The 55,883-nt window shown below is 61.1% G+C and carries 58 protein-coding genes, 1 tRNA gene and 2 pseudogenes; 7 read left to right on the forward strand and 54 right to left on the reverse strand.

Annotated features, from left to right (window positions below; all coding sequences use genetic code 11):
- The 3 genes and pseudogenes from QN413_RS00005 to QN413_RS00015 all read left to right on the forward strand — a co-directional run.
- Nucleotides 1-225 (forward strand): annotated as a pseudogene (locus QN413_RS00005) (hypothetical protein); the annotation flags it as partial.
- Between the two features lie 459 nt (nt 226-684).
- A pseudogene (locus tag QN413_RS00010) lies at nt 685-834 on the forward strand (IS5/IS1182 family transposase); the annotation flags it as partial.
- A 219-nt stretch (nt 835-1,053) separates the two neighbouring features.
- A complete protein-coding gene (locus tag QN413_RS00015) occupies nt 1,054-1,656 on the forward strand; it encodes a recombinase family protein (RefSeq protein ID WP_323494647.1) in 603 nt (200 codons plus the stop codon).
- A 302-nt stretch (nt 1,657-1,958) separates the two neighbouring features.
- Here QN413_RS00015 and QN413_RS00020 read toward each other — a convergent pair whose 3' ends face one another.
- The 5 genes from QN413_RS00020 to QN413_RS00040 all read right to left on the reverse strand — a co-directional run bounded on the left by QN413_RS00020 (nt 1,959) and on the right by QN413_RS00040 (nt 7,636).
- The gene (locus tag QN413_RS00020) at nt 1,959-4,634 is read right to left on the reverse strand and encodes an HWE histidine kinase domain-containing protein (RefSeq protein WP_323494648.1); all 2,676 of its coding nucleotides are present in this window, start codon (nt 4,632-4,634) and stop codon (nt 1,959-1,961) included.
- Nucleotides 4,606-5,358: a Crp/Fnr family transcriptional regulator gene (locus QN413_RS00025; RefSeq protein ID WP_323494649.1), complete on the reverse strand. Its 753-nt coding sequence runs from the start codon at nt 5,356-5,358 to the stop codon at nt 4,606-4,608. The genes QN413_RS00020 and QN413_RS00025 overlap by 29 nt, the downstream gene beginning before the upstream one ends.
- A gap of 33 nt (nt 5,359-5,391) precedes the next feature.
- A complete protein-coding gene (locus tag QN413_RS00030) occupies nt 5,392-6,213 on the reverse strand; it encodes a response regulator (RefSeq protein WP_323494650.1) in 822 nt (273 codons plus the stop codon).
- Nucleotides 6,214-6,215: 2 nt separating this feature from the next.
- On the reverse strand, nt 6,216-7,067 hold the full coding sequence (locus tag QN413_RS00035; protein ID WP_323494651.1) for a HAMP domain-containing sensor histidine kinase: 852 nt from the start codon (nt 7,065-7,067) through the stop codon (nt 6,216-6,218).
- Nucleotides 7,068-7,159: 92 nt separating this feature from the next.
- Complete coding sequence (locus tag QN413_RS00040; protein ID WP_323494652.1) at nt 7,160-7,636, reverse strand: hypothetical protein; 477 nt, start codon at nt 7,634-7,636, stop codon at nt 7,160-7,162.
- Nucleotides 7,637-8,354: 718 nt separating this feature from the next.
- On the opposite strand from QN413_RS00040, the gene QN413_RS00045 reads away from it, so the two are divergent.
- Nucleotides 8,355-9,368, forward strand: a complete 1,014-nt coding sequence (locus QN413_RS00045) for a CBASS cGAMP-activated phospholipase (RefSeq protein ID WP_323494653.1) — start codon at nt 8,355-8,357, stop codon at nt 9,366-9,368.
- Entirely contained in the window at nt 9,369-10,772 is a 1,404-nt protein-coding gene (locus QN413_RS00050) for a CBASS cGAMP synthase (RefSeq protein WP_323494654.1), read from the forward strand.
- A 384-nt stretch (nt 10,773-11,156) separates the two neighbouring features.
- On the opposite strand, the gene QN413_RS00055 is transcribed toward QN413_RS00050, so the two are convergent.
- The 13 genes from QN413_RS00055 to petA all read right to left on the reverse strand — a co-directional run bounded on the left by QN413_RS00055 (nt 11,157) and on the right by petA (nt 21,793).
- Nucleotides 11,157-11,636 carry a 3'-5' exonuclease gene (locus tag QN413_RS00055; protein WP_323494655.1) on the reverse strand — a complete coding sequence of 160 codons (480 nt, stop codon included), beginning with the start codon at nt 11,634-11,636 and terminating at the stop codon, nt 11,157-11,159.
- Nucleotides 11,637-11,809: 173 nt separating this feature from the next.
- A complete protein-coding gene (locus QN413_RS00060) occupies nt 11,810-12,841 on the reverse strand; it encodes a hypothetical protein (protein WP_323494656.1) in 1,032 nt (343 codons plus the stop codon).
- Between the two features lie 455 nt (nt 12,842-13,296).
- Nucleotides 13,297-13,632, reverse strand: coding sequence for a hypothetical protein (locus QN413_RS00065; RefSeq protein WP_323494657.1), 336 nt, complete (start codon nt 13,630-13,632; stop codon nt 13,297-13,299).
- A gap of 211 nt (nt 13,633-13,843) precedes the next feature.
- Nucleotides 13,844-14,872 carry a hypothetical protein gene (locus QN413_RS00070; protein WP_323494658.1) on the reverse strand — a complete coding sequence of 343 codons (1,029 nt, stop codon included), beginning with the start codon at nt 14,870-14,872 and terminating at the stop codon, nt 13,844-13,846.
- Nucleotides 14,869-15,072 carry a helix-turn-helix transcriptional regulator gene (locus QN413_RS00075; RefSeq protein WP_323494659.1) on the reverse strand — a complete coding sequence of 68 codons (204 nt, stop codon included), beginning with the start codon at nt 15,070-15,072 and terminating at the stop codon, nt 14,869-14,871. Before QN413_RS00075 ends, QN413_RS00070 begins: the two co-directional genes overlap by 4 nt.
- A gap of 184 nt (nt 15,073-15,256) precedes the next feature.
- Complete coding sequence (locus QN413_RS00080) at nt 15,257-16,054, reverse strand: hypothetical protein (protein WP_323494660.1); 798 nt, start codon at nt 16,052-16,054, stop codon at nt 15,257-15,259.
- A 5-nt stretch (nt 16,055-16,059) separates the two neighbouring features.
- On the reverse strand, nt 16,060-17,268 hold the full coding sequence (locus tag QN413_RS00085) for a tyrosine-type recombinase/integrase (RefSeq protein WP_323494661.1): 1,209 nt from the start codon (nt 17,266-17,268) through the stop codon (nt 16,060-16,062).
- Between the two features lie 164 nt (nt 17,269-17,432).
- Nucleotides 17,433-17,508: transfer RNA gene (locus QN413_RS00090), tRNA-Thr, on the reverse strand.
- A 68-nt stretch (nt 17,509-17,576) separates the two neighbouring features.
- Complete coding sequence (locus QN413_RS00095; RefSeq protein ID WP_323494662.1) at nt 17,577-18,146, reverse strand: ClpXP protease specificity-enhancing factor; 570 nt, start codon at nt 18,144-18,146, stop codon at nt 17,577-17,579.
- Nucleotides 18,147-18,173: 27 nt separating this feature from the next.
- Nucleotides 18,174-18,785: a glutathione S-transferase N-terminal domain-containing protein gene (locus QN413_RS00100; RefSeq protein ID WP_187054559.1), complete on the reverse strand. Its 612-nt coding sequence runs from the start codon at nt 18,783-18,785 to the stop codon at nt 18,174-18,176.
- Nucleotides 18,786-18,881: 96 nt separating this feature from the next.
- A complete protein-coding gene (locus QN413_RS00105; protein WP_187054898.1) occupies nt 18,882-19,670 on the reverse strand; it encodes a cytochrome c1 in 789 nt (262 codons plus the stop codon).
- Between the two features lie 54 nt (nt 19,671-19,724).
- Nucleotides 19,725-21,161, reverse strand: a complete 1,437-nt coding sequence (locus QN413_RS00110; RefSeq protein WP_187054558.1) for a cytochrome b — start codon at nt 21,159-21,161, stop codon at nt 19,725-19,727.
- An 11-nt stretch (nt 21,162-21,172) separates the two neighbouring features.
- Nucleotides 21,173-21,793: a ubiquinol-cytochrome c reductase iron-sulfur subunit gene (gene petA, locus QN413_RS00115; protein ID WP_323494663.1), complete on the reverse strand. Its 621-nt coding sequence runs from the start codon at nt 21,791-21,793 to the stop codon at nt 21,173-21,175.
- Between the two features lie 162 nt (nt 21,794-21,955).
- On the opposite strand from petA, the gene mscL reads away from it, so the two are divergent.
- On the forward strand, nt 21,956-22,384 hold the full coding sequence (gene mscL, locus QN413_RS00120) for a large conductance mechanosensitive channel protein MscL (RefSeq protein ID WP_323494664.1): 429 nt from the start codon (nt 21,956-21,958) through the stop codon (nt 22,382-22,384).
- On the opposite strand, the gene pdxA is transcribed toward mscL, so the two are convergent.
- Together pdxA and QN413_RS00130 are read right to left on the reverse strand one after the other, a co-directional pair.
- Nucleotides 22,371-23,441: a 4-hydroxythreonine-4-phosphate dehydrogenase PdxA gene (pdxA, locus tag QN413_RS00125; RefSeq protein WP_323494665.1), complete on the reverse strand. Its 1,071-nt coding sequence runs from the start codon at nt 23,439-23,441 to the stop codon at nt 22,371-22,373. The two genes, mscL and pdxA, sit on opposite strands and share 14 nt — an antisense overlap.
- Nucleotides 23,438-24,211: a Nif3-like dinuclear metal center hexameric protein gene (locus tag QN413_RS00130; RefSeq protein WP_187054554.1), complete on the reverse strand. Its 774-nt coding sequence runs from the start codon at nt 24,209-24,211 to the stop codon at nt 23,438-23,440. The genes pdxA and QN413_RS00130 overlap by 4 nt, the downstream gene beginning before the upstream one ends.
- Before the next feature lie 77 nt (nt 24,212-24,288).
- Between QN413_RS00130 and QN413_RS00135 the strand changes: the two genes are divergently transcribed.
- The gene (locus tag QN413_RS00135; protein WP_187054553.1) at nt 24,289-25,455 is read left to right on the forward strand and encodes a Do family serine endopeptidase; all 1,167 of its coding nucleotides are present in this window, start codon (nt 24,289-24,291) and stop codon (nt 25,453-25,455) included.
- A gap of 61 nt (nt 25,456-25,516) precedes the next feature.
- Here QN413_RS00135 and tatC read toward each other — a convergent pair whose 3' ends face one another.
- The 34 genes from tatC to aroB form a co-directional block, all read right to left on the reverse strand.
- On the reverse strand, nt 25,517-26,326 hold the full coding sequence (tatC, locus tag QN413_RS00140; protein ID WP_323494666.1) for a twin-arginine translocase subunit TatC: 810 nt from the start codon (nt 26,324-26,326) through the stop codon (nt 25,517-25,519).
- Nucleotides 26,327-26,395: 69 nt separating this feature from the next.
- The gene (gene tatB, locus QN413_RS00145; RefSeq protein WP_187054551.1) at nt 26,396-26,857 is read right to left on the reverse strand and encodes a Sec-independent protein translocase protein TatB; all 462 of its coding nucleotides are present in this window, start codon (nt 26,855-26,857) and stop codon (nt 26,396-26,398) included.
- Nucleotides 26,858-26,870: 13 nt separating this feature from the next.
- Nucleotides 26,871-27,107 carry a Sec-independent protein translocase subunit TatA gene (tatA, locus tag QN413_RS00150; RefSeq protein WP_323494667.1) on the reverse strand — a complete coding sequence of 79 codons (237 nt, stop codon included), beginning with the start codon at nt 27,105-27,107 and terminating at the stop codon, nt 26,871-26,873.
- 44 nt (nt 27,108-27,151) lie between these two features.
- Nucleotides 27,152-27,511 (reverse strand): histidine triad nucleotide-binding protein, encoded by a 360-nt coding sequence (locus QN413_RS00155; protein WP_323494668.1) that lies wholly within the window; start codon nt 27,509-27,511, stop codon nt 27,152-27,154.
- Entirely contained in the window at nt 27,501-27,890 is a 390-nt protein-coding gene (locus tag QN413_RS00160; protein WP_187054548.1) for a DUF4870 family protein, read from the reverse strand. The genes QN413_RS00155 and QN413_RS00160 overlap by 11 nt, the downstream gene beginning before the upstream one ends.
- Before the next feature lie 9 nt (nt 27,891-27,899).
- A complete protein-coding gene (locus tag QN413_RS00165) occupies nt 27,900-28,277 on the reverse strand; it encodes a phosphoribosyl-ATP diphosphatase (RefSeq protein WP_323494669.1) in 378 nt (125 codons plus the stop codon).
- Nucleotides 28,274-28,666, reverse strand: coding sequence for a phosphoribosyl-AMP cyclohydrolase (gene hisI / locus QN413_RS00170; protein ID WP_187054546.1), 393 nt, complete (start codon nt 28,664-28,666; stop codon nt 28,274-28,276). The genes QN413_RS00165 and hisI overlap by 4 nt, the downstream gene beginning before the upstream one ends.
- Nucleotides 28,667-28,686: 20 nt before the next feature.
- A complete protein-coding gene (gene hisF, locus QN413_RS00175; RefSeq protein ID WP_323494670.1) occupies nt 28,687-29,487 on the reverse strand; it encodes an imidazole glycerol phosphate synthase subunit HisF in 801 nt (266 codons plus the stop codon).
- 44 nt (nt 29,488-29,531) lie between these two features.
- Complete coding sequence (locus tag QN413_RS00180) at nt 29,532-30,374, reverse strand: D-hexose-6-phosphate mutarotase (protein WP_323494671.1); 843 nt, start codon at nt 30,372-30,374, stop codon at nt 29,532-29,534.
- A gap of 143 nt (nt 30,375-30,517) precedes the next feature.
- Nucleotides 30,518-31,261 (reverse strand): 1-(5-phosphoribosyl)-5-[(5-phosphoribosylamino)methylideneamino]imidazole-4-carboxamide isomerase, encoded by a 744-nt coding sequence (gene hisA, locus QN413_RS00185; RefSeq protein ID WP_187054543.1) that lies wholly within the window; start codon nt 31,259-31,261, stop codon nt 30,518-30,520.
- Nucleotides 31,262-31,285: 24 nt separating this feature from the next.
- Complete coding sequence (gene hisH, locus QN413_RS00190; protein WP_323494672.1) at nt 31,286-31,933, reverse strand: imidazole glycerol phosphate synthase subunit HisH; 648 nt, start codon at nt 31,931-31,933, stop codon at nt 31,286-31,288.
- Between the two features lie 14 nt (nt 31,934-31,947).
- Nucleotides 31,948-32,604 (reverse strand): imidazoleglycerol-phosphate dehydratase HisB, encoded by a 657-nt coding sequence (gene hisB, locus QN413_RS00195; protein WP_323494673.1) that lies wholly within the window; start codon nt 32,602-32,604, stop codon nt 31,948-31,950.
- Entirely contained in the window at nt 32,601-33,725 is a 1,125-nt protein-coding gene (gene hisC / locus QN413_RS00200) for a histidinol-phosphate transaminase (protein WP_323494674.1), read from the reverse strand. The genes hisB and hisC overlap by 4 nt, the downstream gene beginning before the upstream one ends.
- Nucleotides 33,726-33,783: 58 nt before the next feature.
- Entirely contained in the window at nt 33,784-34,191 is a 408-nt protein-coding gene (locus tag QN413_RS00205; RefSeq protein ID WP_323494675.1) for a hypothetical protein, read from the reverse strand.
- A gap of 58 nt (nt 34,192-34,249) precedes the next feature.
- Nucleotides 34,250-35,581, reverse strand: a complete 1,332-nt coding sequence (gene hisD, locus QN413_RS00210; protein WP_323494676.1) for a histidinol dehydrogenase — start codon at nt 35,579-35,581, stop codon at nt 34,250-34,252.
- A gap of 50 nt (nt 35,582-35,631) precedes the next feature.
- A complete protein-coding gene (hisG, locus tag QN413_RS00215; protein WP_323494677.1) occupies nt 35,632-36,276 on the reverse strand; it encodes an ATP phosphoribosyltransferase in 645 nt (214 codons plus the stop codon).
- Complete coding sequence (murA, locus tag QN413_RS00220; RefSeq protein WP_323494678.1) at nt 36,273-37,562, reverse strand: UDP-N-acetylglucosamine 1-carboxyvinyltransferase; 1,290 nt, start codon at nt 37,560-37,562, stop codon at nt 36,273-36,275. The genes hisG and murA overlap by 4 nt, the downstream gene beginning before the upstream one ends.
- Before the next feature lie 53 nt (nt 37,563-37,615).
- Nucleotides 37,616-37,858 (reverse strand): BolA family protein, encoded by a 243-nt coding sequence (locus QN413_RS00225; RefSeq protein ID WP_323494679.1) that lies wholly within the window; start codon nt 37,856-37,858, stop codon nt 37,616-37,618.
- A gap of 5 nt (nt 37,859-37,863) precedes the next feature.
- The gene (locus QN413_RS00230) at nt 37,864-38,628 is read right to left on the reverse strand and encodes an ABC transporter permease (protein ID WP_323494680.1); all 765 of its coding nucleotides are present in this window, start codon (nt 38,626-38,628) and stop codon (nt 37,864-37,866) included.
- On the reverse strand, nt 38,625-39,572 hold the full coding sequence (locus tag QN413_RS00235) for an ABC transporter ATP-binding protein (RefSeq protein WP_323494681.1): 948 nt from the start codon (nt 39,570-39,572) through the stop codon (nt 38,625-38,627). The genes QN413_RS00230 and QN413_RS00235 overlap by 4 nt, the downstream gene beginning before the upstream one ends.
- 83 nt (nt 39,573-39,655) lie before the next feature.
- Nucleotides 39,656-39,934 (reverse strand): STAS domain-containing protein, encoded by a 279-nt coding sequence (locus QN413_RS00240; RefSeq protein WP_323495005.1) that lies wholly within the window; start codon nt 39,932-39,934, stop codon nt 39,656-39,658.
- Between the two features lie 24 nt (nt 39,935-39,958).
- Nucleotides 39,959-40,618 carry an ABC transporter substrate-binding protein gene (locus QN413_RS00245; RefSeq protein WP_323494682.1) on the reverse strand — a complete coding sequence of 220 codons (660 nt, stop codon included), beginning with the start codon at nt 40,616-40,618 and terminating at the stop codon, nt 39,959-39,961.
- Nucleotides 40,619-40,760: 142 nt separating this feature from the next.
- Entirely contained in the window at nt 40,761-41,510 is a 750-nt protein-coding gene (locus QN413_RS00250; RefSeq protein ID WP_323494683.1) for a VacJ family lipoprotein, read from the reverse strand.
- Nucleotides 41,507-42,013, reverse strand: a complete 507-nt coding sequence (mlaD, locus tag QN413_RS00255; RefSeq protein ID WP_323494684.1) for an outer membrane lipid asymmetry maintenance protein MlaD — start codon at nt 42,011-42,013, stop codon at nt 41,507-41,509. The genes QN413_RS00250 and mlaD overlap by 4 nt, the downstream gene beginning before the upstream one ends.
- 13 nt (nt 42,014-42,026) lie before the next feature.
- On the reverse strand, nt 42,027-42,809 hold the full coding sequence (gene mlaE / locus QN413_RS00260; protein ID WP_323494685.1) for a lipid asymmetry maintenance ABC transporter permease subunit MlaE: 783 nt from the start codon (nt 42,807-42,809) through the stop codon (nt 42,027-42,029).
- Nucleotides 42,806-43,627 (reverse strand): ABC transporter ATP-binding protein, encoded by an 822-nt coding sequence (locus QN413_RS00265; RefSeq protein ID WP_323494686.1) that lies wholly within the window; start codon nt 43,625-43,627, stop codon nt 42,806-42,808. The genes mlaE and QN413_RS00265 overlap by 4 nt, the downstream gene beginning before the upstream one ends.
- Before the next feature lie 102 nt (nt 43,628-43,729).
- A complete protein-coding gene (locus tag QN413_RS00270) occupies nt 43,730-45,208 on the reverse strand; it encodes a glutamate synthase subunit beta (protein WP_323494687.1) in 1,479 nt (492 codons plus the stop codon).
- Nucleotides 45,209-45,260: 52 nt separating this feature from the next.
- Nucleotides 45,261-50,006 (reverse strand): glutamate synthase-related protein, encoded by a 4,746-nt coding sequence (locus QN413_RS00275; protein ID WP_323494688.1) that lies wholly within the window; start codon nt 50,004-50,006, stop codon nt 45,261-45,263.
- Between the two features lie 180 nt (nt 50,007-50,186).
- Nucleotides 50,187-50,882: a transposase gene (locus QN413_RS00280; protein ID WP_323494689.1), complete on the reverse strand. Its 696-nt coding sequence runs from the start codon at nt 50,880-50,882 to the stop codon at nt 50,187-50,189.
- A gap of 9 nt (nt 50,883-50,891) precedes the next feature.
- Complete coding sequence (locus QN413_RS00285; protein ID WP_416352110.1) at nt 50,892-51,788, reverse strand: class I SAM-dependent methyltransferase; 897 nt, start codon at nt 51,786-51,788, stop codon at nt 50,892-50,894.
- Entirely contained in the window at nt 51,785-52,363 is a 579-nt protein-coding gene (locus QN413_RS00290; RefSeq protein ID WP_323494690.1) for a DUF1415 domain-containing protein, read from the reverse strand. Before QN413_RS00290 ends, QN413_RS00285 begins: the two co-directional genes overlap by 4 nt.
- Before the next feature lie 28 nt (nt 52,364-52,391).
- Nucleotides 52,392-53,651: an MFS transporter gene (locus QN413_RS00295; RefSeq protein WP_323494691.1), complete on the reverse strand. Its 1,260-nt coding sequence runs from the start codon at nt 53,649-53,651 to the stop codon at nt 52,392-52,394.
- The gene (locus QN413_RS00300; protein ID WP_323494692.1) at nt 53,639-54,778 is read right to left on the reverse strand and encodes a deoxyguanosinetriphosphate triphosphohydrolase; all 1,140 of its coding nucleotides are present in this window, start codon (nt 54,776-54,778) and stop codon (nt 53,639-53,641) included. The genes QN413_RS00295 and QN413_RS00300 overlap by 13 nt, the downstream gene beginning before the upstream one ends.
- The gene (gene aroB / locus QN413_RS00305) at nt 54,763-55,863 is read right to left on the reverse strand and encodes a 3-dehydroquinate synthase (RefSeq protein WP_323494693.1); all 1,101 of its coding nucleotides are present in this window, start codon (nt 55,861-55,863) and stop codon (nt 54,763-54,765) included. The genes QN413_RS00300 and aroB overlap by 16 nt, the downstream gene beginning before the upstream one ends.
- Nucleotides 55,864-55,883: the final 20 nt, after the last annotated feature.

Consider the following 55,883-nt stretch of genomic DNA (forward strand, 5'->3'; position numbering starts at 1 on the left):
AATCGAGAAGATCTCCCGCGCGTGCTCTGCATGCCGAAGCGCACCTGGATCGTCGGCTCGTCGGCTTCGTTTCTCACGTCGCCCTGGCTGCTCGAGCCGCGCTTCGTTCTGGCGGCGCACAACCAGGAGGCGGCCGTGTGGCGGTTCGATGGAACGCAGGCCGCGGATGCGCGTTGCTTTACTACGGGCAAGCCGGCACCGTCGTGGACCGGAGAAACTCCATGAACGTCGAGCGCTTCCTTTGCATCTGTGTCGACGACTTCGGGCTGAGCCTGTACTGATTGCCCAAGGCTCGGCCGATCTCATCGTGTCGCCAGCGGTGACTCGTTCGTTCGTGACAGCGCTTTGCGGTGCAGGTCAACCCGTTCGCTTCCTGCAAGTCGCCGGAGGCGACCACGTCCCGATTGCCAAGCGCACCGCCGAGACGACGATCGACTGGTTCGGCGACCGGTTTGAGGGACGTGTAGCGCCAGACGGCTGCAGCCGGCTTTGAATCTGAGTGGTGCGTTGTCGCAGAAGAGTCTGCCCGCGGCCGCGTTTACGGTAACGCAGCCCCGAGTTTGCTGCTGACAGCGTCGAAGAATGGGGTGGCAGCTCAGCTACTCAACACGCCGGCTAGCAGGCTGTAGAAGAACCCCGAAATCGCCCCAACAATTGCGACATTGAGCAGATTGGGAAGTGACGATGCGAGGCAGTGACAGCTGCAACGAGAGTCTGTTCTCGACGGTGAGACTGGAAGACTTCGTGCCCGCTAGTCACCCGCTACGGCCTATTCGCACATGGATGAACGCGGCGCTTGCCAGGATGAACGAGCGGTTCTCGGCCATGTACGAACCGGTTTGGACGGTTCGGCGCATCGGTGGCAGTGCGATTTTCCACCGGACGGCGGTCAAGCAGCACCGGTCGGCGATCTCATCCAGATTGGCTACACGCTAGTCAGACACTTTCAGATGCGCCGGATTACGTCTGACTAGGGTGGTTTTCGGAATTTATCGACAAACTCAAAATTACCTCTTAGAGTTAATCCAGACACTTAACTCTTGGAGCATTCCGGTGACTGCGAAGAAAAAACTCCCTGTTAGCAGCGGGCAAAAGATCGGCTACGTCCGTGTGTCAAGCGTGGATCAAAACGACGCGCGTCAACTTGACGGGCTCGATATGGATAAAACTTTTTCAGACAAGGCAAGTGGCAAAGACGTGAAGCGGCCGCAAATTCAAGCCATGCTCGCGCACGTGCGTGATGGAGACCATCTATACGTGCATAGCTTTGACCGGCTGTCTCGGTCGTTGAAAGATTTGCAGGAAGTGGTGGAGTCGCTGACCGCCAAAGGGGTGCGCGTGACGTTCGTGAAGGAAAACCTCACGTTCCAGCGGCCAGGCGTCGGCGATGACGCGCATAAGGCGGCGTACTCGATGCTGATGCTGCAGATGCTTGGCGCCGTCGGCCAGTTCGAGCGCGCGCTGATTCGCGAGCGGCAGCGCGAGGGTATCGCCATCGCCAAAGCTAAGGGCGTCTACAAAGGCCGCAAGCCATCGCTGGATGCAAGTGCCACTGCCACGCTGCGCGAGATGGCCGAGCGTGGAATGCCGAAAACCGATATCGCACAAGCCATGAACATCTCGAGGGCCAGCGTCTACGAATACCTCAAAGCCTAATCAAATTTCGCTGCGCTAGATCTTCGACCGTCGTTTAGAGCATTCAGCCGCCGCCCACACCATCATTCGAAATGCCCGCTTCGCAGCGGTTGCGGTCGGTCATGCGGCACTAGCGACGGGCTACTATCGACCCTGAGGAGCCCTTCCCGAACGACCGGTTTTGTGACTCTAGTCCAGATGGATCGCCACACTCCGCGTGGGTCGCTTCCAGCAGGTGGTGATGTTCTAGGCGTATGGGGGACTGGTCGTGCATCGCATCGACCGCGCGCAGCGTATTCAGCTGATTTCGGCGTACGGCAGCATCATTTCCCGGCGCGGCGTATGGCGATCGTCTCCCTGATCTTGTCTTCAACGTCACTGATTCGGAATGGCTTGTTGATGACGGCCGTACCCGAGAGATCCGCCGGCAGCACGGTCTTCATGTTGTAGCCCGTGCTGAAGACGAACGGCACACCGCGCTCGGCCAGCACACGCGCCACTTCCCACGACATTTCACCGTTGAGGTTCACGTCCAGCAGAGCGGCATCGAAGTCGCCCGTCCTGGCCAGATCCAGCGCATCGACGACGCGCGTGGCAGGGCCCACAAACAGCCACCCAAGGCCTTCAAAAATCTCTTCAAGCAACGTGACGACGAGAAACGAGTCTTCCACCACCAGGATTCGATAGGCACGCTCGCCGCTGCCAGCGTGAGGCGCTGGCCGGACCGCGGGCGTTGATGCGGACGTGATGATGTCGCGACTGAGCACCGACGAACGCGGCAGGAACACGTCGCAGACGATGCCGGCGGGCTCGTATCGCAGCGTGGCGCTGCCGCCTGTTTCCATGGCCAGGGCACGCTCGATGAGGGTCGAGCCAAAACCGCGCCGCGACGGCGGTCGCACCCGCGGGCCACCGGCTTCGGTCCACGACAGGCTGATGCCGTTGTCATCGGCTAGTGTCCAACGCACGACCACGGTGCCTCCAGGTGTGGAGAAGGCGCCGAATTTGGCGGCGTTCGTCACCAGCTCGTGGATTGCGAGCGACAGCGACAGCGCCGACTTGGGCGTCAACATCAGGTCCTTGCCTTCAATCGTGACGACGTTTTGGCGTTGACCGAAAGGCTCGAGTTCTTCGCGCAAAAGGCGGGTGATCGACACACCCTCCCAGCGGGCTTCCGACAGCAGGCTATGCGCCTTGGCCATGGATTGGATGCGTCCGTCCAGGCCTTGAACAAAACCAGTAAGCGTTTCGGCGCTGCGGCTGGTCTGCACCACCAGTGCCTGGATGTTGGCGAGCGTGTTCTTGACGCGGTGGTCCAGTTCGGCCATCAGCAGGCGGTCACGATCCGCCGCTTTCTTGCGCTCCAGCGCGGCGGCGTTGATGCGGCGCAACACCACGTGCAGCAATGACAGTCGCAGATCAAAGGCCGCTTGGTTGTCGGCCGATGTCCAGGGCATGCTGCGGCCAACGATGGTTTCGCGCCAGACCTCGAAGGACTTGCGCGGAGTCAGCCGGTCGCCATGCGGGCCTGGCACTAGCTCCTTGCCTGGGGGACCCGCCCATTTGAAGCGTGCCACGATCTCGGGGCGGAACCAGATGATGTAGTCCGAGAGGTTGTCGGACACCGATATGACGAGCAGGCCGGAGGCCAAGGCGGCGAATTCCTTTGCCGGCGCCCAGACGTCACCCAGCCTGTCGGTGGCGTAGATCCCGGTGGTCTGCGGCATGTACCCGTCCAGCCAGCTCACCAGCTGCCTTATCTGCGCCTCGCCGGGCGTACTGCCCAAATAGGTAAGCTGACCTTTCACACAGACGGCGACCCCGCCCTTCTTTCCGGAGTCCATGCCACTGCCGCTGTAAATGTAGTCCAGCAGGTTGGGAGACTGCTGCGTCAGGCCGTCGGCGTAGTCGTCAGCGCCAGCCAGGTTGAGCATCAGGCTTTGCAGTACCGTGCGGCTGGCCAGCCGCAGCTCGAATTGATGCGCCTTTTCACGGACTTCCAGTTGCAAGGAAAACATCGAGCCGAACAGTTCGCACACCGCTCGCAGGTGTCGCGGAAGCCGCCGCGGGCTGTAATGGTGGCAGGCGATCAGGCCCCACAACTTGTCACCGTGAATGATGGAGATGGACATCGACGCGTCGATGCCCATGTTGCGGAGGTACTCGCGGTGAATGGGTGACACATCGCGCAGGATGGCTTGACTCATGTCGAGCGGCAGGCCGGTGCGAGGATTGAGCGACGGCGTCAGCGGCGCAGGGTCGTAGTTGACCTGGGTGATGAGCCGCAGCCAGTTCTTCAGGTACAACGCGCGCGCTTGCTGCGGGATGTCGGCCGCCGGGTAGTGCAAATCGAGAAAAGGCTCCAAATGCGGCTCGCGGCTTTCAGCAATCACCCAGCCCGAGCCGTCTTGCATGAATTGATAAACCAAAACGCGGTCATAGACGGCCACCTCACGCACGCGCTCGGCAGCCAGTTGGCACAGTGCCCGCAAAGAAGGCGTGGCGTCGAAGCCCTGGACCATGTCCTGCACGGCGGCCAGCGGGTCAGAGGCGAAGGGGTCGCCGATGTCGGCGGCCTCGAACTCCAGCACCAATGTGTCGCCGCAGCGATGCAGGCTCGCGTCCAGCGGCATGTCGGCGTGCACACGCATCGCGGGGTCCAGCAGGTGACGCGGTGTGGTCAGCGCCTGCTCCGCGCTAAGGCGACGCAAGCGAGCGGTCTGCGCTGGGTTCAACACAGTGTCGGCACTTTTGCCCAGAAGATCGTGCAGCGATTTGCCCAGCAGGCCGGGCAGGTCGCCGGCGGCTTGAAGCACTTCCAGCGTGTCCCTGTCCAGCACCAGCAGCACGCCGTGCGGCAGGATCGCGCCGGGAATGTGAATGGGCTCGCGGTCGCAGTTGTTGATGTCGGAGGCTGTGATGGTGGTGGCGTCGGTGTTGGCGCTCGTGGCGATTGACATGGCGTTGCTTTCAGACATGGTGGCCTTGCAAGTGTGCATTGCCAGCGACCGCCGGTGCGCGCTGTAGTAGACGCTGGATTTCCGCCCTCACCACGGCGTAGCACTCGCAGGCCCGTGCTTCCAGCCCCGCCGGGTCAAGAATGGAGATGTTTCCACGGCGGTAGCGGATGTAGCCGCCGTCCTGCAACTTGCTGGCAGCTTCGCTGATGCTTTCGCGGCGCACGCCGAGCAGGCCCGCCACCAGTTCCTGCGTCATCATCATCTCTCCTGGCGGCACACGGTCGGCGGTCGACAGCAGCCAACGGCTTAGCTGCTGCTCCACGGTATGGAAGCGGTAGCAAAACGCTGTCTGGCCGATTTGCGCGATCAACACCTGCGTGTAGCGCAGCAGTACGGGGCGCAGCGCCCCAGCGCTTGCAAAAGCTTGCGCCAGCGGCTCGCGAGCCATCCGGTAGCAGTAGCCGCCGTTTTGCACTACGGCCGAGTTCGGCATGAATTTGCCACCCAGGAACAGTGCAATACCGACTATCCCCTCGCGCCCCACGCCAGCACTTTCGGCCGTCTCCCCGCTTCTGCCCACGTAATGCAGCGAGACCACCGCCGTAGTGGGAAAGTACGCATGGCGCAAGACTTTGCCAGGCTCGAAAACCATTTCACCGGGCGACATTGGTACGAGCTCGAGATTGGCTTCAATGGCGCGAAACTCCTCGGCGGGCAGGGCCGCCAGCAGAAGATTCTGGCGGGGGGTGTGGTCAAGTGACATGCATTGGATAAACGAGGCGCGGTGGAGCGCTTACTAGCTGCTCGGCATGAATTCAACGCCAGTGCCGCGGTAACCGACGAAGCGGCACCTGGAGTCGAACATCGGCCGGCCGCTCACGCGGAACTGCTGGCGCTGGCCACTGACCTGGGTACGGTGGACGACAAGGTCTACAAAGGGCAGGCGGGCGGTGACGCAGGTTTGCACCGCCGTGCGCTCGTTTTCGTCCCAACCGCCGGACCATCGCGCAGCATCGCCCCTGGCATCAGCCTGTGATTCAGCGCGCAGGCCCAGAATCTCCATCACCGGCCCCGAGACGCTCCTGAAGTTCCCGCGTTCGTCCTGCTCCCAATACCAGTCCGAAGCCATCTCGGTGAGGCTGCGATAGCGCGCTTCGCTCTCGCGCAGCTCTGTTGTCCGCTCCTGCACAGCCAGCTCCAGCTCAGCGTTGTAGCCTTCCAGCTTACGGTACAGAAGTCGCACTTCGAGCATGTTGTGAATGCGCGTCTTGACCTCCAAAAAGTCGAACGGCTTGCTGATGAAGTCTTTGGCTCCGGCCTGCAAAGCGCGGAGCTTGTGGCCAGGCTGGGCGGTAAGCACAATGACCGGCAGGTAGCTGTCCGGCACGTTGCGCTTCAGCTCCTGCATCACGCCAAAGCCGTCGAGACCGGGCATTTCGAGGTCCAACAGGATCAGGTCGTAGGAATGTCGGTGGTGCAGGGAGCAGACCTTCACCGGATCAAGCGTGGTGCTGACCTTTGTGTAGCCCGCGTCGCCCAATAAGAGGCGCAACACCTCCACATTGGCTGCCTGGTCGTCCACGATGAGAATGCTGGCGGCGAGGATGTTTTGGTCCATTGTCATGGGGTGAGCCCTCCTGCGTTCAATTCGAGCCAGTAGGCGTTGACATTGCCGGTCGGGCTGGCAATGGTTTCAGTCACGATCGCGCCGCCCATATACCCAGCCAGTTGCTGGCTGACGATCAGTTTGATGTGGTTGGCTGGGTCAGCGTGGGTCAACCACGCGACCGACCGGCCGCAGCTTGTATCCCGAAAATTCACACGAAGACAGCCATCTGCGCATTGGTGACAGCTCACATGCACGGTGCCAGCGGCGCCGCTGTGCGACAGCGCATGGCCAACGAGAGTCATGAGAATCTGCCGCAGCCGTGCGCGATCAGCCATGACGAAGAGGGTCGGCGCTGGCCATGCGAACACCATGTCGACATCGTTTTGGCGTGCCAAAGGTCTAGCCAGCGCTTCGCATTCGCGCAGCACCTCTTCAAGCGAGAGACGTTCCATCTGCAACTGCAGTTTGCCGGACTCGAGCAGCGATGCATCAAGAATCTCGTCGATCAAAGCCAGCAGAACCCAGCCTGCTTTGAGGATCTGTTCCAAGCCGTTCTTCTGGCGCGAAGTCGGCGCTGGCATCCCGGCGTCCATGAGTTCGGCGAAGCCGAGAATGGCAGTCAGAGGCGACCGCAGAGCATGGCCCATGGCCCACAAAAACTCTGAATGAGTGCGCAGGGCCTGTGCAAGCGCGTCTTCGGCGGTCCTGAGCTTCAGCGCCATTTCGCGCAAGGGATCATCAACATGCGCCGGAGCCAACTCTTCGGATTCCATCAGCGCGGAGTCCAGAGTCGGCAGGTCTGCGTCGCGCTGTATCGGCCTTGCTGCGGCATGGCGGCCTTCTTTGGGTGAATCAAGCTTCATCGTACCGTTGACGCCGCGACGCGGATCGTCAGAGCTGTGTGTACGTAGATCACTGATGGGCAAAAGTGATGCTGACGCCGTCCAAGATGTCTTTACCTGCTCGGTGACCACGGCGTGCTGGTGCGGAGAGATCCACCCTGGAGTGAGTATCGATCCTTCGATTCGAGCTGACTGAGTACACGCTGCGCCGACAAGACGCGTTCGACTGCCGCTTGGTTGGTGACTTTGATGGTCAATTCCCAGCGTGATGGTGATATCTGGTGCAGTGCCAATCCATCTTTTCCCTCCACGTGCTCGACTCGTGAACACTGCTCGAGGAAGGCAGACCGGCAGGCAGCCATCATCGAGAGGCGAATCCCGCACTCCGCCAAGACCTGCTTCAAGGATCGACCGACCAAATCTTTGGCCGAGCACCCGAGTGCCTGCGTCGATGTGGGCGAAGCCTCCAACCACCTGAAGTCGAGCACGTCTCTGCTCTCATCGAGCACTGGCGCAAGGTACATGAAACCGGTCTGGGCGAGTTCGCTGAGTACGGCGAGTTGCCACCTGGCGCGCTGCAACGGATTCATGGATCAGGTCGTACGCTTCAATCGCCGTGCTACTCGTCGAACATTACGATTCGTTCAAGGGCCGCCATGGGTGTGATGAGGTTTGTGTACATGGCAAAGGCGGATGGGCTGTTAGGGTCGGTGAATGTAAGCACCGGGGAGTCAGCCGTCTGTGCGCCGGTTAACTTATGACGGCATGTTTTCCTACACCGTATCCGCCAGTTGTCCGAGGCAAGCAGTGCGCTCGCGCTTCGCCCGGAGCACATCGCGGTGTTGCGCATGCTGCCTATCAGAGGGGAACGCGGGTGCACGAGCGGATGACGGGTGAGTGCATCGATTGAGAACCGCGCTGGTATCGGAATGGGCGTCTCGTAATACGCAGCATCAGAGTGACGGGCTCACGCCGCGGTCGACCGCTATTTGCCGTCTGAATCAACGACATGAATGGCAGCAAAGGGCGGCGGATGCTGCCACAGGATTGACGGCCGGTCAGGGCCCTTTGTGTCATCTGCAACTTTCAATCGAACATCGGCACCCAGTCTGATGCGGTTCATAACACCTGCCGACCACTCCATTGAAACAGGGATCGAGATGATCGGAATTTGCAGCAACGGTGAGCGCTGTTAGATCCAGTGCCCCCATGACGCTGACTACAGATCGAGCCAGGCGCTGTCGTTCATCCCGTCCACCCATGGCTTGCCCCAGCTTCATTGCCTGCTCCACCCAAACCGGAATAATCATGCCCGAACCCCTCGCGAATTGGTCAGCAGCACGTCCGTTTCAATCGCTGGCGCTCACGGGCGGCGGTTTTCGTGGATTGTTCACCGCGAGCGTTCTCCAAGCGATTGAAGAGCATGTCGGAGAGCCGATCGGTCGTCGCTTCGACCTGACGTCGGGAACGTCTATCGGCGGAATCGTGGCGCTCGCAGTGGCGTTTGAGGTCCCTATGAAGGATGTCGTTGACGTGTTTGTGAAGTACGGCTCTGAAATCTTCCCGTTGCATGATGCGCCGGCGACCGTGTGGGGTAAAGGCGTTGATCTCTTCAAATACAAGTCCCGTCCTCGCTACTCGACCGTTCCGCTGCGAGAAGCTATCAACCGGCTCATCGACAAGGACGCGATCCTTGGCGATGCGCTGCACCCGGTCGCGATCCCTGCTGTCAACCTGACGCAGGGACAGCCGCAGGTGTTCAAGACGCGCCATCGTGCGGAATGGAACCGGGACTGGCGTTACAAGGTTGTCGACGTCGCCCTGGCGACATCGGCCGCGCCAACGTTCTTCGAGCTTGCCGAGATCGACGGCAGTTTGTACGCGGACGGCGGCCTCTTCGCAAATGCCCCTGATCTCGTGGCGGTGCATGAGGCTGAGCATTTCTTTGGCGTTCCAATTGAAGCGCAGCGCTTGCTGAGCATCGGGACCACGACCAGGAGCTACTCGATTTCGTTCGGCGCCGGGCGTCAATTCGGCATCGGCGATTGGATGGAAGATCAGCGACTGTTCTCCGTGATCATCTCCGCCCAACAGCAATTCGTCGACCAGATCGTTGCGCACAGGATGGGAGGCCAGTACCTCCGTCTTGACCACGAACCGTCGCAGCAGCAGGCCGGAGACCTGGGCCTTGACGTCGCGAGCGACGCCGCGAAGAGAACGCTCCTTGCCCTGGCCAAGAAGACAGCAACGGATGCCATCGGTAATCGCCTAGACAGCTACTTGCGGCACCAGCCTCAACTCAACCTAATCAAGGGCAAATAGATGGGACATGCCGCAGGACTTTTCAACGGTGCCGCAGACCAGACGCTGATTTCCAGGGTGACGCCAACCGCCGAGCAGCGGCAGTTCTTGCAGACGCACTGGAACGCCGTTGCCGATCATCTGCGTCAGGTTTTGAGTGCCCGGCATGGCTATCCTGTATCTACTTGGTTGCAGGGCTCGTACAAGTACGCGACGCTGATTAAACCGGTACGCCCCGCCGAGGAATACGACGTTGACGTTGGCGTGTACTTTCAGTGGGACAAGAGCGAAGACATCGAGCCCACACCGCGACAACTGCGCGATTGGGTGCAGGCTGAGATCGTGACGTACGCGAGGACGTGCGAAGACCTGCACACCGTCGAGGCGCCAAAAGAACGGTGCTCGCGGGTCTCCTATGTGCGGCAGTTTCATATCGACACACCGGTCTATCACCTTGATCCGAAGCGGGATCATCGCCGACTGGCCTGTCTCTCGGACAAGTGGGAAGCCAGCGATCCCAAGGCGATCTACAAGTGGTTCAAGGCTGCGGTGCCTGCCGGTGACCGCGAGCAGCTAAGGCGGCTCGTGCGCTATCTGAAGGCGTGGGCTGCTGTGTCATTCGACGACGTTCCGAGTTCGCGGCCATCGTCGATCTTGCTCACGGTCGTTGCTACCGAGGCCTATCAAGGACTATGGGCGCGCCGCTTGCTCGCCTTCGCTGACGACGACGCACTGATCTCGGTCATCAAGGCTGTCCACGACCGGCTTTTCGCTGACAGGGCGGTCAACAATCCTGTCGATGAGAGCGAGAGCATCAATCGCATGTCGGCAGAAGACTGGGATGGCTTTCTTCCCCGCTTGGGGAACCTGCGCGACATAGCCGAACGCGCAGACGATTCCGTCGATGAAGCCGCCGCTGCCCTGATCTGGTCAGAAGCATTTTCGTTTCTGATGCCGCTGCCGGAGGCAGGCGAAGTCGAGATCGTGGACGAGGCGTCCGGACGTGCCGTTATGCAACTGCCAGAGATCGACATCGAGGTCTATTCCCGCAATCCCAAGGCATTCATCTCAAGACATCGAAATGAGGTGCCTGGTGTCGCCAAAAATTGCGATTTGGCATTTCGGATCGTCAACCCTCACGTCGTTCCCGAATACGCGACGGTGGAATGGACTGTGAGAAATGAAGGCGAGGACGCCGACGTGCGAAGTGACCTCGGACATCGGCAGGTCGGCATGAAGCTTCTGTCGGCAAACGAGCACACCGCTTATGTGGGGAGGCACTTCATGGACTGCGTAGTTCGACAGAACGGCCAGGTCTATGCGCTCAGGAGGGTGCCGGTGATGATCCGTGAGGTTCGCCATGTTGCAAGAAACCCACCGCGTCCAGCGTACACAAAGCTCAGGAGCTTCATTCGCAGGCGCTGAGTAGAGTAGCCCGGTGCAGGCGATCGCGGATGCAACTGCAATTGGTTTTGCGCTGTTCGCGAGCGCCTAGCGATCAAGCCAGGCGCTGTCGTTGACGTCGCTTTTCATCTCGTCGAGCATCGTGCGGACTTTGGGCAGGAGCGATTCAGGGATGCGCACGACATGGGTGGGCTCGCGATAAGGCGATCGCCGATAACTTTTAGAACAAGCCGGCGCTTGCTGTTTCGGCTGCTTGGAGGCGTTACGTGAAGATGCCATTGCCGTAACCGAAGAAGTTGCGCTTCGGCGAGAGTTTCGATGCTTGAAATTAGCCGCACTAGCGACTGACGAACGGATACCAAGCCCGTTCCTGATGCCGCTTCCAAGGCGAGCTTGATCAACTTGTCAGCGGTGTTCAAGATCAAAGCGGCTCAGCACTTCCGGCCGCATCAGATACCGGCTCAACTTGTCGAAGCGCTGGTAGCTACGCGCGTGGTTGATCGGCGCAAAGTACAAGCGCGCTGTCTCGCGCGGGCGCGTGATCGCGACGTGAAGCAAGTTGCGGCCTTCGATCAGTGTCCGTTCGTCGTTCCGCGCTAGATAGTTCGGCACCTGGCCGTCGGCGACACCGAGGAGGAATCCACGGTCTGCGCCGGGGTGGCCGAAACTGCGCGCCCGGCCGACTGGAACATTTTTAGGTCGAGCACATAGGCGGCCATGGTGGCGCTGGCGTGCGATGCCGCTATGGAGCCATTGGCGAGCGCGGAAAGCGCGCTGGCGGCCGGATTTGCCGGCTCCGCGGCGGTCTGGCCGGCGCCGAGCTTGGCTGCGACGGCTGCGAAGGGAAACTGGATGACTTTCGTGTGCCGGACTAAGGGTTGGCACGCGAGTTCCGCTAGTTTTTTAAAAGCGTTTTTGGACGCGGCTGGCTCGCGAGAATGGTGGCTCGCGTTACCTCGGCAATACAAATGAAAAAGCCGGCAGCGAGCCCGCAACTGAGTGCGGAGCGCGTGCCGGCCGTGGAGCGGGCTCGATGGCTGTCGTAAGAAAAATTCCTTCTAGCGGCGACGTACCGCCGGCGGAGTTGTAAGCGTAGCGACGGGTTGAACTGCTCCGTAGGCAGTGTCATGGAACAAGCCCGTGGCCCGCACAGCATCAGGCACGTGCGACCACATACTTTCGGGCTTCCACCAGCGACTCTGCCGCTCGCGCCACAGCCGATGAATGACCCGCGCTTTCTTGGTGTGCTTGAACGCCGCGAGTGCCGGCTTAAGACCGAACTGGTAGACCATGGCGATGAATGCGCGCAACACCAAGCTCATCGGTTTTTGCGGGTCGCTGCCGCCGCCGAGCGCCACGAACTCAAAGCGCGTGAAGTCGTTGCGCAACAGCGCCAGATCGGCCAACGGGCGGCTATGCAGTTTCTGGCCACGGATTTCGACGCGTATCGTCGGCGCACGACCCAGTTCCGCCTTCAATTGCCGCACACGGTTGGCTTTCAACGAATCGTCCGCGCCCTTATCGCGAAGAAGTGCTTGAAGCGCGTCGTGAATGCGCTCGGTGCGCTTGTCGTAGACGGTGGTCTGATAGTCAGAGGTAACGCTGCCGAAGTTCATGGTCTCAACGAGACCGGAGCGCTGGTTGATGATTTTGCCGAAGACCGTCATCCGCTGACCGTGTTTGTAGCGCACAAGCGTGCGACTCAAGCAGACGTTCTCGATGTCCACGGCGATGTGCAGAACGTTCAAGAGCGGGGTCATCATGAGCCGGTCGTAATACCTGCGGCCGACGATGCGGCGCAACGTCCGGTGCAGAAGCTGAATATCGTCCGGCTCGAACTTGCTGGGGTTGAGGCACACCCGCATGCCGCCCTTCTGGCGAGCTTGAAGCGCACCGATCTGCACCAGGATCCTACGGCTGCCAAGGAGCACGTTGAAGTTCAGCTTGTACCGCTGGCCGCGCGGATAGGCGATTTCGCAGCGCCTGTGTTCGATTGCCGAGTTCAGTCGTTTGCGAGCTTGGGCCAGCAAGTGGTCAGCGTCGTCTTCGGGGTCCATGCCCCAGGCCAGGAGGTACGCGATCTTGTCCACGATGGGCAAGTGGACGATGGGTTTGAGTTTCATATCAATATCAGAGTTCGATTGATGAAGACAGACCGCCGTTTTGTGGCGGCGGCTGCCAGCTAGCGCATCTCATGCACGTCGAACGCGCGCGGGGGCAAAGCTCCGCAATCCACGACGACCGGATCGGTCGCGCAGTGCAAGCTGCACATGGGTTCGCGCAGGATCAGTGCTGCGGATGCAAATCTATTTACACGGTCGCTGAGTGCGATTGGCGAGTGGGAAGTCGGTGACGAATGCAGGCATGTCGGGCATGGCCTCTGAGTGCGAATGAACGTCGACATACATGGCGACCATGCGGTGCATGAGCTTCATGGCAGTGACGAAAGAAGGGGTTGATCGGGCCTATCCATCAAGTTCATCACCATGATGTTCACCCTATACATGTAGTACATGCTGTATGCGGCGTAGATGTTCTATCTCTCTCACCACCATCCATTTACTCTCTTATTAGTGCCACCGGCTTCGACCGCCACTTCGCGACTACCACCGCGCCGCCGCTCATTCACACTGAGCGGGGTGCGGGCTCGATGTGCGAAATCAGGACCGTCGTTGAAGAAGCGCGGGGATGGCTGGAACACTTCCATCTTCAGCTTCCACAGGGGGTTCTTGCGCATCTGCCGAACTTCGACCTTTAGATGTCGGCAATACCGGTTGAGCAGCGTCAACCGCCCGGGCAAATGCGAGCGGTCGAACCAGATGGTGATTCGGTCGTAACCGTAGACGATGCGAAACACGTGGGTACCGACTCTGACGCGCATGGGGAGGCCTTCGGGATTCGCCGATAAGCCGGCGTACTCGATGAATAGTCAGCCGTTACGGCTGGTGGCTGGCCGGTTGTTGATTGCGCCCGTTTCGCTGGTTGCGCAAATACCCGCCCGGTGCTGGAAAGAGCGCTTCGCGCACACCGAGCGCGAAGCGCGTCGCGAGCACAGAGCGCACTCTGCGCAAGGGGTGCACGCTCCGAAGGCTCTACGCGTCCTTCTGAGCAGTGGTGAAGGCCTTCGCGTCGAGCCCAAACAGACGACGCGCGTCGGCGATCCACTCATCCGTCAACGAGCCATCTCGCGGCCCCCCCAACTTGTGGACGATACGGTCGACTGTGCTGCGAGCGACTTTGAACTCCGTGGCAATTTGGATGTTGGAAAAGTTACCCCAGTAGCGAAGCTTCCAGTACGCGCGCTCGTGTGCGTCCGCGGACAGGAAGGTCTCGTACTTGCGCTGAAGTCGGTTCTCGCCCGTCCGCATCGAGCACATTTGAGTTCCGGCGCCATAGGCACTGAAGATGCGCAGACTGTGACAATCGATGGAAAACGCGAACTCCTCACCGGGACCAGATTCGCACTTGCGGATCTCGACCACTTCATCCGCGACGCGCTGCCACGAGTCATCTACGATGCCGCTGTAGCCCACCAAGATGGGGATCACGAAGCTGTTCGCGCTTGCGGCGATCATGCGTATTTCCTTCAGGTTATCCATCGTCCGTTGAACACGATCGGGAGTGATGCGCTGCTCGAAGACCGTGCAACTGTTTGGAACCCCGATATACGGGCGTAGCGTGTTGACGCCCTCGTCACTGAGCAGGTCGTGTTCGCCGTACTTGCTTTTGCCTTCAAAGCTGACTGGCATATTCGCGCTCGCATCGGACTGAGAGTCGAAGAGCTTCCGCATCACTTCGATCTGGCGAGGAGGGCCAGCGTAAAACGAAGTCACCTTATGGACCGTCGGCATCAAGAGTCCAGTCTTCGATTGTTGACGGCTGACCTGGTCTATGTACATATCGCGCACATACATCACAGAAGCTTCGTCGCAGTGGACAAGCAACACCTCTTTAACGGGGCTCATCTGCGACAGCGCTACTTGCATAGGCGTGAGTTTTTTCTGCGAAACTTTCTGACGGCGCCCCTGATCTTGTGAGATAGCTTGGATCAATGATTCCGCTTGCTTTGGTACATGGCAAGAATCAGTCGAGGGCCGGTTCTGGCGAAGGATCTTTTTCACTTCGACACCTTTGCCTTGTTGATCAATGCCACATCACGAGCCGCAATGCAGTTGTCGATAAACTTTTGCACCTCGTTGGCAGGCCATGCCTTCAAGCGTGGGCCAACAGGCACACCCGGTGGAAAAGAGCCGTCACGGATGCGCGCGTAGAACGTGCTGTTCGAGATACCGAGACGTTTGATGACCTCGGGCTTGCGCAAGAGCGCTTGTTGAAAATATGTTGCCACTTGGGCTCCTCATGAAAAGTTGTTTGGATAACTTTTGATGAGTCCCGTCGAACCCATCCGCATCGCGATGGATCGAAGTTTGCGGGGGCTTTTTGCTTGGTTCGGTTGAACTTATGGTGAATTGGTCATGAATTTGCGGCGGCTCATCTTCCGTATCTCAGAGCCTCTTCGGGAACTCGTGCTGGGCAAGGTCTAGCCATTTCTCGATGCGCTCGCTCTTGAGGCCGTACCGGCTGACATTGAAAGCCTCGATCCGACCTTGTAGGCCCTTAAGTACGGCTTCTTTCTGTAATGTGGTTCCCCCAAACCAACCATCTTCTGTTTCAACCATCATGTAGAAGAGGAACAGCAAATTTCGATCGTGTTTAGTGGTGATGGCCGCATCTTGTTTTTTAGGACTCTTATAAGACTTTCGGAGTTGAGGTAGCGCCTCAGCGGTGAGCGTGGCCTCCGACTCGATGGGCTTGCCGATCTGGTTGATCGGTGGCCGCAGCGCCCTTGCACCGACGTGATAGTCGTGAAGCCGCCTGATCAGATTTGGCACCTCCTCGACTCGGTAGCGACCGATCAAGAATGCAAGTGCATCGGCGACGTCGACTCTTAGGAGCTTCAACTTCTCAATGTCTCCCGCTCGCGCAGCGTTGTGCGGGTCCGAAGGATCAAAGTAAATTTTTCCGGTTTGGCGGCTCGGATACACCACTCCAACAATGTCTTTCACTATTCGGTCAAAGCCTCGCGCCCACGCAGCATCTTTCTTTATGCGGCGCTCAACAGCCTTCTGACCAAGACGCATTCCTCCAGCAAGCGCGGCGATCTGAACTACTTGCAGCACAGGTCTGAGCGCGGGCGCAGCAAAAATCTGCTCGATTTCTTGCAAAGGCGGGGTTAAACGTAGATCCGAAGCCTGTGAAGTAGCAAGGTCTGACGATGATTGCGCAAGTGTTTGGTGCGGCATGATTCTTACCGCTCCGGAACAGGTCTTTGCTCGAGTTGTGAGACGAGTGCGCCCCAGTCATTCATGAGTTTTCGCCTCTCTGCAAGATGGTCGCTGCGGGCGTACGCCGCGACTACCTTGTTGCGCTCGGTATGGTCAAGCTGAGCTTCTAAGGCTGCAACCGACCACCCTCGTTCCGACAACATGCTTCGCGCGCTTGCTCGGAAGCCGTGGAGCGTTTGTTTTCCTTGATAACCCATGCGGATCAGCATTCGCCCGATTGTGTTTTCGCTCATAAATCCATCGGGACCATATGTATTGATGAACATATTTGCGTACCGTCCGCTGATCGGCTTCAGTTGCTCAAGGACTTCCATCGCTTGCGGTGAGAGCGGTACGACATGATGTTGATTGCTGGCTTTGTTCATCTTCATGCGCGCGGCTGGAATGCGCCACTCGCGACCGTCAACATCTATCTCGGCCCACCGCGCGAATCTCAATTCGCGGGAGCGAACGAAGGTCAGCAACGCAAACCAAGTGGCTAGGCGCGTGACTTCATCAGCAGCCCCATAACCTCGCAAGTCTCGCAAAAATTGACCAAACTCTCGAGGTGAAGTCAGTGCTGGGCGGTGTTGGACTTTGGGAGCAGCTACGGAACCCAGCAACTCGGCTGCCGGGTTGCGTGTCGCAACGCGCGTCGCGATCGCATGGCGGAACACTTGGCTGCACATTTCCTTGATGCGGCCGGCGGTATAGACCGATCCACGACTTGCCACGCGTTTGAGAACGGCCTCGAGTTCGGAAGCCTCGATGTGAGTGACAGGACGTTGACCAATGTAAGGAAAAACGTCAGCGGTGAAGTGCTTAAGATTCTTTGCAGCGGTACCGTTCGCCCACGAAGCTCCTTTGTAAGCGAGCCAAACTCTAGCGGCGCCTTCAAAGGTATTTGCATGCTCGTTGGACAAGGCACGTTTGGCGGCAATGCGACCAACCATGGGGTTTCTCCCCTCACCAAGCTCGAGGCGACCTGCGTCCCTGCGCTTTCTTGCGGTCTTCAGATCGACTTCTGAATAGACACCCAGTGCCATGGTCTGACGTTTTCCCGCAAAGCGGTAATCCCAGCGCCAGTATTTGCCCGCAAGCTTGATTAATAAATATAAGCCCTTTTCGTCAGCGAGCTTTTTAGGCTTATCAGAAGGCTTTGCGGAGCGGCACTCGATATCAGTAAGTGGCATATTGACGGTATCTATAAGCCACCGCTGCCGGTACCGTCAGAGATACCGTCGGAAAACGCTGGCTTTAACAGCATTCTATGGAATTCTGCCGCACGAAAAAATCCTCTAAGTTGTTGAAAACTCAGAGGCTTTTTAACCTACTAGCACTTTGTGGTACTGAATAGTGGTGCCGCTTGTCGGAATCGAACTGACGACCTACCGCTTACAAGGCGGTTGCTCTACCAACTGAGCTAAAGCGGCGGGATCTGGATTTTAGCGGTGCGCGTAGCGCGCATCGCGGTGTCAACTTGTAGCCTCGACTTCGTCGACTATTTGATGCGTTTCAACGAGGGCTTGGCGCCGCCGCCCGCTGGGGGCCGCGGCGGATCGTCCTGATCCGTCGGTGCATCTTCGGCTGTGCCACGGTGGCCGGGCAACTCGTCGCCAGTGACGAGGTGCATGATTTTGGTGTCGCTGGCACCGTCGCCGCGTTGCGCTGCGCGCACCGGTGAGCGCCCGTCGCCTATATCAACGGTTGACTGAGTTACCTGTGGGCCTTTTGCAGCAGCCGGCTGCGCAGGCGCCGGAAAAGCCATCCCCTGCCCGTTCTCACGCGCGTAGATGGCAATCACGCGACCGACCGGTACGTTGATCTCGCGCGCCGTGCCTGCGAAGCGAGCCTTGAACTCGATGAAATCGTTGCCGAGCTTGAGCGAACTCGTCGCGTCAAAGCTGATGTTCAACACGATCTCGCCGTTCTTGACGTACTCGCGCGGGACCTGCACGGTCTCGTCGACCAGTACCGCGACATAGGGCGTGAACCCGTTGTCGGTGCACCATTCGTACAGTGCCCGAATGAGGTACGGTCGCGTGGAAGACGATTCGAGCGCGTTGATCATTTCGACAAAGTCACCGGCAAAGAGCGCTTACTTGCGCATGACCTTTTCAGACGGCGTCAGCGCTTCGATGTAGGCCGGGCGCGAAAAAATGCGTTCGGCGTACTTGAGTAGCGGTGCAGCGTTCTTGCTGAGATCGATGCCGTAGTAGTCAAGGCGCCAGAGCAGCGGTGCAATCGCGACGTCGAGCATCGAGAAGTTGTCGCCAAGCATGTACTTGTTCTTCAAGAAAACCGGCGCGAGCTGCGTAAGGCGATCGCGAATGTGTGCACGGGCCTTCTCAAGCGCCTTATCGTTGCCTTTCGACGTGCGGTTTTCGAGCGTCGACACATGCACGAAAAGTTCCTTTTCGAAGTTGAGCAGAAACAGCCGGACGCGTGCGCGGTCGACCGGGTCGCCGGGCATCAATTGCGGATGCGGAAAGCGCTCGTCGATGTACTCGTTGATGATGTTCGACTCGTACAGGATGAGGTCGCGCTCGACCAGGATCGGCACTTGCCCGTACGGGTTCATCACGCTGATGTCTTCTGGCTTGTTATAGAGGTCGACGTCGCGAATTTCGAAGTCCATGCCTTTCTCGAACAAGACAAAGCGGCAGCGATGGGAAAAGGGGCAGGTTGTTCCTGAATACAGAACCATCATGGCGAAAGACTCCTAAAAATCAAAAAGAGTGGGCAGCATCAGCAACCCACTCTGGAGGACCGGACGCGTCAGCGGCCGATCGGCGGTAAGCGGGCGCTACTTGACTTCTTTCCAGTAAGACGCGTTCAACCGCCACGTAAAGACCACCGCCATCAGCAAGAACAACAAGACCCACACACCGATGCGTACACGCGTGTTTTGTGCAGGCTCGGCCATCCATTGAAGGTAGCTGACGAGATCGCCAATGGACTGGTCGTACTGCAAAGGCGTCATGGTGCCCGGAGTGACCTGTTGCCAGCCTTTGAACACCTCGGTCTCATGACCGTGTTGCTCGATCTTCTCGTAGACCGGGCGACGGTCACCTTGCAGTTCCCACAGCACATGCGGCATGGCCACGCTCGGGTAGGCCATGTTGTTCCAGCCCGTCGCTTTGGTGTCGTCGCGGTAGAACGTGCGCAGGTAGGTGTAAAGATAGTCAGCGCCAGTGCCGCCATGGCCAGCGCGCGAGCGCGCGACCAAAGTCAGGTCGGGTGGATTGGCGCCGAACCATTCCTTGGCCTGCCGAGGATCGATGTTGGCCTTCATGGTCTCGCCGACCTTGTCGGTCGTGAACAGAAGATTGTCCTTAATCTGCTGCTCGGTTATGCCGATGTCCTGCAGCCGGTTGTAGCGCATGAACGCAGCCGAGTGGCAGTTCAGGCAGTAGTTGACGAAGAGCTTGGCGCCGTTTTGCAACGCGGCAACGTCGTTTGTTTTGTTGGGCGCCTTGTCCCAAACATAACCTTCGCTTTCGGCAGCAGCCGGGGCAGCCACCACAAAGGCCAAGCCTAGGGCGAGGCTGAACGTTGCCAGCCAGCTGGCAATACCCTGCTTCAGCGTCTTCATCGTGGTCGCAGAGCCTGTCGATGTATTTGTCTTTTTGGTCATGCTGGTCCGGCCTCAGTGCGCAGCAAAGACCACGCGGTCGGGCACCGGCTTGAACTCGCCTGCGCGACTCCAGAGAGGCATCAGGAGAAAGAAACCGAAGTAGAGCAACGTGCCGACTTGCGAAACCGTCTGCGCGATGTCGAGCGTGAGGGAGCCAATCGTGATGCCGCCCCATACGCCTGGCGGCTCGATACCTAGGTACCCCAAGATCAAGAAGAAGAATACGAACACGCCGTATACATACTTGTGCCAGCTCGGGCGATAACGAATTGACCGCACTTCGCTGTGATCGAGCCACGGCAGGAAGAACAGGATGATGACCGAACCACCCATCACCACGACGCCCCAAAACTTGGCGTCGAACGACTTCAGCAAGGCGATCAGCACCAAAGCCGCGACCACGACAGCCACCTTGATGAACATGCCCGACTTACCCTTGATGAAGTTCCAGACCGCCGCGATCGCGAGGATGAGCGCGAACACGTTGACCATGTCGTCAGTGGTCGCACGCAGCATCGAATAGAACGGAGTGAAATACCAGACCGGTGCGATGTGGTTCGGCGTCTTCAAAGAATCGGCCGGGATGAAATTGTTGTACTCCAGGAAGTAGCCACCCGCTTCAGGCGCGAAGAAGATCACCGCCGAGAAGATAGTGAGGAACACCACCACGCCGAAGATGTCGTGCACCGTGTAGTAGGGATGCGATGGGATGCCATCGACCGGGTGGCCATCGGCGCCGCGGTTCGCCTTGATCTCGATGCCGTCAGGATTGTTCGATCCCACCTCGTGCAGCGCGATCAAATGCGCAACAACCAAGCCGAGCAACACCAACGGCACGGCGATGACGTGGAAGCTGAAAAAGCGGTTGAGCGTGGCGTCGCTCACCACGTAGTCGCCGCGAATCAGCAATGCGAGGTCAGGGCCGACGAACGGGATCGCGGCGAACAGGTTCACGATCACCTGAGCGCCCCAATAGCTCATCTGGCCCCATGGCAGCAGATAGCCCATGAAGGCTTCAGCCATCAGACACAGAAAGATCGCGCAACCAAAGACCCAGATCAGTTCGCGAGGCTTGCGATAGCTGCCGTAAAGAAGCCCGCGGAACATATGCAGATACACCACGACGAAGAACGCGGAGGCACCCGTCGAATGCATGTAACGGATGAGCCAGCCCCAGGGCACGTCGCGCATGATGTACTCGACCGACGCAAACGCCTGCGTTGCATCGGGCTTGTAGTGCATGACCAGAAAAATGCCGGTCACGATCTGTATGACCAGCACCAGCATCGCAAGCGAACCGAAAACGTACCAAAAGTTAAGACTTTTCGGAGCGTAGTACTTGCCCCATTGGTCGTTCCACAGCTTGGTCAGCGGGAACCGGTTGTCGACCCAGTTCAGCAGCTTTTCACCGGCTGGTGCATTGGGCGATATCTCGTGGAATTCAGCCATGTGTTTGTCTCTCAAGCCTTGGCGTTTTTGTCTTCGCCGATGAGCAAACGCGTGTCGGTCATGTACATGTGCGGCGGCACCGGCAGGTTGTCGGGCGCGGGCTTGTTTTTGAACACGCGACCGGCAAGATCAAAGGTCGAGCCGTGGCAAGGGCACAGAAAACCGCCCTCCCAATCCGCAGGCAGCGAAGGCTGAGGGCCGGTTTGAAATCGATCGCTCGGCGAGCAGCCGAGGTGCGTGCAGATACCAACGACAACCAGCACTTCAGGCTTGATCGAGCGGTGCTCGTTCTGCGCGTATTTAGGAGTGAACTCGTCGGGATGCCGCTTTGACTGCGGGTCTGCCAGCTGCGGATCGAGCTTCGGCAACTCGGCGAGTTGCGCCGGCGTGCGCCTCAGAATCCAGACCGGCTTGCCGCGCCATTCGACGGTCATCTTCTCGCCGACCTTGAGAGCACTGATGTCCACTTCGACAGGTGCGCCCGCAGCCTTGGCCTTTTCCGAAGGCTCGAACGTGCTGATGAAGGGCACTGCGACGGCGACGCCGCCCACCGCGCCTGCACAACTGGATGCGATCAACCACGTCCGTCTGCTGGTGTCGATCCTGGGTTGGCCGACAGTGATGTCACTCATGGGGGTCCTCAATCTTCTTCGCTGGGGCTTGGCTCAACCCGCGATTGTAGCGGAGCGATACAGGCGAATTCAACGTGCGGCGGGGCGTCGACACACCCCGCAACGCCGTTTCAGCCTCCTATACTCGACGCCTGAATCAGCCCTAGCGCACGAGGAACCGGCATGAGTTTTATCAAGGAATTTCGCGAGTTCGCAGTCAAAGGGAACGTCGTTGACCTGGCAGTGGGCGTGATCATCGGGGCAGCGTTCGGCAAGATCGTCGACTCACTGGTCGGCGACATCATCATGCCGATCGTCGGGCTCGTATTCGGCAAGCTCGATTTTTCGAACTACTTCGTCGTGATGGGCACAGCGCCACCCGGCGTAGCCAACACGCTGGCCGACCTGAAGAAGGCTGGCGTACCCGTGCTCGCCTACGGCAGCTTCATCACCGTGGCGGTGAACTTCGCAATTCTTGCCTTCATCATTTTCCTCATGGTCAAACAGATCAACAAACTGCGCAGGCACGACGACGTGGCGCCACCCCCTGCGCCGACGCCCGAAGACATCGTGTTGTTGCGCGAAATCCGCGACAGCCTCAAACGCTCGTAACCGCAGCTTTATTTCTGCCGACGCCAGCCAACGTGCGGGCCATGCGCAGCGCCTCGATCAGGCTCGATGCATCTGCGCGTCCGGTGCCGGCAATGTCGAACGCCGTGCCGTGATCGGGGCTGGTGCGGACCAGCGGCAAGCCCAGCGTCACGTTGACGCCTTTGTCGACACCAAGATACTTGACGGGAATCAGCCCCTGGTCGTGGTACATCGCGACGACCACATCGAACTCGCCTTTGCGGCCTGGCGTCGCGCGCGCACGCATAAACACGGTGTCCGGCGCATACGGCCCGTGCGCGTCGATTCCTTCCAAACGCGCCGCGGCTATCGCCGGCGCGATGATGTGCTGCTCTTCCGAACCGAACAACCCACCCTCGCCTGCGTGGGGATTGAGGCCAGCCACGCCGATTCGCGGCGCGTGCCCCAGCGCCACTCCCAAAGCTGAATGCGTGATGCGCAACGTCTGCAACACGCCTTCGAACGTGACGGCGTCGATCGCGTTTCGAAGCGACATGTGGATGCTGACGAGCACAGTTCGCAGCTCGTCGTTTGCCAGCATCATGCGCACCGGCACCTTGGAGACAGGGCGCCCGAGATACGCCGCCGACTCGGCCTGCAGCAACTCGGTGTGACCGGGATATGGAAAACCAGCCGCAGCCAGAGACTCCTTGTGAAGCGGCGCAGTCACCATCGCAGCGATGTCACCGTGAAGCGCAGCACGCACCGCCCACACCACGCAGTCGCCCGCCACCTGTCCGGCCAATGCACTCACGATGCCCACGGCGAAAACGGGCGGCGGCTCGACCACTTGCAGCACCGGAACGCAACGAGGCGGAACATCGACCGCCTCGCTTGCGCTGTCGAGCAATGCCACCGGCCAAGCCAGTTGCCCCGGTGACGCCAGCGCCGTACATGCAGCGCGCACCGTCGCAACGTCGCCCGCAACGAAGCAACCTCGTGTGGCATCCGGCGCATCCCGAAAAGCCTTGACGATGATCTCGGGGCCGATACCTGCCGGGTCGCCCAACGTAATTGCAATGGGCTTCGTCGTCTTCATGCCGGGTTGTCGATGTCGATGAACTCGTGGGCCAAGCCGAGCTGCGCAGCGATATGCCCGGCCACAGCAGGCGCACCGTAGCGTTCTGTCGCGTGATGGCCGCAGGCGAGATACGCCACACCCATTTCGCGCGCGTAATGCGCTTGCGGCTCTGAAATTTCTCCGGTGATGAAGGCGTCGGCACCCGCCGCGATCGCTGCCTCGAAGTGGCCTTGCGCGCCACCGGTGCACCACGCAATAGTCTTGATCGGACGATGCGCGCCATCAACCAGCGTGACCGGGCGTCCGAGTATTTTTTCAACATGAATCGCGAGCAAAGCAGCGCTGGGGAACGATGCGCCATCGGTACGTCCGCCGAGAAACCCGAGCTCTTGCTCCCCGAACCGACCACCGGAGCCAGGTTGCGCGACCAAGCCCAGCTTGAGCCCGAGCTGCGCGTTGTTGCCGAGGTCGGGATGCGCGTCGAGCGGCAGGTGATACGCGAACAGATTTACGTCATCGCCAAGCAGCAACCCGAGCCGCTGCTTCATCCAGCCGGTGACACGCCCGTCCTGCCCGCGCCAGAACAAGCCGTGGTGGACAAAAATCGCGTCGGCTTCGGCATGAATGGCGGCTTCGATCAACGCACGGCTGGCAGTGACACCGGATACGATCTTGCGCACCACCGTACGGCCTTCGACTTGCAGGCCATTTGGCCCGTAGTCCTTGAAACGTGCGGGGGCCAGCAGCAGGTCGAACGCATGCAGGAGTTCGTGGCGGGTCGTGCTCATCACGCCATTGTGGCCGCGGCCGAAGGCCAGGCGCTGAGGGACAATGCGTTTTCTTTTTCTCCCCCTTTCCACTTCCCATGAAACGTATCTGGCTGCTGTTCGCCCAAGCCGTCACCGTGCTGCTGGCAGCTTTTTTCGTCGTGTCGACGCTCAAGCCCGAATGGGTCAACCGACGTGCCACGTTGCTCGGTGGCGTGGTGTCGGTCGTCGAAGCGCCCGCAGGCGCACTGAACAACATCGCGCCGGGCAGCTTGAGCGCTGCTGCCAAGAAGGCATCTCCCGCCGTGGTCAGCATCAACACCAGCAAGGCCGCACAGCGCAATCCGCGCAGCAACGACCCGTGGTTCAAGTTTTTCTTCGGCGACCAGGGGGGCGACCAGCCACAAGTCGGACTGGGCAGCGGCGTGATCGTCAGCGCCGATGGCTACATCCTGACCAACAACCATGTGGTCGAGGGCGCCGACGAGATCGAAGTTACGCTCAACGACAGCCGGCATGCGCATGGCAAAGTCATCGGCACCGACCCCGATACCGACTTGGCCGTGCTCAAGATCGAACTCGACAAGCTGCCGGTCATTACCCTTGGCAATTCGGACGGGCTGGAAGTGGGCGATCAGGTGCTGGCCATCGGCAACCCGTTCGGCGTCGGCCAGACCGTGACCAGTGGCATCGTCTCCGCACTCGGCCGCAACCAGTTGGGCATCAACAACTTCGAGAACTTTATTCAGACCGACGCCGCCATCAACCCGGGCAATTCCGGTGGTGCGCTGATCGACGTGAACGGCAACCTCGAAGGCATCAATACCGCGATCTATTCGCGCTCGGGCGGCAGCATGGGCATCGGCTTCGCGATCCCCGTGTCGATGGCGAAGATCGTGCTTGAAGGCATCGTCAAAGAAGGCCAGGTGCGGCGCGGCTGGATCGGCGTGGAGCCGAACAACCTGTCGCCCGAGCTGGCCGAAACCTTCGGTGTGAAGGCCGACACCGGCGTCATCATCACCGGCGTACTGCAGGCCGGGCCGGCTGCCAAAGCGGGGATTCGTCCGGGTGACGTCATCACCGGTGTGGGCGACAAGAAGATCGACAACGTGCAGGAGCTGTTGACTGCGGTCGCCGGACTCAAGCCGGGCAACGCCTCGCGCTTCGCCTTGCGCCGCGGCGGCGACAAGATGGAACTCGACGTGACGCCCGGCCTGCGACCCAAGACGCCGATTCGCAAGGCACCTGCGCAAGACAACGAATAAGCGCCGACCGCCGCTCGGCGAAGTTCGGCTCAAGCGCCCTTCGGCTCAGCCGAATTTCAGCTCAAAGCTTGGCATCGACTTCGGTCGATGCCGCGATGTCGTCGGGCTTCTTGCTGTGCTTTACGAAGTATTTCGCGCCGAGGATGCCGATCTCGTAAAGCAGGCACATCGGAATGGCGAGCGCCAGTTGCGACACCACGTCGGGCGGCGTCAACACCGCGGCGACCACGAATGCGACGACAATGAAATAGCCGCGAAAAGAGCGCAGCTTTTCGACGGTGACCAACTCGAAGCGCACCAGCAACATCACCACGATCGGCACCTGAAACGCAACGCCGAACGCGATGTACAGCGACAGGATGGCTTCAACGTATGACGAGATGTCGGGCGTCGCATTGACCGACACCGGCGTGAAGCGCTGGATAAAGCCAAACATCTTGTCGAGCACGAAGAACTGCACGAAGCCGATGCCGGTGTACGCCAGCAAGCTGCCGAAGAAAATCAGCGGCAAGGCAAAGCGTTTTTCGTGGCTGTACAGGCCAGGCGCCACGAACATCCAGATCTGGTACATCAGCCAAGGCAGCGCCAGCAACACCGAGGTCATGCCCAACACTTTGAGCGGCACGAAAAACGGCGAGAACACGCCAATGGCGATCAGTTTGCCCCCACTTGGCATGTGCGCGCGAATCGGCACCGCGATCATGTCGATCAGACCACTCGGGCCGGGCCAAATAGCGAGCAGCGCCGCGGCGACGGCAAGGCCGTAGGCGCAATACAGCAATCGGTCGCGCAGCTCGACGAGATGCGCGACGAAAGGCTGCTCGGTGCCGGCCAGTTCGTCTTCTTTGTTATGGGTATCGGAATCAGCCATGGGGAGCAATGGAGAACAAGGAGCGCTGTCGGACGCCGTGCGGCGCGCGAGGGTCGCTGGGGTGGTGCGCTAGTTGATCTTGTGGGGGCGGAAGCGCGCAACGCGCGCCGCACCCGAAAGCGCCTTGGTGCGCACACCGTTGCGCGACTTGTACCACTGCGGGGTGGCGCCCTGTTTCAGGCGCCAGTTTTTGCGGGGATGCCTGTATTCCGGAACCACCGGCTCCGGCTCGGCCAGCGCCGACAACGTTTCGGCGCTGCTGCCGGAGAGCTGCTTTTCGAGATCGCTCGCGCTCGACTGGATGCTGCTCTGAACGTCGCGCGCCGCGTCTTCGACAGTGCTCTTCATCTTGCGCAACTCATCGAGCTCCATCGACCGATTGACCTCGGACTTGACGTCGTTGACATAGCGCTGCGCCTTGCCCAGCAGCATGCCGACGGTGCGCGCCACGCGGGGCAGCTTTTCGGGACCGATGACGACCAGCGCGACCACGCCGATCAGCGCCATCTTTTCTAGACCGAGGTCGAACACTGGGTGCGGCGGCTCAGGACTTCTGGCGCGCTTCGACGTCGATCGTCGACTTGTCGGCGGCCGGGTTCGACGTTACGTGACCGGCGGGCGGTACCGCCGTGTCGGTGCTCGACCCGTCTTTGACGCCGTCTTTGAAACCCTTGACGGCACCGCCAAGGTCGCTGCCCATATTGCGCAACTTCTTTGTGCCGAACACCATCACCACGATCAGCAGCACGATCAGCCAATGCCAGATAGAAAAAGAACCCATGGAAGACTCCTGAAGAATGTATGAATTTTAGTCTTGCGGCGATCTCAGCCGCGCAGCCACGGACGAGGGCCGCCCATGACGTGAACATGGAGATGGTGCACTTCTTGCCCACCTTCGGCGCCGGTATTGACTACGACGCGAAAGCCGCCTTCCGGGTAAGCGCGGCAGCCCTGCTCCGTCGCTAGGCTGGGCGCCAGCGTCATAATTTTTCCCATCAGCGCGGCGTGTGCGGGTGTCAGTTGCGCCATCGACGGAATATGGTCTTTGGGCACCATCATGAAATGGACCGGCGCCCAAGGCGCGATGTCGTGGAAGACGAACAGGTCGTCGTCTTCGTAGACCTTGCGCGAAGGAATCTTGCCTTCGATGATCTTGCAGAAAACGCAGTTCGGGTCAGACGACATTGCTGGTGTCCATCGGGCGGCCGTCGTTCATGCGGATCATTCCCTTGACGATGCGGTAGAGAAACCACAGGGAGATCAAGCCCCAGGCAATCCATCCCGGCACCAACAGCAGCAGCCAGAGCCACGAGGTCAGCAGGTACAGCACCCCAGCCCACAAGACTGAGCGAATGCGCCAGCTGAAGTGCGACGCCTGCCAAGTGCCGGCCGCATCATCGCGTTTGACCACGTCGATCACCAGCGCCACCAGCAGCAGCACGACCGACACCTGGGCGCCGGGCAACACGGCGCCGATGGCGACCACCAAATGCAGCACGTAGCTGACCCAGCCCCAGGTTTTGAGCGAGTTGTCGGGTTGAACGGTCACGATGTCGTTGGCCATGACGTCCTTTCAGTCGTTTGATGCTTCGCGGTCTTGCGCCTTGCGCAAGGACTTTTCTTCAATGCCGCTGGTGCCTTCGCGGCGCTCCAGTTCGGCCACCACGTCACGCGGCGACAGCCCGTAATGTGCCAGCGCTACCATACTGTGGAACCACAGGTCGGCCACTTCGTTCACTATTTTTTTGGCATCGCCGCCGTGGTCCGCATCTTTGGCGGCCATCACGACTTCAGTGGCTTCTTCGCCGATCTTTTTCAGAAAGGCATCCGGGCCACGATGCAACAACCGGGCCACGTAGCTCGTGTCCGGATCGCCGCCGCGGGCGGGCAACCGGCTTTCGATCACCGCAGCAAGGCGATCGAGTGCGTCGTCGATTCGGCTCGTGCTCATGATTTATAGATCGTTTCAGGGTCTTTGAGGACAGGCTCGACCGCCGTCCATTGCCCGCCTTCGTACTTGCTGAAGAAGCAGCTGTGGCGCCCTGTGTGGCAGGCGATGCCGGGTTCATGGCCGAGTTGCGTGACCTTGAGCAACACGACGTCGTTGTCGCAGTCCATCCGGATCTCGTGGACCTTTTGTTCATGGCCCGACTCCTCGCCCTTGAACCACAACTTTTCGCGCGACCGGCTGTAATACACCGCGCGGCCGAGCTCGGCGGTCTTTTCGAGCGCCTCGCGGTTCATCCAGGCGAACATCAACACGTCGTTGCTGCCGCGCTCCTGCGCGATGACCGGCACCAGGCCGTTCGCGTCCCACTTCACTTCATCGAGCCAATTCATTGGTGCATTGTCCCGGATCGCTAAATCCGCATCGGTATGCCACGGGAGGCCATCAGGGTCTTGGCCTCGCCGACCGTGAACTCACCGTAATGAAAGATGCTCGCCGCCAGCACCGCATCGGCGCCGCCGGTCTGCACGCCGTCCGCCAGATCGGCCAGTGTGCCGACGCCGCCGGAAGCGATCACCGGGATGCCGATCGCATCGCTCACGGCACGCGTGAGTTCCAGGTCAAAGCCGCTCTTGGTGCCGTCGCGGTCCATGCTGGTCAACAGGATTTCGCCGGCGCCGCGGCGTGCCATTTCGATGGCCCATTGCACAGCATCCAATCCCGTGTTCTGCCGCCCGCCATGGCTGTACACATCCCATCCGGGGCCGACGCGCAGACCGTTCGGCCCGATGCGCTCGGCCTCTTCGGCGCTGCGACGCTTGGCATCGATGGCGACCACGATGCATTGCGCGCCGTACTTGTGCGAGGCGTCGTCGATGACCTGCGGGTTCGCGATGGCGGCGGAGTTGAAGCTGGTCTTGTCGGCGCCCGCGTTGAGCAGCCGCCGCACGTCTTCGACGGTGCGCACGCCGCCGCCGACGGTCAGGGGAATGAATACCTGCGACGCCACCGCTTCGATGATCGGCAGGATCAAATCGCGACCGTCGCTGGTGGCGGTGATGTCGAGAAACGTGAGTTCGTCGGCGCCCTGTGCGTTGTAGCGCGCTGCGATTTCCACTGGGTCGCCGGCATCGCGCAGTTCGAGAAAGTTGACGCCCTTGACGACACGGCCACCGGTGACGTCGAGGCAAGGAATGATCCGTTTGGCGAGCATGGGTCGGTCGTAAAGAGTCAGCAGAAAATCGAAAAAAAAGAGATTCAGAGCACGGTGAATTGTTGCCAGCACTGCCACTGCGCGCCGGGTGCCAGCAGCACGTTCTCGTCGATGCGCGCGGCTTCCACGCAAAGCATGTGCCTGTAGCCGTCATCCGGCATGTCGCTCATCTTGGCGCTGAGCGCGGCGCCTGGGTTCCAGACCACGGTTTCGGTGCAACTCGCGCTTTGGGCGATCTGCAGTGTGCCGGAAGGCTGGACCAGTTTCAGCGGCGCCACCGGTGCACCGTAAACGCTGTCGAACTCGGCGTCGAAGTTCAGCGATTCAGTCATCTCGACGTGCCGCTCATTGCGTACCGAGTCCCAGCGCTTCGCATTCTGCAGGCCTTCCAACCGAGCATCGGCGATGTCGTCGACGTGCAGATAGCTGTGCAGCGCGGCGGCGAAGCTCCACGGTGCACTGTCGGTGTTGATGGCCACGAGAGTGGTGCGCAAGCTGCCGGGAGTCAGCGAAATACCAAGGCGCAAATCAAAGGTGCGGGGCCAGAGCGCCCGGGTGGCGTCGTTGTCGCGCAGCACCAGCGTCAGCTCGCCCGCCTTGGTTTCCGGAACTTCGGTCACGGCCTCCCAAAGCACGTTCCGCGCAAAACCATGCTTGGGCAGAGGGCCACGCTCGTTGAACTGCGGCCAGCACACCGGCACACCGCCGCGGATCGCGCTCTTCCCGTCGAACTGCGCGGCCGGGCTCAGGTAAATCCGCTCGATGCCATCGGCCGTGGTCCACGACAACAGGTGCGCGCCGTGCAACGCCACCACCGCGCGATCGCCGCCGGGCAGCGCCACTGCCAGCGCTGGCTGTCCGCGAAAAAGTAGAGATTGAGTCGGCATGCGCTCGATTCTATGGAGCGTGCGGCGTCGGCCCGTCCACCTTCATCGTCTCGGACGTGTTTCCGAGGCTGATCGAGAGGCTGATCGACCCTCGCTGTCGGCGTCTCGCACGGGGCAGGCCGGGTCGCCGCCGGCTCAGGCTGTCAGGCCGCGCCGAGTTCGTCGGCGCGTTCCTGCGCCAGTGCGAAGTCGAGATCGCCGGAATAGATCGCCCGACCGCAGATCACGCCCTCGACACCATCGCTTTCGACAGCGCACAGCTTGTCGATGTCGTCCATGTTCGACAAGCCGCCGGAGGCGATGATCGGGATCGTCAGCGCCTGCGCCAGCCGCACCGTCGCCTCGATATTGATGCCCGACAACATGCCGTCGCGGCCGATGTCGGTGTAGATGATCGATTCGACGCCGTAGTCTTCGAACTTCTTGCCCAGATCGGCGACTTCGTGGCCGGTGAGCTTGCTCCAGCCATCGGTCGCGACCTTGCCATCCTTCGCGTCGAGGCCGACGATGATGTGGCCGCCAAACGCCACGCAGGCATCTTTCAAAAAGCCCGGGTTCTTGACGGCGGCGGTGCCGATGATCACGTAGCGGAGGCCGTCGTCGATGTAGCGCTCGATGGTGTCGAGATCACGAATCCCGCCGCCCAGCTGCACCGGAATCTCGTCGCCGACTTCGCGCAAGATCGCCTTGATCGCGGCGTGATTCTGCGGCTTGCCGGCAAAAGCGCCGTTCAGGTCGACAAGATGCAGGCGCCGCGCGCCGGCCTCGACCCACTTGCGCGCCATGGCGGCCGGGTCTTCGCTGAAGATGGTCGATTGGCCCATGTCGCCCTGCTTGAGGCGAACGCAGTGACCGTCCTTGAGATCGATAGCGGGAATCAGCAACATGGCAGGGCGGCCCGAAAACGGGGCTCAGGGGTTCCAGTGGAGAAAGTTGCGGTAGAGCTGCAAACCATGGTCAGCGCTCTTTTCGGGATGAAACTGGGTAGCAAAAATATTATCGCGTGCGATGGCGGCCGTGAAGGGCGCGCCGTAGTCCGCCTCGCCGACGCTGTGCTTCGCATTGGTCGGCTTCGCGTAGAAGCTGTGCACGAAATAGAAGTAGCTCCCGTCGGGCACACCCGCCCAGATCGGGTGCGGCTGCGCCTGGCGGACCTGGTTCCACCCCATCTGCGGCACCTTGTAGCGGCTGCCGTCGGGCTGCATCCTGCCCGCCAGGTCGAACTTGACCACGTCACCCGGAATGAGCCCGAGGCCGTCGGTCGGCCCCTCATGGCTGTGCGACAGCAGCATCTGCATGCCGACGCACACGCCGAACAGTGGCTTGCTGGCAGCCGCCTCCAGCACCGACGCCTGCAGGCCCGAATCACGCAGCTCGCGCATGCAGTCGGGCATGGCACCCTGGCCCGGCAGCACCACGCGCGTAGCCTTGCGCACGACGTCGGGGTCGGAGGTGACAAAGACCTGTACGCCGACCTGATCGGCGGCGTGCTGCACGGCTTGCGACACCGAGCGCAGGTTGCCCATGCCGTAGTCGACCACCGCCACCGTGTTGGCCATGCCGTTCGAATCTTTCAGAGGGAGCCTTTGGTCGACGGAATGACGCCGATCGATCTCGGATCGACTTCGAGCGCGGCTCTCACGGCCCGCGCAAACGCCTTGAAGACCGTCTCGCACTGGTGGTGCGCGTTGACGCCTTTCAGGTTGTCGATGTGCAGCGTGACGAACGCGTGGTTCACGAAGCCCTGAAAAAATTCGTAGGTAAGCTGGCTGTCGAAAGTGCCGATCATCCCGCTGGTGAACGGCACGTCCATGACCAGCCCGGGACGGCCCGAAAAATCGATCACGACACGGCTCAAGGCTTCGTCCAGCGGCACGTAGGCGTGGCCGTAGCGGCGAATGCCCTTCTTGTCGCCGATCGCCTTGGCGACCGCCTGGCCCAGCGTGATGCCCACGTCTTCGACCGTATGGTGGCCGTCGATGTGCAGGTCGCCCTCGCAATGGATGTCGAGATCGATCAAGCCGTGGCGCGCGATCTGGTCGAGCATGTGGTCGAAGAAACCGATGCCGGTTGACAGTTTCGCCTTGCCGGAGCCATCGAGATTGACGCTGACGGTGATCTTTGTTTCCGCCGTGTTGCGGGTAACAGAGGCCGTACGCGCGCCGGGCACGCCGGAAGAAGCGCCGGCCGCGGCCGCGAGAACCTGATCGGGTGTCGTGGGGGTGTTCATAAGGATTTTCGGATCGCCGCGAGCATCTGAGCGTTCTCGTCGGCGGTTCCGACTGTGAGGCGCAGGCAGTTCGCGAGCAGTGGGTGCATTTTAGAAACGTTCTTCACGAGCACGCCGTGCGCCTTCATGCGATCGAAGGTTTTTCCGGCGCGGTCGCCGCCGGCCTGCCCATCCCCCTCGATGCGCACCAGGATCATGTTGGCGTCGCTCGGCCAAACGGTCACGCCGGGCAACGCTGTCAACGCGGCGAGCAACTTGGCGCGCTCGGCGCGGATGGTTTCGGCCTGTGCCTCGAACACCGCGGAATGCTCAAGTGCGAACAGCGCGCACTCGCAATTCAGCACGCTGATGTTGTAGGGCGGGCGCACCTTGTCGACCTCGGCGATGAGCGCTGCCGGGCCCATCAGGTAACCGAGCCTCACGCCGGCCAACCCGAACTTGCTCAGCGTGCGCATCAAGAGCACATGCCCATGCTTGGCGATCCTGCCGATATAGCTTTTGCCAGCGAAGGGCTGGTAGGCCTCGTCCATCACGACCAAGCCGCCCTGCGCGCCTTGCGCATCGACGATCTTCTCGATAACGCCGTCGTCCCACAAGTTAGCGGTGGGATTGTTCGGATAAGCGAGGTAGACGATGGCGGGCTTCTCAAGCGCGATCGCTTCCAGCATCGCCGCTTCATCGAGTTCGAAGTTTGCGGTGAGCGGTACACCGACGAACCGAAGCCCCTGCAACTGCGCACTCATCGCGTACATCACAAAGCCGGGCACCGGCGCCAGCACCGTCGCACCGGGCAGGTCGCACGCCAGCGCCAAAAGCGAAATCAGCTCGTCCGACCCATTGCCGAGCATCAGCGCGAAACCCTCGGGCATGCGGGCGTGCGCAGCCAGCGCACGCTGCAGGTCCACACCTCGATCGCCGGGATAACGGTTGATGGCCAGCGCACCAAGCCGCGCGCCCAGTTCGGCCTGCAGCGCAGGAGGCAGGCCGAACGGGTTTTCCATCGCGTCGAGCTTGACCATGCCGTTCGCGTCTTGCACCGCGTAGGCATGCATTGATTTCACGTCGGCGCGAAAGCGTTGCAGCGCGGGGTTCGAAACGTCGGCGGACGATGCAGGAGTCATGGGCAATCAGGAGATCGAAAGGTTGCGAGGTCACAAGATTGTGCGTCGCGGGGATCAGTCAGTGCGTGCAGCGGTAACTGTTGCGGAGCGCTGCCGACAGCACCAGTTGAACGGGCATATCGGCTTCATAACTTTCGGCGTTGCGCTTCAATTCTGTCTGGTAGAGCGAGCGCGCCATCTCAGGATCGAGCTTGCGATTCTCGACGCAGAACGGTGGCTTCCGGCCTTCGCGCTGCGACGCCTCGCTGGCCTCGCGCAAACCCTCCATCACGCCGACCAGGTAGTAGCCGGCGTAGACCTTGCCGTTTTTCTCGTTCGCTTCGAGCAGCTTGAACTGGCGGATCGTCATCGCATTGGCGGCAGTCGTGCACAGCACTGCAAATACGAACACCGCGCCCAAATTAGTCAGCGTTGAAATTCGATGAAAGGTGGCCCAGCGCCTCAGCATAGAAAACATACCGGACATCGCGAATTGGTTGCGGGACTGAAGGACTGAAGGACTGAAAGTACTCAAAGTACTGAAATCAGGAACCCCGGGAGTTGCGCAGTCGCATCGCCGCTGCACGGGCATGGGCGAACAGCCCCTCGCCTTCGGCCAGCGTGACGGCTATCGGGCCGAGCGTTTGCGCGCCCTGCTCGCTCACCTCGATCAGACTACTGCGTTTCTGAAAATCGTAGACGCCGAGCGGACTTGAAAAGCGCGCCGTGCCGGACGTCGGCAAGACATGGTTCGGCCCAGCGCAGTAGTCGCCGAGCGTTTCACTGGTGAAAGCGCCCAGAAAAATGGCCCCGGCGTGGCGCAGCAGCGGCTCCCACCGATGCGGCTCGCTGCTCGACACCTCCAGATGCTCGGGCGCGATGCGGTTGCTGATTTCGCAGGCTTCTTCCATGCTGCGCGTGTGGATGAGCGCACCGCGGCCGTTCAACGACGCAGCGATGATGCCGGCGCGCGGCATGTCGGGCAGCAACCGATCGATCTCCTGCTGCACGCGATCGATGTACGCCGCATCGGGGCTCAACAACACGCTCTGCGCCAACTCGTCGTGCTCGGCCTGGCTGAAGAGGTCCATAGCAACCCAGTCGGGTGGTGTGGTGCCGTCGGCCAACACCAGGATTTCGCTTGGGCCGGCGATCATGTCGATGCCGACGGTGCCGAACACGCGGCGTTTTGCCGCTGCCACATAGGCGTTGCCGGGGCCGGTGATCTTGTCGACGGCCGGAATGGTTTGCGTGCCGTAAGCCAGCGCGCCAATGGCCTGAGCGCCGCCGATCGTGAAGCCGCGCGTAACGCCGGCGACATAAGCCGCAGCCAGCACAAGCGGGTTCTTTTCACCGCGCGGCGTCGGCACGACCATGATGATTTCGCCAACTCCGGCGACGTGGGCGGGAATGGCGTTCATCAGCACGCTCGACGGATAGGCTGCCTTGCCGCCCGGCACATAGATGCCGACGCGGTCGAGCGGCGTGACCTTTTGGCCGAGCAGCGTACCGTCGGCGTCGCGATAACGCCAGCTCTCGCCCGACGCCTTTTTCTGCGCCTCATGGAAGCTGCGCACTCGTGCAGCCGCGGACTGGAGCGCCTCGCGCTGCACGGCGGGCAACTCCTCGAAAGCGGTTTTCATTTCCGCCTGCGTGAGCTCGACTTGCTGCATCGATGCGGCATCGAGCCCGTCGAAGCGGCGCGTGTACGCGAGCACCGCCGCATCGCCGCGCTGTTGTACGTCGGCGAGGATGTCGGCCGCCACTTTTTCGATGGCGGCATCCGCCTCGGCGGACCAATGAAGTCGCGCTTTGAACTCGGCCTCGAAATTGGTCGATGCGGTGGAGAGTCGCGCGGGAAATGCGGTCAATTTCATGACGTCAAAGGATCGCAGGGAGGATGGCGGAAAGGGTCACGGCGCGAGGATCAAGGTGTCGTCGCAATCGCCGACGCGAACGCATCGATGATGCGGCGGATGGGCTCGCGCTTGAGCTTGAGCGCCGCTTGGTTCACCACCAGTCGGGCGCTGATTTCCATGATGTGCTCGACCTCGACCAGGTTGTTGGCCCGCAGCGTGTTGCCGGTCGAGACGATGTCGACGATCGCGTCGGCCAGCCCGGTGAGCGGCGCCAGTTCCATGCTGCCGTAGAGCTTGATGAGGTCGACGTGCACGCCCTTGACGGCGAAGAAGTCGCGCGCGATGCCGACGAACTTGGTGGCGATCTTCAGGCGCGCGCCTTGTCGCACTGCATGGGCGTAGTCGAAGTCGGCGCGTGCCGCCACGCTCATGCGGCAGGCGGCGATCTTCAGGTCGAGCGGCAGATACAAGCCGGCGTTGCCGTGCTCGATCATGGTGTCGAGCCCGGTGACCCCGATATCGGCACCGCCCCATTGCACATAAGTAGGCACATCGGACGGCCGGACAAGCACCACGCGCACATCGGGCTGGTTGGTCGCGAGGATCAGCTTGCGTGATTTTTCGGGGTCTTCGGTGACCTCGATCCCGGCCGCGGCCAGCATGGGCAGCGTCTCGTCGAAAATGCGCCCTTTCGATAAGGCCAGCGTGATCAAGCAGACGCTCCTGCCAGACGCTCGATATCTGCACCCAGGCCACGCAGCTTGGTTTCCATGCGGTCGTAGCCGCGGTCGAGGTGGTAAATGCGGTCGATGAGTGTCTCGCCATCGGCAACCAGACCGGCGATGACCAAACTGGCCGAGGCTCGCAGATCGGTCGCCATCACCGTGGCACCCGAAAGTTGCTTTACACCCTCGACCATCGCAACCTTGCCTTCGACGTGAATGGTCGCGCCGAGACGAACCATCTCGTTCACATGCATGAAGCGGTTTTCGAAGATGGTTTCCGTGACCATCGAGGCGCCTTTGGCGATCACGTTGAGTGCCATGAACTGCGCCTGCATGTCGGTCGGAAAGCCCGGGTACTCGGTGGTGCTGAAGCTCTGCGCCGTAAGGTGCGCGTGCGCCGGCCCCTGGGAGCTGATGCGCACGCCGCCCGCTTCCGAAGTCACCTTGCAGCCCGCCTCGCGCAGCTTGTCGATCACCGCGTCCATGTGCTCGGCGCGTGCATGGCGCAGCAGCACATTGCCGCCGGTAGCCGCCACCGCACAGAGGAACGTGCCGGCCTCGATGCGGTCGGCCACCACCGCGTGTTCGCAGCCATGCAGTTTGGCGACGCCCTGAACACGGATGTGGCTGGTGCCGTGGCCTTCGATCTTCGCGCCCATCTTGATGAGCATTTCAGCAAGGTCGACGATCTCGGGTTCTTGCGCCGCATTTTCGAGCAGCGTTTCGCCCTCGGCCAGGGCTGCAGCCATCAAGAAATTTTCGGTGCCGGTCACCGTCACCATGTCGGTCAGGATGCTGGCGCCACGCAGCCGCGTACGGCCCTCCGGCAGCCGCGCGATCATGTAACCGTGCTCGACGACGATCTCGGCGCCCATCGCCTGCAGGCCCTTGATGTGCTGGTCGACTGGACGCGATCCGATGGCGCAGCCGCCCGGCAGCGACACCTTGGCGTGACCGAAGCGCGCCAGCAGCGGGCCGAGCGCCAGCACCGAGGCGCGCATGGTTTTGACCAGTTCGTACGGCGCTTCCGGATTGGTCAGATCGCTCGCGTCGAGCCGCACCATGCCGTTGTCGTCGCGCTCGGCCGCGACGCCCATGTTACGGACCAGCTTAAGCATGGTCGACACATCTTGCAGGCGCGGGACATTGCGAAGCGTCACGGGCTGGTCGGTCAACAGCGCCGCGCACAGTTCGGGCAGCGCGGCATTCTTGGCGCCGGAAATAAGCACTTCGCCCTGGAGCGTGCGCCCACCGCGAATAAGAAGTTTGTCCATCGAGAATCCAGCGAAAAAATCAGGGCCATTGGATGGCCGTCAAAAGCCAGCCGCTATGTTTGCGACGCCGCCCATTCGGTCGGCGTGAAAGTCTTCATCGACAGTGCGTGCACTTCGTCGGTGTGCATTTTCGCACCGAGGGTGGCGTAGACGCGCTGATGTCGCTGGATGGCGCGCTTGCCCTCGAATTCCGCCGACACGATGGTGGCATACCAGTGACGGCCGTCACCTTCCAGCGCGATGTGCTCACACGGCAAGCCTGATTGAATGATCGATTGAAGTTCATCGGATGTCATCTTGCTCAGCCCCGAATTTTGTAACCAATGCGCAGCAGATTGACGGCGATCGCGCTCACGACGAGCCAAGCGACTCCGACAATGCCGAAGCTGAGCCAAGGCGACGCATCGCTCACGCCGAAAAAGCCGTAGCGGAAGCCGTCGATCATGTAGAAAAACGGATTGAGGTGACTGACGGCCTGCCAGAACGGCGGCAGCGATCCGATTGAATAAAACACTCCCGACAAAAAGGTCATCGGCATGATGAGGAAGTTCTGGAACACAGCCATTTGATCGAACTTCTCGGCCCACAGGCCAGCGATCAAACCGAGTGTTCCGAGCATCGCCGAGCCTAAAAACGCGAACACGAGGATCCACACTGGCGCTGCGAACTGCGGCATGGCGAAGAAGATGGTCACGATGAAAACGCCGAGCCCCACTGCCAAGCCGCGGATGATCGACGAACCGACGTAAGCAAAAAACCAGCCCCAGTGCGACAGCGGCGTCAGCAACACGAACACCATGCTGCCCATAATCTTGCTCTGGATGATCGACGACGAACTGTTGGCGAACGCGTTTTGCAGCACGCTCATCATCACCAGACCCGGAATCAGGAACGCGGTGTAGCTGACGGAGCCATAAACCTTAACGTGGTTTTCAAGCACGTGGCCGAACACCATGAGGTAAAGCACCGCGGTGAGAACAGGCGCCCCGACCGTCTGGAATCCAACCTTCCAGAAGCGCAGCACCTCCTTGTATAGCAACGCGTGCCAACCGGTGACGGCGATCATCGCGCCACCTCCAACGGCGCCTGCTCGCCCGCCATCAGGTCGATGAACACGTCTTCAAGATCGGCCTTGCGCATCTCGACGTCTTCCACCGCCACGCCGGCTTCGCGGATCGCGGTCAGCAGTTGTTCCACTTCGTGCGCGTTTTGCGCAGGCAACTGCACGATGCGCCCCGTGATGCGGGCGTGTTGGGCGATGGCCCAAGGCAGCGACGCATCCGTCTTGAAACGCAGCACGTTGCTGGCCGCCGAACTGAGAAGTGCGCTGGTGCGATCGAGCGCAATCACACGGCCCTGTTTCAGCATCGCGATGCGATTGCATAGCGCTTCGGCTTCTTCGAGGTAGTGCGTGGTGAGCAGCACAGTGCTGCCCTGCTTGTTGAGCTTGGCGATGAACTGCCAGAGCGTCTGGCGCAGCTCGACATCGACACCGGCGGTGGGCTCGTCCAGCACGATCACGGAAGGCTTGTGCACCAGCGCCTGAGCCACCAGCACGCGACGCTTCATACCGCCTGAGAGCTGGCGCATGTTTGCGGTCGCCTTGTCGGCCAGACCAAGACTCTGCAACAGCTCGTCGATCCAGGCGTCGTTGTTCTTGATGCCGAAGTAGCCCGACTGAATGCGCAACGACTCTCGCACATTGAAGAACGGGTCGAAGACGAGTTCTTGCGGCACGACGCCGAGCTGACGTCGCGCATCGGCAAAGTCGCGTTGCACGTCGAAGCCGCGGACGCTGATGCTGCCTGTCGTCGGGCGCGAAAGCCCGGCGAGCATGCTGATCAGCGTCGTCTTGCCCGCACCGTTCGGGCCCAGGAGGCCGAAGAATTCGCCCTCTTCGATCTGGAAATTAACATCGTCGACCGCGCGCAAGCCGGGTTTGCCTTGAGCGCGCTGTAGACGGGAGGGAGGGTAGGTCTTGGAGACCGATTGAAAGGAGATCGCTGGCATGGGGAGCCCATGATTTTACGGGTCGGCGCGATTCTGGGGCGCCGTAGGGGCAGCACGGCGCTTAATCGACCACAGGCACCACTTCAGGGAGCGGCAGGCAACAGGCCGGCAACGCCGTAGAGCGAGGCCAGTTCACGCAAGCGGGACGAGAGCCCCTTGACGGCAAAACCGCGCCCGAGCGCGCTGGCTTCACGACGGCATTCGAGCAGCACCGCGATCGCCGACGAGTCGAAATGCGACAGCGCACTGGCATCGATGACTGTCGCCGTGCCGGGCTCCGACTGCCCTGCCATGCCCTGCTGCAGCATGCGCATGCACGCAGGCGCCTCTTCTTGGGTCAACTTGGAGGGCAGGACAAGCATCATGTGTTTGAAGCGGTGGCGATATCAGCTCTTGGCGTCGGTCTTGTTGCGTGCCGCCAGCGTCGCGATCAAACCGTCGATGCCCTTGCTGTTGATCTGCTCGGCGAACTGGGTGCGGTACGTATCCACCAGCCAGACGCCCAAAACATTCAGGTTGTAGACCTTCCAGCCGCTGCCATCGCCCGGCGTGCGCACCAGGCGGTAGTCGAGTTGAACCGGATCGCCACGGCCACGCACTTCGGTACGCACCAGTGCTTCCTTGTCGTCCGGCGAGCCACGGTACGGGCGAATCGTCACGGTTTGATCGCTCACCTGGTCCAACGCGCCAGCGTAAGTACGGACCAGCAGCAACTTGAACTCATCCTGCAGCCGCTTTTGCTGCTCAGGGGTGGCTTGACGCCAAGCCGGTCCGACCGCCGACGAGGTCATGCGCTGGAAGTCGAGATTCGGCATGATCTTGCTGTCGACCAGCGCCATGATCTTGCGTGTGTCGCCCGCCTTGATCGACGTGTCCGCTTTGATCGTGTCGAGGACGTCGGCGGTAATGCGCTTGACAAGCGCATCGGGCGACTCATCCGCGGCCCGAGCGGACGATACGGCAACCAATGCGCCGCCCAGCAGCAGCGCGCCGGCCAGCACGAATTGCCCAAGAGTTCTGCGCTGCAATATGGTGGTGGATTTCATTTGATTCAGTCTGTGCAAAATAACTGTGTAGCTGTCGAAACGGTTTGGAGCGAGGCGCCGACTACAGGGTTCCCCAGGGCAATCGCCATTGCTTGTAAACGGATGCAAAGCACAAAGGAATTGCCAGTGGCCATTTTTCGGCCTACTCGCCATCACCGCCCGAGGCGCCGCCACCCGAGACTTCACTGCGACGATGCTGCATGAACGCGTCCCGCGTAAACGAATACTTGTCGAGCGCTATTTCGTCGAGCATCTGACCGGCTCGCAAGAAAGTGGCGCGCTCGTCGACGACTCTCAAGGCGTAGAGCGAGTTTCGTGCGCCAATGTCATGCACGACCGACAGCACATCACCATAGTGATCGACAGGCAACGCGGCGGTATCGCGGACCGTCGACGGGCCAAGCAACGGCAAAACCACATAGGGCCCCGTCGGAACACCCCAGCGCCCAAGTGTCTGCCCAAAATCTTCGCGATGACGCTCGATGCCGGCTTCCGAGGCGATGTCGAGCAAGCCACCCAGACCAAAGATGGTGTTGACGTTAAGACGCATGAAAGTCTCGGCGCTGTTTTGCAGCTTGAGCTGCATCACGTTATTTGCCAGGCTCCAGACGTCTCCGAGATTGCCGAAGAAGTTGCTGACACCGGTGCGCACCATCAGCGGAAGTGTGTCGCGGTAAGCCGTCGCAACAGGGCGGAGCACAGCGCGGTCGACGCCTTCGTTAAAACGGAAAACGCTTCGGTTGAACGGCTCGAGTGGGTCGATCGGATTCGGCGCCTGGCCGCTGACAGTCGCACAACCGAACGTCGACGCAAGCACGACGGCAGCAATCGCCCATTGGGCGAAGCGCGCCGCATTTGTCGTAGCGTTTCGCGGTTGAATCGTAGTTTTCATTTTTTATTTGGAGTCGCTTGGGTCGCTGGAGCTGCTGGCGATGTGTTTCCATCTGCCGCCTTGCTGAACAAAAACTGGCTGATCAGGTTCTCGAGCACGACGGCCGACTGCGTGTCGGTGATCGTGTCGCCTGCCTGGAGATTTTTCTCGTCTGCGCCGGCCTGAATCCCGATGTATTGCTCACCCAGCAGACCGCTCGTCAAAATCTTGAGGGAACTGTCTTTCGGGAAACTGTAGCGGGTCTGTAACCCAAGCGTCACGCTTGCCTGAAAGTTCTTGTCGTCGAACGTGATCGATTCGACGCGCCCGACCACTACCCCGGCACTCTTGACCGCCGTTTGTGGTTTGAGGCCACCGATATTGTCGAAGCGGGCCGTGACGCTGTATGTCTTTTGAAAGTTAAGGCTCAGCAAGTTAGCCGATTGCAGTGCAAGAAAGAGCAGCGCCGCTGCGCCGATCAGCACGAAGAGCCCGACCCATATATCTTTGTTAGAGCGTTGCATTGATGTTGTCCTACTAGATGCTGAACATCATTGCCGTCAGCAGAAAATCGAGCCCGAGGACGGCCAGCGAAGCCACCACCACGGTGCGGGTGGTGGCGCGCGAGACGCCTTCAGGCGTGGGCTGCGCCTCGAAGCCTTGCAGCAGCGCGATGAAGGTGACCGTGAAGCCGAAAACGATGCTCTTGATCACGCCGTTACCGACGTCACGCCAGACATCGATGCCGCCCTGCATCTGGCCCCAGAAAGCACCCGGGTCGACGCCGAGCATCAGCACGCCCACCACATAGCCGCCGCCGACACCGACGGCACTGAATACCGCGGCGAGCAACGGCATGGTGATCACGCCCGCCCAGAAGCGCGGCGCCAGGATGCGCTGCACCGGATCGACCGCCATCATTTCCATCGCGCTCAGTTGTTCGCCCGCCTTCATGAGACCAATTTCAGCCGTAAGCGACGTGCCGGCGCGGCCCGCGAAAAGCAGTGCGGCGATCACCGGACCGAGCTCGCGTACCAGCGACAAGGCGACCAGCAATCCGAGCGCCTCGGAGGAGCCGTAGCGCTGCAGCGTGTAGTAGCCCTGTAGGCCCAATACGAAGCCGACGAACAAGCCGGACACGCCGATGATGGCCAGCGAATAGTTACCGAGAAAGTGGATCTGGTCGCGAACGAGGCCGAAGCGACGAAGGCTGCGCGCGCCCTGGAACAGCAGGCGCAGGAAGAGCCGCGCACCGTAGCCCAAGTTCGCCAGCTTGCTGCGCACCGCAAAACCGATGTCGGAAGGTTTCCACCAACTCATAGCGGTTCGCCCTTCACCTGGCCGAAGTCTTCTTCGACACTGACACCGGGATAGTGAAAATGCACCGGACCCTCGGGCAGCGCGTTGACGAACTGGTGCACCAGCGAATCGGCGCTCTGGCGAACGTCGCTCGGACTGCCCTGCGCGGCGATCTTGCCGTTGGCCAGCACGATCACGTGGTCGGCGATGCGAAACGTCTCGTCGAGGTCGTGCGACACGACGATGCTGGTCAGCCCCAAAGTGTCGTTCAGACTCCGAATCAGGCGCGCCGCGGTGCCGAGCGAAATCGGGTCGAGACCGGCAAACGGCTCGTCGTACATCACCAGTTCGGGATCCAGAGCGATAGCGCGGGCCAGCGCCACGCGCCGAGCCATCCCGCCGGACACCTCGCTCGGCATCAAATCTCGCGCGCCACGGAGGCCGACCGCGTCGAGCTTCATCAGCACGATGTCGCGGATCAACGCCTCTGTGAGCCGCGTGTGTTCGCGGATCGGGAAGGCGACGTTGTCGAACACGCTCATGTCAGTAAAAAGTGCGCCGAACTGAAACAGCATGCCCATGCGTCGCCGCGCCGCATACAACGCATCGGCTTTCATCAAGCCGACGTCCTTGCCATCGAGCAGCACTTGGCCGCGCTGGGCCCGCAACTGACCACCGATCAGCCTGAGCACCGTGGTCTTGCCACCGCCCGAAGCCCCCATCAATGCCGTGACCTTGCCGCGTGGCACCTCGAAAGAGACGCCATCGAGAATCGGACGCGTGCCGTAGCCGAAGACGACTTCGCGGAATTCGACGAGAGGGGGCGGAACAGGGTCCATTTAATAAAAAAAGCCGGGCGTCTCTTCAGACATTCCGGCGTGGGGTTTCCCCCATGATAAGGGGACAACCGTTGTACTGCAGCTACAGCGAGAGCAATGACTTCAACGTGGCAAGTCGCTGAACCCCATCAAGAATTCATCGACCGATCTTGCCGCCTGGCGACCCTCGCGAATCGCCCACACCACGAGCGACTGCCCGCGCCGCATGTCGCCTGCAGCGAACACCTTGGGCACGTTAGTGGCGTAGCCGCCCGTGAAATCGACCGTGGCCTTGGCATTGCCGCGTCCGTCTTTTTCGATACCGAAGGCGTCGAGCACATTGGCCACCGGATTGACGAAGCCCATCGCCAGCAATACAAGATCGGCTTTCAGAATCTGTTCGCTGCCCGCGACTTCGACCATCTTGCCGTCCTTCCATTCCACGCGGACGGTCTTGAGACCGGTGATCTTTCCTTTTTCGCCGATGAATTCCTTGGTCGAGATAGCGAACTCGCGCTCGCACCCTTCCTGGTGGCTGGAGCTGGTGCGCAGCTTGATCGGCCAATAAGGCCACGTCATCGGCCGGTTTTCTTCCTCCGGCGGCTGTGGCATGACTTCGAATTGCGTCACGCTCACCGCGCCATGACGATTGCTGGTGCCGACGCAATCTGAGCCGGTGTCGCCGCCGCCGATCACGATGACGTGCTTGCCATCGGCCCGCAGCTGACCTTTGACCTTGTCACCCGCATTGACCCGGTTTTGTTGCGGCAGGAATTCCATCGCGAAATAAATACCGTCCAGTTCGCGGCCGGGCACCGGCAAATCGCGCGACTGCTCTGATCCACCGGTCAACAGCACCGCGTCGAACTCCTTGTCGAGCTGCTCGGGCGTGACGGTTTCCTTGGCCAGGTTGACAACCTTCGAGCCCTTGCCCATCGGCTCCTTCGCAGCGCCAATGACGACGCTGGTGCGGAAGGTCACGCCCTCGGCCTTCATCTGTTCGACGCGGCGATCGATGTGCGTCTTCTCCATCTTGAAGTCCGGAATGCCATAGCGCAGCAGGCCGCCGATGCGGTCGTTCTTCTCGAAGAGCGTCACGTCATGGCCAACGCGTGCCAACTGCTGCGCCGCAGCCAGTCCGGCCGGGCCGGCGCCAACCACGGCAACCTTCTTGCCGGTCCTGTGCTTGGCCACACGCGGCTTGACCCAGCCTTCGTCCCATGCGCGATCGATGATGGCGTGCTCGATGGATTTGATGCCGATCGGGTCGTCGTTCACATTCAACACGCAGGCGGCCTCGCACGGCGCGGGGCAAATGCGGCCAGTGAACTCGGGGAAGTTGTTGGTCGAGTCGAGCACCGCAAAGGCGTTTTTCCAGTCGTTGCGGTACACCAGATCGTTGAAGTCCGGAATGACGTTGTTGACCGGGCAGCCGCTATTGCAGAACGGCGTACCGCAGTCCATGCAGCGAGCGCCTTGCACCTTGGCCTCGTCGGGCGTGAGGGCGACGACGAATTCCTTGTAGTGCTTGACGCGCTCGTCGATGGGCTTGTAGCCCTCTTCGATGCGCTCATGCTCCATGAAGCCAGTGATCTTTCCCATCGTGCTGTCCTGTCTTTTTTATGGATCGTGTCGTGGTCTGTGTGCTTGCGCGTCAGACCGCGGCCGGCGTGCGAACCGCCTTGGATTCGAGCCCCGCCTGCGCGTTGTTGCCGCTGCTGGCGAGTTCCAACTTCCGGTCGTGGATCTCGCCGAGCGCGCGCTTGTATTCGTTCGGGAACACTTTCACGAACTTGCTGCGCGCCATCGGCCAGTCGTCGAGCAGTTCGCGCGCGCGCTTGCTGCCGGTCCAGCGGTGGTGCTCTTCGAGCAGCTTGCGCAGTTGCGCTTCGTCGGTGATGCCGTTGTGCCAGATCGAGCGCTTGATGGTCGCGGTCTGCTCGGCGGTGGTCAGCACCTTTTCGAGCGTGACCATCGCCATGTTGCAGCGCGAAGCGAACTGGCCGTCTTCGTCATAGACGAAAGCCACACCGCCGCTCATGCCGGCCGCGAAGTTGCGGCCGGTCTTGCCGAGCACCGCCACCGTGCCGCCAGTCATGTACTCGCAGCCGTGGTCGCCAGTGCCTTCGACCACTGCGGTCGCGCCCGAAAGCCGCACCGCGAAGCGTTCGCCACCCACGCCGCAAAAGTAGGCCTCGCCGGTCGTGGCGCCGTACATCACCGTATTGCCGACGATGGTGTTACGCACCGCTTCGCCGCGGAAATCGAGACTTGGCCGCACCACGATGCGTCCGCCCGACAAGCCCTTGCCGGTGTAGTCGTTGGCATCGCCGATGAGGTACAGCGTGATGCCGCGCGCCAGGAACGCGCCAAACGATTGCCCGCCCGTGCCTTCGAGCTGAATGCGGATCGAATCGTCCGGCAACCCTTCAGGATGCACCCGCGTCAGCGCGCCCGACAGCTTGGCGCCAACCGTGCGGTTGACGTTGCGAACCACCTCGATGAACTGCACCTTCTCGCCCTTGTCGATGGCCGCACGCGACTTCTCGATGAGCTTGGTGTCGAGGTTGTGCTCCAGCCCGTGGTCCTGGTTCTCGACATGGAAACGCGGCACGTCGGCCGGCACGTTCGGCAGCGCGAACAGCCGACTGAAATCGAGGCCGCTGGCCTTCCAGTGAGCGATGCCCTTTTTCATGTCGAGCAGGTCGGCGCGGCCGATCATTTCGTTGACCGTGCGCATGCCCAGTTGCGCCATAATCTGGCGCATCTCTTCTGCGACGAAGAAGAAGTAGTTGACGACGTGTTCAGGCTTGCCAGAGAACTTCCTGCGCAGCACCGGATCTTGCGTGGCCACGCCCACCGGACAGGTGTTCAGGTGGCACTTGCGCATCATGATGCAGCCTTCGACGATCAGCGGCGCGGTGGCAAAACCGAACTCATCGGCACCCAGCAGCGCGCCGATCGCGACGTCGCGACCGGTCTTCATCTGGCCATCGGCCTGCACCCGCACCCGGCCGCGCAGGCGATTCAGCACCAGCGTCTGCTGGGTTTCGGCCAGGCCGATTTCCCACGGGCCGCCTGCATGCTTGATCGATGACCACGGCGATGCGCCGGTGCCGCCGTCGTGCCCGGCAATCACGATGTGATCGCTCTTGCACTTGGTCACGCCGGTCGCGACCGTGCCCACGCCCACTTCGCTCACGAGCTTGGTGCTGATCGTGGCGTGCGGTGCGACGTTTTTCAGGTCGTGAATCAGCTGCGCCAGGTCTTCGATGGAATAGATATCGTGATGCGGCGGCGGCGAGATCAGGCCCACGCCCGGCACCGAATACCGCTGCTTGCCGATGTACTCGGTCACCTTTCCGCCGGGCAACTGGCCGCCTTCGCCGGGCTTGGCACCCTGAGCCATCTTGATCTGGATCTGGTCGGCCGAAGTCAGGTATTCCGCCGTGACGCCGAAGCGGCCCGATGCCACCTGCTTGATCTTCGAGCGCAGCGAATCGTTGGCTTGCAGCGGCAAGTCGACTTCGACGTTGGCCTCGCCGATCACGCTTTTCAGCGTGTCGCCGAGCTTGATCGGGATGCCCTTGAGCTCGTTGCGATAGCGATTCGGATCTTCACCGCCCTCGCCCGTGTTGCTCTTGCCGCCGATGCGGTTCATGGCGACGGCCAGCGTCGAATGAGCTTCGGTCGAAATAGAACCCAGCGACATCGCGCCGGTGGCAAAGCGCTTGACGATGTCGGCCGCCGATTCGACCTCTTCCACCGGAATCGCTTTGGACGGATCGAGCTTGAACTCGAACAGGCCGCGCAAAGTCATGTGCCGACGGCTCTGGTCGTTGATGATCTGCGCGTATTCCTTGTACGTGCTCCAGTTGTTGGCACGCGTGCTGTGCTGCAGCTTGGCGATCGCGTCGGGGCTCCACATGTGTTCTTCGCCGCGCGTGCGCCATGCGTATTCGCCGCCGGCATCCAGCATGCTTTCCAGCACCGGATCGTCGCCGAACGCGGCGGCATGCATGCGCAGGGCTTCTTCCGCAATCTCGAAGACGCCAATGCCTTCGACGCGGCTCGCAGTGCCGGTGAAATACTTGCCGATCGTGTCGCTGTTCAGGCCGATGGCCTCGAACAACTGCGCGCCGCAGTAGCTCATGTAGGTGCTCACGCCCATCTTGGACATGATCTTCGACAGGCCCTTGCCGATCGCCTTCACGTAGTTGTAAACAGCCTTCTCTGCGGACAGGTCACCTGGCAGATCAGCGTGCATCGCCGCCAGCGTTTCCATCGCGAGGTACGGGTGCACGGCTTCGGCACCATACCCGGCCAGCACGCCGAAGTGATGCACTTCGCGGGCGCTGCCGGTTTCGACCACCAGGCCGGCGGTCGTGCGCAAGCCTTCGCGAACGAGGTGCTGATGGATCGCGCTGGACGCCAGCAAGGAAGGAATAGCAACCTGCGTCAGGCTGACCGCGCGGTCGCTGACGATCAGAATATTGCTGCCGCTTTTAATCGCGTCGACCGCTTCGGCGCAGAGCGATGCGAGCTTGGCCTCGACGCCTTCGCGCCCCCAATCGGCCGGGTAGGTAATGTCGAGTGTCGTGCTCTTGAACTTGCCCTTGGTGTGCCGCTCGATGTCGCGCAGCTTGGCCATGTCGGCGAAGTCGAGAATCGGCTGGCTCACCTCCAGCCGCATCGGCGGGTTGACCTGGTTGATGTCCAGCAGGTTGGGCTTGGGGCCTACAAATGACACCAGCGACATGACGATGGCTTCGCGAATCGGGTCGATCGGCGGGTTCGTCACCTGCGCGAACATCTGCCGGAAGTAGTTGTACAGCGGCTTGTTCTTGTTGGAGAGCACCGCCAGCGGGCTGTCGTTGCCCATGGAGCCGATGGCCTCCTCGCCGGCCTGCGCCATCGGGCTCATCAGGAACTTGATGTCTTCCTGGGTGTAGCCAAAGGCCTGCTGACGGTCGAGCAGCGATACCGCGCTAACAGGAATTTCCACGGGCGTCACAGTCGAGCCGACGCTGTCGAGCTTGATGCGCAGGTTCTCGATCCACTGCTTGTACGGCTTGGTGTTGACGACGTAGGCCTTGAGCTCGTCGTCGTCGATCATGCGACCCTGTTCCAGGTCGATCAGGAACATCTTGCCCGGCTGCAGGCGCCATTTGCGCAGGATCTTGTGCTCGGGAATCGGCAGCACGCCCGACTCGCTGGCCATGATGACCAGGTCGTCGTCGGTCACGCAGTAGCGGGATGGACGCAGACCGTTGCGGTCGAGCGTGGCGCCGATCTGGCGGCCGTCGGTGAAGACGATCGATGCCGGGCCGTCCCACGGCTCCATCATCGCGGCGTGGTATTCGTAGAACGCGCGACGCCGCTCGTCCATCGTGGTGTGCTGCTCCCACGGCTCCGGGATCATCATCATCACGGCCTGGCTGATCGGATAGCCGGCCATCGTCATCAGCTCGAGGCAGTTGTCGAAGGTGGCGGTATCTGACTGACCTGCAAAGCTGATTGGGTAAAGCTTTTTCAGGTCTGGGCCGAGCACCGGTGAGGCCATCACGCCTTCGCGCGCCTTCATCCAGTTGTAGTTGCCGCGCACCGTGTTGATTTCGCCGTTGTGCGCGACGTAGCGGTATGGGTGCGCCAGCGGCCACTTCGGGAAAGTGTTGGTAGAAAAGCGCTGATGTACCAGGCCGATGGCCGAAATGCAGCGTTCGTCCAGCAGGTCGAAGTAGTAGGTGCCGACCTGGTCGGCCAGAAGCAGGCCCTTGTAGACCACGGTGCGACTCGACATGCTCGGCACGTAGTACTCGGTGCTGTGCTTGAGCGCCAGATTCTGGATGTTGGCGCTCGCGGTCTTGCGGATCACGTAGAGCTTCCGCTCCAGCGCGTCCTGCACGATGACGTCGTTGCCACGACCGATAAACACCTGCCGCAGTATCGGTTCGGTTTTCTTGACCGCCGGCGACATCGGCATTTCGCGGTTGACCGGCACATCGCGCCAGCCCAATAGCACTTGGCCTTCGGCCTTGATGGCACGCTCCATCTCCTGCTCGCAGGCCATGCGCGACGCATGCTCTTTCGGCAAGAAGATCATGCCGACGCCATATTCGCCATACGGTGGCAACGTCACGCCCAGCTTGCTCATCTCCTCGCGGTACAGCGCATCGGGAATCTGGATCAGGATGCCGGCGCCATCGCCCATCAACTTGTCTGCACCGACTGCGCCGCGATGGTCGATGTTCTCGAGGATCTTGAGCGCCTGCGTCACGATGTCGTGGCGCTTTTCGCCCTTGATATGGGCGACGAAGCCGAGGCCGCAGGCGTCGTGCTCATTCGAGGCCGAATACAGACCGTGTTGTTCGAGATGCTTGATTTCGTCGTCCGTGGTCATGGGCGCTCCTTCATTTTTTTCGCAGGGATGTCGAGGATATTGCGATGCACAAACAATGCCAAATACTTTATTTGGGGTCAGATTCCAATTTATTCAAAAACCAGAGTTGTCGAGTTAAATAAGGGACATATCAAAAACAATAGCATCCCGGTCAATACTGGCCATGCATCGCGGGCGCTTCTACGGTGCCGGTTCGCGCACTGGTCGGCCTGCCTTTGCCTTTATGACCCGGCGCTCTGTTGTCTTCTGTAACGATTCGGCGAACGTCACATCGCCCAATGCCCATCCTTGCAGGGCAGCGTCGGTCAATGACATGGCTTCGGAGGCCGAAATTCCCCTCCGCACCAGCTCCGCATAGCCCGCCTCGCGCGCAAAAGGCGTGTTGCCGAGCAACCAGTATTGCGGAGGCGGCGTGAGCGCTTTGTCATGGCGTTGGCCAGCGTAATGCCCGTAGCTCGACCAAGCAAATTCGGCCACGTCGATCGCCGCGCCTGAACGCAATGGATTGAGGTCCATGTAGGCCATGCATCTCATCATCCAAAGCTCGGGCTGAATGACGGTCGACCGATATCGGCCTTCCCACAAGGTGCCGCTGCGGCCATGCCGGTCGTTGAACCAACGCACATAGCCTCTGCCCACAGCCTGCATCAGCTGTGGCAGACCGCTGACGGTCGAAGGCGTGAGCAGCAAATGAAAGTGGTTGTCCATCAGCACGTACGCATGCAACGCCACGCCCAATCGCGGGGCGGCGTCCGCCACGAGTGCGAGCAGTCGCTCGCGATCGATGCGGTCTGTAAAGATGGGCTGCCGGTTGTTGCCACGCTGGATCACGTGGTGCGGAAGGTCCGCCAGCGTGAGTCGAGGCAGCCGTGCCATAGCGCGCGTTCAGGGCAGGCGAAAACGAGTTTCGAGCAACGCCGACAGGCCGAACTCGCCCAGCAATCCCTTCAACCGCTCGGCCGCACTGGCTTTGAATTGACCGGTGCGGCGCGCGATGATGAGTTCGTTCTTCATGCTGTGCTCCCAGCCCACCAGCTCGGTCACGGTCACCTGGTAGCCATGCGCTTCCAGCAGCAGGCAGCGCAGCACGTTGGTGAGCTGACTGCCGATCTCGCGCGTGTGAAGCGGATGGCGCCACAGTTCTGCGAGCGGCGTGCGCGAGAGCGACAGCGCTTTCGTTTCGCGAAGGCATGCGGCCACTTCCGCCTGACAGCATGGCACCAGCACCATGAACGCCGCTTGTTTGGCCAGTCCGAAGGCGATGGCATCGTCGGTCGCGGTATCGCACGCATGCAGCGCGGTCACCATGTCGATGCGGTCGGGCAACGCCAGAGATTCAGTCGACTCGGCCACGGTCAGGTTCAAAAAGGACATGCGTCCAAACCCGAGTTGCGCAGCCAGCATGCGCGACTTCTCGACGAGCTCCGCACGCGTCTCTATGCCATACACGTGACCGTCGCCAAGCGCCTTGAAGAAAAGGTCGTAGACGATAAAACCCAGGTAGGACTTGCCAGCGCCATGGTCCGCCAGCGTCGCATGCGCGCCGCCATCGGGCAGTTCGCGCAGCAGCTTCTCGATAAACTGGAACAGGTGATACACCTGCTTGAGCTTGCGCCGCGAATCCTGGTTCAGCCGGCCTTCGCGGGTCAGGATGTGGAGCTCTTTCAGCAACTCGATCGATTGCCCAGGGCGCAGCTCTTGGAGCACATCCGCTTCGGCCTTCGCTGCTTTCCCGACCTTCGCTGTCTTGTGCGCACCAGCGGCTTTGACGAAGGTGCTCACCGGAATGAGCCTCCCGGGCCGACATCGAGCGCAGCCCATCCTTCAGCCCCAAGCGTTGTCAGCGTTTCAATGTTTCGCTCGAAGATGGCGTCCGCCTCGGGAAAGGCATCGACGGCGCGACTCACGCTCTCTTCACGTAGCAGATGCAGCGTCGGATACGGCGCGCGATTGGTGGCGTTGGCGATGTCGTCCGGTGCGGCCCCCGCGAACTCGAAGCGCGGATGAAAGCTCGCGAGCTGAAGCTCGCCGTCGAAACCGGCCCGCGCCAGGCTGCGCTCGGCACGCTGCGTGAAATCGTTGAAGTCCAAAAAATCCACCAAGGTGTTGGGTGCGATCAAAAGTGTGGTGTCCCGCTCGGAGGGCGCGCATTTCGCCAGCTCCGCCGCCTCGTGCATCAGCGCTTCCATCAAGCCGGCATCGTCATTTCCTGCCGAATAAACAGCGTACCGGATCTGCCCCTTGACGTGCACCGCCTTCGCAAAGGGACACAAGTTGAGCCCGATGACAGCACGCTCGAGCCAGTGTCGCGTATCGGCCTCTGCCTGCATCCCTGGGATTGTGGCAGCGATGCTCATGTCACGTTGATGGGTGCCCATGGGACGCTCACGCCGCACCCATCGAGGTGCGTGGGCTGCCTAGCCTGGCCGCCAGCACGATGCCCACCACCGAGCACGCCAACGTGACGACCCATGTCCATTGCCATCCCCCGACGCGATGCGCCAACCAGGCTACGACGGGCGGTGCAAGAAACTGGCCGAGCGCCGACGCCTGCTGCATCATGCCGACGGTCGTGGAAATCGTCGTGGGGCTGGGCGCCACTCGCACGGCAAGCATGAAAAGCGTCGCCGGCACCACCCCACCGCTGAGCGAAAAGAGGCACACCGCCGCATACCGAACTGCCGGCGGCAACACCACTGCGTCGACGCCGTGGCCCCATTGGGCAAACGCCACGATGCCGGCGACCGCCATGGTTCCGAAGCCAAATCGCAACACGAACGCGGGCTCGACGCCCCGCTGCAGCAGACGTCCGCCGACCAGATTGCCGATGATGTTCATCGCTGCCGCCAGAGCAGTCAGCACTGCGTTCCAACCCGCCGGCACGCCGACTTCTGCATAGATCGCCGGCAGGAAACCGATGACCGCGATCCACTGAGACGAGTACACGGCGAAGGCGAGCGAAACGCGGCGCGGGCCTGCGGCGCGCAAGGTTTCGCCGAGCCGCGACGTCCAACGTGGGCCGCCTTGCGCGCCGACCGCAGCGATCGCGCGATCGGCCGGCACCGACCGCCAAACCCAGACACAAGCACATGCTGAAACGGCGGACAAAGCCCACCACCAGCCTTGCCATCCCATCGACGCGATAAGCATCGGACCTAGCAGCAACGCGAGAGCGACCCCCAACGGCATGTAGGCGCCCCAAAAACCCATCGCCAACTTCTCTAGGCCGGCAGGGACGACGGCCCGAATGAGCCCAGGCGCGGGCATCACCGTCAGCAGAAAGCCGATGCCTTCCAATGCGCGCAGCACCATAAGCAACGGCAGCGCGTACGGCCCCGGCGTCACGCAGCCGCCGCCGATGCTGGCAAGAGTGACGACGAGCAACCCGATCAGCATGCTGCGTCGCAGTCCGATCGTGTCGGCGGCTAACCCGACCAGCAGCCCCAAAGTCATGCCGGCAGCTTGCACCAAAGACAACATAAAGCCTGCTTCCACAAGACCTATGCCGAACGTGGCCTGAAGCGCGGGCACTGCCGGCGGAAGCTTGCCGAGATGAAGCGCTGCGCCCACACCGGCCGCGATCACCGCGAACGCTGCTGCAGGTATGCGCGCCGTCGGAACGTTGGCGGGCGCTACGCCATCCATCGCTGTCCGGTCAGGCGCTCGTGCTCGCGCATCGCGAAGCGATCGGTCATGCCGGCGATGTAGTCCGCCACGGCACGATGGCGATCGGTACGGGCGGCGAACGATTCGGGCATGTCGTCCGCGCGATCGAGGTAGGCCGCGAACAGTCCGCGTACCACCGCCTGGGCGCGCTCCGAGGTCGCAGTCACCTGCGCATGACGATACAGGTTAGCGAACAAAAACCGCTTGAGTTGAATCGATTGCGCACGCATCGACTCACTGAACCGCACCAGCGGTGAAGCGCGACGCACGGCGTCCGCATCGGCCGGTGTCGCAGCAGCGAGCGCAGCTTTGGTTGCGTCGATGACGTCGTAGACCTGCGCGCTGAGCATCCGTCGAATGGTCTCGTACAGCACGCGCCGTCCGTGCAGTTGCGGATGTTCTTGCAGCGCTTCTCGCCGATACCGCTCGAACAGTTCGACCTCGGCCAGGCTTTCGACGGTGATCAGTCCCGAGCGGACTCCGTCGTCGATGTCGTGCGCGTTGTAGGCGATCTCGTCGGCCAGATTGCAGAGTTGCGCTTCAAGCGCGGGTTGTGTGCCGTCAAGAAAGCGCCGGGCCACACCATTGGGCTCTTCGGCTTCGATGCGTTCGGCGTTGGCGCGCGAGCAGTGCTTGAGGATGCCCTCGCGTGTCTCGAAGCTGAGGTTGAGCCCGTCGTACTGCGGATAGCGATGTTCGAGCGTGTCGACCATGCGCAGGCTTTGCAGGTTGTGCTCGAAGCCGCCATGCGTCCGCATACAGTCGTTGAGCGCGTCCTGACCAGCATGGCCGAAGGGCGTGTGGCCAAGGTCGTGCGCCAGCGCGATCGCTTCGACAAGGTCTTCGTTCAACTGGAGTGCACGCGCGATGGAGCGTCCCAATTGCGCGACTTCGAGCGAGTGCGTGAGGCGGGTGCGAAAGAGATCGCCCTCGTGGTTCAGGAACACCTGTGTTTTGTAGACCAGCCGCCTGAACGCGGTGGAGTGCACGATGCGGTCGCGGTCACGCTGAAAGTCATCGCGCGTGGGCGCGGGTGGCTCGTCATGCAGCCGGCCACGCGACTGCGCCGGGTCGCAGGCGTAAGGCGCGATCAGGCCTCGCAACATTGAACAAGCACCTCGCGCACCATGGCTTCAGGCGCAGCGGCCACTTTGGCTGAGCCGGGCGTGTCGATGACCACGAACCGGATCTCGCCGGCTTCCGATTTCTTGTCGACGCGCATCAGTTCGAGGTACCGCTCTGCCCCCAGGGCCGGCCCTGTGATCGGCAAGCCGGCTCGCTGAATCAAGCGGGTGAGTCGCGCGACGAACGCTGCGTCGACGCCTCCCAATTTGTGAGAAAGATGGGCCGCCATCACCATGCCGCAACCAACCGCTTCGCCATGAAGCCACTCGCCGTATCCCAGACCGGACTCGATCGCATGACCGAATGTGTGACCGAAATTGAGGATTGCCCGAAGGCCTGTTTCACGCTCGTCCTGCGCCACCACTTCGGCCTTGATCTCGCAACTGCGCTTGACCGCATGAGCCAGCGCGGCCGGCTCCAGCGCAACCAGCGCATCGACGTTGGCCTCGATCCAGTCGAAGAACACCATGTCGTAGATCGGACCGTACTTGATCACCTCCGCCAACCCGGCGCTCAGTTCGCGCGGTGGTAGCGTTTGCAGTGTGGCAAGGTCGCAGAGCACCAGATGCGGCTGGTAGAACGCGCCGATCATGTTCTTGCCGAGCGGATGATTGATGGCAGTCTTGCCACCCACCGACGAATCGACCTGCGCCAGCAACGTCGTCGGCACCTGGACAAACGGCACGCCGCGCATGTAGCTCGCTGCGGCAAAGCCGGTCATGTCGCCGACGACACCACCGCCGAGCGCGAACAGCACGGTCTTGCGATCGGCGCCGTGCCCGAGCAACGCGTCGAAGATGAGATTGAGCGTCGCCCAATCCTTGTGCACTTCGCCATCAGGCAATACGAGCGTCTCGACCCTGCGGTAGCGCTTCGAGAGCGTCGTTTTCAAGGCGGCGGCATACAGCGGCGCAACCGTCGTATTGGTGACGATCAACGCCATCGAAGCGACGGGCGCTGCGTCGAACGCATCGGGTTCGTCGAGCAGTTCGGCAGCAATCAGGATGGCGTAGCTGCGGTCGCCGAGATCGATCTCGACACGGTCACGAAGTGCTGTCTGTGGCATGGCCCTGAGTGTAGAGGTGA

It is taken from the genome of Variovorax sp. LG9.2 (assembly GCF_035018885.1).
Taxonomy (GTDB): domain Bacteria; phylum Pseudomonadota; class Gammaproteobacteria; order Burkholderiales; family Burkholderiaceae_C; genus Variovorax.

Bases quoted from the DNA above. Each gene is read 5' to 3' on its own strand.
- QN413_RS00020 (WP_323494648.1), bottom strand. From the start codon at position 4,634: ATGCACACTTGCAAGGCCACCATGTCTGAAAGCAACGCCATGTCAATC.
- QN413_RS00025 (WP_323494649.1), bottom strand. From the start codon at position 5,358: ATGTCACTTGACCACACCCCCCGCCAGAATCTTCTGCTGGCGGCCCTG.
- QN413_RS00030 (WP_323494650.1), bottom strand. From the start codon at position 6,213: ATGGACCAAAACATCCTCGCCGCCAGCATTCTCATCGTGGACGACCAG.
- QN413_RS00035 (WP_323494651.1), bottom strand. From the start codon at position 7,067: ATGAAGCTTGATTCACCCAAAGAAGGCCGCCATGCCGCAGCAAGGCCG.
- QN413_RS00040 (WP_323494652.1), bottom strand. From the start codon at position 7,636: ATGAATCCGTTGCAGCGCGCCAGGTGGCAACTCGCCGTACTCAGCGAA.
- QN413_RS00045 (WP_323494653.1), top strand. From the start codon at position 8,355: ATGCCCGAACCCCTCGCGAATTGGTCAGCAGCACGTCCGTTTCAATCG.
- QN413_RS00050 (WP_323494654.1), top strand. From the start codon at position 9,369: ATGGGACATGCCGCAGGACTTTTCAACGGTGCCGCAGACCAGACGCTG.
- QN413_RS00065 (WP_323494657.1), bottom strand. From the start codon at position 13,632: ATGCGCGTCAGAGTCGGTACCCACGTGTTTCGCATCGTCTACGGTTAC.
- QN413_RS00080 (WP_323494660.1), bottom strand. From the start codon at position 16,054: ATGCCGCACCAAACACTTGCGCAATCATCGTCAGACCTTGCTACTTCA.
- QN413_RS00085 (WP_323494661.1), bottom strand. From the start codon at position 17,268: ATGCCACTTACTGATATCGAGTGCCGCTCCGCAAAGCCTTCTGATAAG.
- QN413_RS00095 (WP_323494662.1), bottom strand. From the start codon at position 18,146: ATGATCAACGCGCTCGAATCGTCTTCCACGCGACCGTACCTCATTCGG.
- QN413_RS00100 (WP_187054559.1), bottom strand. From the start codon at position 18,785: ATGATGGTTCTGTATTCAGGAACAACCTGCCCCTTTTCCCATCGCTGC.
- QN413_RS00105 (WP_187054898.1), bottom strand. From the start codon at position 19,670: ATGAAGACGCTGAAGCAGGGTATTGCCAGCTGGCTGGCAACGTTCAGC.
- QN413_RS00110 (WP_187054558.1), bottom strand. From the start codon at position 21,161: ATGGCTGAATTCCACGAGATATCGCCCAATGCACCAGCCGGTGAAAAG.
- petA (WP_323494663.1), bottom strand. From the start codon at position 21,793: ATGAGTGACATCACTGTCGGCCAACCCAGGATCGACACCAGCAGACGG.
- mscL (WP_323494664.1), top strand. From the start codon at position 21,956: ATGAGTTTTATCAAGGAATTTCGCGAGTTCGCAGTCAAAGGGAACGTC.
- pdxA (WP_323494665.1), bottom strand. From the start codon at position 23,441: ATGAAGACGACGAAGCCCATTGCAATTACGTTGGGCGACCCGGCAGGT.
- QN413_RS00130 (WP_187054554.1), bottom strand. From the start codon at position 24,211: ATGAGCACGACCCGCCACGAACTCCTGCATGCGTTCGACCTGCTGCTG.
- QN413_RS00135 (WP_187054553.1), top strand. From the start codon at position 24,289: ATGAAACGTATCTGGCTGCTGTTCGCCCAAGCCGTCACCGTGCTGCTG.
- tatC (WP_323494666.1), bottom strand. From the start codon at position 26,326: ATGGCTGATTCCGATACCCATAACAAAGAAGACGAACTGGCCGGCACC.
- tatA (WP_323494667.1), bottom strand. From the start codon at position 27,107: ATGGGTTCTTTTTCTATCTGGCATTGGCTGATCGTGCTGCTGATCGTG.
- QN413_RS00155 (WP_323494668.1), bottom strand. From the start codon at position 27,511: ATGTCGTCTGACCCGAACTGCGTTTTCTGCAAGATCATCGAAGGCAAG.
- QN413_RS00160 (WP_187054548.1), bottom strand. From the start codon at position 27,890: ATGGCCAACGACATCGTGACCGTTCAACCCGACAACTCGCTCAAAACC.
- QN413_RS00165 (WP_323494669.1), bottom strand. From the start codon at position 28,277: ATGAGCACGAGCCGAATCGACGACGCACTCGATCGCCTTGCTGCGGTG.
- hisI (WP_187054546.1), bottom strand. From the start codon at position 28,666: ATGAATTGGCTCGATGAAGTGAAGTGGGACGCGAACGGCCTGGTGCCG.
- hisF (WP_323494670.1), bottom strand. From the start codon at position 29,487: ATGCTCGCCAAACGGATCATTCCTTGCCTCGACGTCACCGGTGGCCGT.
- QN413_RS00180 (WP_323494671.1), bottom strand. From the start codon at position 30,374: ATGCCGACTCAATCTCTACTTTTTCGCGGACAGCCAGCGCTGGCAGTG.
- hisA (WP_187054543.1), bottom strand. From the start codon at position 31,261: ATGTTGCTGATTCCCGCTATCGATCTCAAGGACGGTCACTGCGTTCGC.
- hisH (WP_323494672.1), bottom strand. From the start codon at position 31,933: ATGGCCAACACGGTGGCGGTGGTCGACTACGGCATGGGCAACCTGCGC.
- hisB (WP_323494673.1), bottom strand. From the start codon at position 32,604: ATGAACACCCCCACGACACCCGATCAGGTTCTCGCGGCCGCGGCCGGC.
- hisC (WP_323494674.1), bottom strand. From the start codon at position 33,725: ATGACTCCTGCATCGTCCGCCGACGTTTCGAACCCCGCGCTGCAACGC.
- QN413_RS00205 (WP_323494675.1), bottom strand. From the start codon at position 34,191: ATGTCCGGTATGTTTTCTATGCTGAGGCGCTGGGCCACCTTTCATCGA.
- hisD (WP_323494676.1), bottom strand. From the start codon at position 35,581: ATGAAATTGACCGCATTTCCCGCGCGACTCTCCACCGCATCGACCAAT.
- murA (WP_323494678.1), bottom strand. From the start codon at position 37,562: ATGGACAAACTTCTTATTCGCGGTGGGCGCACGCTCCAGGGCGAAGTG.
- QN413_RS00225 (WP_323494679.1), bottom strand. From the start codon at position 37,858: ATGACATCCGATGAACTTCAATCGATCATTCAATCAGGCTTGCCGTGT.
- QN413_RS00230 (WP_323494680.1), bottom strand. From the start codon at position 38,628: ATGATCGCCGTCACCGGTTGGCACGCGTTGCTATACAAGGAGGTGCTG.
- QN413_RS00235 (WP_323494681.1), bottom strand. From the start codon at position 39,572: ATGCCAGCGATCTCCTTTCAATCGGTCTCCAAGACCTACCCTCCCTCC.
- QN413_RS00240 (WP_323495005.1), bottom strand. From the start codon at position 39,934: ATGCTTGTCCTGCCCTCCAAGTTGACCCAAGAAGAGGCGCCTGCGTGC.
- QN413_RS00245 (WP_323494682.1), bottom strand. From the start codon at position 40,618: ATGAAATCCACCACCATATTGCAGCGCAGAACTCTTGGGCAATTCGTG.
- QN413_RS00250 (WP_323494683.1), bottom strand. From the start codon at position 41,510: ATGAAAACTACGATTCAACCGCGAAACGCTACGACAAATGCGGCGCGC.
- mlaD (WP_323494684.1), bottom strand. From the start codon at position 42,013: ATGCAACGCTCTAACAAAGATATATGGGTCGGGCTCTTCGTGCTGATC.
- mlaE (WP_323494685.1), bottom strand. From the start codon at position 42,809: ATGAGTTGGTGGAAACCTTCCGACATCGGTTTTGCGGTGCGCAGCAAG.
- QN413_RS00265 (WP_323494686.1), bottom strand. From the start codon at position 43,627: ATGGACCCTGTTCCGCCCCCTCTCGTCGAATTCCGCGAAGTCGTCTTC.
- QN413_RS00270 (WP_323494687.1), bottom strand. From the start codon at position 45,208: ATGGGAAAGATCACTGGCTTCATGGAGCATGAGCGCATCGAAGAGGGC.
- QN413_RS00275 (WP_323494688.1), bottom strand. From the start codon at position 50,006: ATGACCACGGACGACGAAATCAAGCATCTCGAACAACACGGTCTGTAT.
- QN413_RS00280 (WP_323494689.1), bottom strand. From the start codon at position 50,882: ATGGCACGGCTGCCTCGACTCACGCTGGCGGACCTTCCGCACCACGTG.
- QN413_RS00290 (WP_323494690.1), bottom strand. From the start codon at position 52,363: ATGAGCATCGCTGCCACAATCCCAGGGATGCAGGCAGAGGCCGATACG.
- QN413_RS00295 (WP_323494691.1), bottom strand. From the start codon at position 53,651: ATGGATGGCGTAGCGCCCGCCAACGTTCCGACGGCGCGCATACCTGCA.
- QN413_RS00300 (WP_323494692.1), bottom strand. From the start codon at position 54,778: ATGTTGCGAGGCCTGATCGCGCCTTACGCCTGCGACCCGGCGCAGTCG.
- aroB (WP_323494693.1), bottom strand. From the start codon at position 55,863: ATGCCACAGACAGCACTTCGTGACCGTGTCGAGATCGATCTCGGCGAC.